Below are 56,836 nucleotides of genomic sequence, written 5' to 3'. Positions count from 1 at the left end.
AGCCTAAAATAGTCCCATGCCTACAACTGTGCACGAGTTCGCCTGGCCAGACCGCGTCGTCGTCGGAACCATCGGTGTCCCGGGGCAGCGCACGTTCTACCTGCAGGTGCGCACGGGGAAGCAAATCGTGAGTATCGCGCTGGAGAAGCAGCAGTCGGCCCAGCTCGCCGAGAAGATCGACGAGATCCTCGACCAGCTCGTAACGCTCGATGGCAACCCCTTCAGCGTTCCCACAAGTACTCCCATCGAACTCGTCGACAACGATCAGCTCGAGCCGGTTCAGGAGCAGTTCCGCACCGGTGTCATGGGCCTGGGGTGGGACCCGACGACGGCGCAGGTCGTCATCGAGGCCTACCCTCTCACGGACATCGATCCTGGAGACGACGGAGTCCTTGATGGCGACGACGTTAACGCGTCCGAAGTGCTGCGGGTGCGCATGCCGGTCGGCACCGCCCGTGCTTTCGCCAAGCGCACCCGGGAGATTGTCGGTGCAGGGCGTCCAATCTGCGTGCTCTGCGGTCAGCCCATCGACGCCGACGGGCACACCTGCGCCCTTCCCGAGGCCTGATGCCGTCAACCGACCTGGTGACCGCCGAACTTACTCTCACCGGGCGCATCACGACGGCTTCGAACGCGACGTTCCTGGGCAGCATCGGCGGTGCGGCAGTGGTCTACAAGCCGTTGGCGGGCGAACGTCCGCTCTGGGATTTTCCCGACGGCTCCCTGGCCCACAGGGAGGTAGCCGCCTACCTGGTTTCGGAGACTCTCGGCTGGCACATCGTGCCGCGCACCTGGCTTCGCGATGGTCCATTCGGAGAGGGGATGGTGCAGCTCTGGCAGGAGACGGACCCCGACCAGAACGCCGTTGACCTCGTTCCGACGGACGACGTGCCGGAAACCGGCTGGAAACAGGTCCTCGAAGGTCAGGACGAAAAGGGACGGATGGTCGCCCTCGTTCACGAGGACACACCGGCGCTGAGACGCATGGCCGTGTTCGACGTCGTGGCCAACAACGCTGACCGCAAGGGCGACCACATCCTTTCCATGAGCGACGGACGCCGACACGGCGTGGACCATGGGCTCACCTTTCACAGCGACCACAAGCTGCGCACCGTGCTGTGGGGGTGGGTGGGCGACCCGCTGACCACCGAGGAGATCGAAGGCCTCGATCGTGTCAGTGAAGCACTTCACAGTGAGCTGGGCCGTGACCTGGCTGACCTCCTCACAGCCGAAGAGATTGCCGCGCTCGCCGCACGCTGCGCCCGCTTGCGCACGGCAGGGCGGTTTCCCGCCCCAAGCGGACAAATGTCGGCGGTACCCTGGCCGTTGTTCTAGTGTGCTCTTACGACGCGGGTGAGGAGACGGTATGACCGACGAAAGCGAAGCGTCCCGCGACCGAGGCCCGACCTTCGACGGGGTGAAAATCGGGCGGCCGGCCGTCGGCGCCCTGATCGAGGCCGGCTATAAGTCGCTGCTTGACCTGCCCGCGAACATCGATGACTTGAAGAACGTTCATGGCGTCGGGCCAAAGGCTCTCAAGCTTTTGAAGGACGCACGAACCGCAAGGAATCGTCCCCTACCGTAGCTTTCAGCGCCGCTTCACCGCAGAATGAGGGCCATGACGACATACTTCGGCACGAAGGAATTCGAAGGCGCAGCCTTCGTCAAGGCAAGTTTCAGGGGCGCCACTCTGCGATTCTCCGATGTCAGCGGCGTGTCGATGCGTGGGGTCGACGTGGACGGACTCGACATCGACAGCCACGACCTGTTCTTCGGCAGCCTGTTCGTCAATGGGGTCGACGTGGTGCCGCTCGTAGACGCCGAGCTCAACCGGCAGTTCCCGGGCCGCGAGTTGCAGAAGGCGCAAACACCCGAAGGTCTGCGGGAGGGGTGGCGCGCTGTGCAGTCCGCGCGGCAGGAGACTGTGCAGGCCACGCCGCCGGACCTCGTGGACACCCATGTAGAGGACGAGTGGTCTTTGTCTCAAACCCTGCGGCACCTCATTCTGGCGACCGACGCTTGGCTCGGCGGAGGGATCCTGCGGAAGAAGCAACCGTTCCATGAGATCGGACAGATATTCACCGGTGCCGCTGAGATGGGTTTCGATATGTCGATCTTCCGTGTGGACCCGCCGAAGTACGAGGAGATCCTCGCGGTTCGAGCAGAGCGACAACTGCAGGTAACTGATTTCCTGGCCACGGCCACGGCGGATCTTCTCGCGGAGGAACGCGAGGATCCATGGGGCGGCGGTGACTGGCGTCCCAGCGTCGGTGACTGCATTCGCGTGATCCTGGAGGAGGAGTGGGCACATCTGCGCTACATCCAGCGGGATCTCGCTCGAATTCGAAACCAATGAGGGCGGCGACAAGGCTACCACCGCGTGTCGGGTCTCCGCTGGTCCTAGATGTCGAGAAGGCCGTTTCTTGCGGCGGATCGACGTGGGACCTTTCCCGTATAAAGGTCCTCCTCGAGGTGAACGGTGGTGTACGCCCATTCGCGCGGGTGCCCGACGTCGTTGAACACGCGGTAGCGTCGGCGCAGGCGGAGGTTCGGCACGGTGCTGTGCTCGAACGAGACGACGATCTCAGTAGCTGGCCAGGTGCCTTCTTCGCTGACGCTCACATTCCGGTAGTCGCTGGGCTCGAGGCGCGGTGACGGATGATCGCTGGTCCACACGATGTTTGGTTCCGCGAGGGTTTCGAACTGTTCACGGAGCTTCGCGATAGCACCAGCGCGCGCTTCCTCGCTGAGGTTGCGCAACGGCCACGCAGCGCATTCAACGCCATCTAGCTCGAGGCGGTCCTGCCATTGAGCGGCGGCGGCTTGCTGCCGCTCATATTCTTGTTCCCACGTCGCTTCATCGTCGCCGGGTGCAGGTTGTGAAGGGAGCTGCTCTGTGTCAATCTTTTCGGGCAGCCCGTCGGCAACGTCGATAACGACCTGTTCCGGCTCGTACACGACGTTCCACCCGCGATCGTCGCCGAGTGGGACTTGCCGTGGCCCGGTAGAAAAGTACTGGAGCGTCAGAGTGTCCTGGGCGAGACTAACGCGGTGCACGAGGTGATCGAACCGGATCACGGTCCGTTCCCCGCTGGCTGAGATCCGTACGAGCTCAGTTGCGGGAGTCGGCAATGGCGGGCCCGGCTCATCATTCAGGGTGTCTTCATCGGACGCCGCTTCCGTTGCGCTCTCTTCGGAATCCGGCGACTCCATCCACGCCGATGCGTCCCGTGGGTCACCCACCCACAAACCGTGGTCATCGACACCCACCGGCCGGCCTTGCCCGAGATCACACGCCGCCGTGACACCACTCGGAGTGACGAAAACAGCCGCACGCTGCACCAGATAATCAAGGCCTTCTGTCTCTTCAGACTGGTAGACCACCCACGCCCCTGTCGATGTGGGCAAGAGCTGCACCTCGCCGATCGCGCGGTCCGGCAACGGAGCGTCGGGCCAGGTGACCCACCTGACAGTCGAATCCTCGTCGATCACCGCTGCAACGGGCCGTTCCGCGTCCGGCACGGTTACAGTCCTACCAATCACGACGGCGCCGAGAGGTATCAGCGGGTCACGGGGCATCATCACCGGCCAATGCTACAACGGGCATCCGCCCAAACGTACAGATCCAACGCCAGTATCCCGGCCATCAGAGCCTGATGGGATTTCACAGTACCTTTGGACCTATCCCATTGACTCGATGAAGGATTCCGATGCCGCAATTCGCCATTCTTATTTACGCCGATGAGTCCCTCCACGCCCTGGAGGCAGCAGAAGCTGAACTGGAGGAGAACGACCAGCACGCCCGCGACCTCCAAGCCTCAGGGTCCATGAACCTCGCGTACGCTCTCACACCCCGCGCGGCCGCAGTGTCCATCCGAAAGGCCGGCATGACAATGGGTCCCTTCGTCCAAGCTGACCAGTTTGTGGCAGGCTTCTACGTCCTCGAGGCCCCTGACCTCGACGCCGCAATTGCCCTCGCCCGGCTCAACCCGGCAGTACGCACAAGTACTGGGGGCGTCGAAATCCGTCCCGTTCACAGTGGAGGAATCACGACCAACACCATGTGAAAGACACACGGAGCGGGTCCGTCCAACCAAACAGAACCGCCCGAATCTCCCGAATCTCCCGAACGAAACCTAGAAGTCCCAGTCCTCATCTTCGGTGTTGACTGCCTTTCCGATGACGTAAGACGATCCCGACCCGGAGAAGAAGTCGTGGTTCTCATCCGCGTTCGGTGACAGCGCCGACAGGATCGCCGGGTTCACGTCCGTCACTGAGGACGGGAACATCGCCTCGTAGCCCAGGTTCATTAGCGCCTTGTTGGCGTTGTAGTGCAGGAACTTCTTGACGTCCTCAGCCAGGCCGACGCCGTCGTACAGGTCGTGTGTGTACTGCACCTCGTTTTCGTACAGCTCGAAGAGCAGTTCGAAGGTGTAATCCTTGATTTCCTGGCGCTTCTCCTCAGAAACCTTCTCGAGGCCCTTCTGGAATTTGTACCCGATGTAGTACCCGTGAACGGCTTCATCGCGGATAATCAGGCGGATCAAATCGGCTGTGTTCGTCAGCTTGGCACGCGAGGACCAGTACATCGGCAGGTAGAAGCCGGAGTAGAACAGGAAGCTCTCCAGCAGCGTGGAAGCGACCTTGCGCTTCAACGGATCGTCACCCTGGTAGTAATCCATGACGATATGGGCCTTCTTCTGAAGGTTGACGTTCTCGGTGGACCACCGGAACGCCTCGTCGATCTCCTTGGTGGAAGCCAGCGTGGAGAAGATGGAGGAGTAGCTCTTGGCGTGCACCGATTCCATGAATGCGATGTTCGTGTACACGGCTTCTTCATGCGGGGTGATCGCATCGGGGATCAGTGAGACGGCGCCTACGGTGCCCTGAATCGTATCGAGGAGTGTCAGGCCGGTGAACACGCGCATGGTGAGTTGCTGCTCCACCGGGGTCAGGGTGTTCCACGACTGGACATCGTTGGATAGCGGCACCTTCTCCGGCAGCCAGAAGTTGTTCACCAGGCGGTTCCAGACATCGACGTCTTTGTCGTCCTGAATACGGTTCCAGTTGATCGCCTCAACGTGCGACAGCAACTTAACCTTCTCGGTCATCGTGACCCCTTGTCCCATTCGGTCGAACTGCCCGTCAAGGGCGGTGAGTTTCAGATACAAATGTACGACGACGGCGGGCCGGCTTCTTACGCGGCGGCCCACCGACGTCGTCGTTGCTTTTAGTTGCCTCTAGCCACTAAAGCATGCAGCTAACGCAACCCTCCACCTCCGTGCCCTCCAGCGCGAGCTGGCGGAGACGGATGTAGTAGATGGTCTTGATTCCCTTGCGCCAGGCGTAAATCTGCGCCCTGTTAATATCGCGGGTGGTGGCGGTGTCCTTGAAGAACAGCGTCAGCGAAAGGCCCTGGTCTACGTGCTGGGTTGCGGCGGCGTAGGTGTCGATGACCTTCTCGTAGCCGATCTCATAGGCGTCCTGGTAGTACTCCAGATTGTCGTTGGTGAGGTACGGCGCCGGGTAGTACACGCGTCCCAGCTTGCCTTCCTTCCGGATCTCGATCTTCGACGCCACCGGGTGGATGGACGAGGTTGAGTTATTGATGTAGCTGATCGAGCCGGTCGGCGGCACGGCCTGCAGGTTCTGGTTGTAGATGCCGTGCTCCATGACCGACGCCTTGAGCTCACGCCAGTCATCCTGCGTGGGGATGTGCATGTTCGCGAACAGTTCCTTGACCCGATCGGTCTGGGGAACCCATTCCTGATCGGTGTACTTGTCGAAGAACTCGCCTGTTGCGTACTTCGACTTCTCGAAACCGCCGAAGGTCTGCCCGGTTTCCTTCGCCAGCAGGTTTGATGCCCGCACCGCGTGGTAGACCACCGAGTAGAAATAGATGTTCGTGAAGTCGAGGCCTTCTTCGGAGCCGTAGTGGACACGCTCACGGGCGAGATACCCGTGGAGATTCATCTGACCGAGCCCGATGGCGTGCGACGCGTCGTTTCCCTTGGCGATGGACGGCACCGAGGTGATGTGGGACATGTCCGAGACCGCCGAGAGAGCACGGATGGCAGTTTCGATGGTGCTGCCGAAATCGGGAGAGTCCATCGTCTTCGCAATGTTCAGCGAGCCCAGGTTACAAGAGATGTCCTTGCCGGTGTCGGCGTAGGACAGGTCGTCGTTGTAAGTGGTGGGCTGCGAAACCTGCAGGATTTCCGAGCACAGGTTCGACATGATGATCTTGCCGTCGATCGGGTTGGCCCGGTTTACGGTGTCTTCAAACATGATGTACGGGTAGCCGGACTCGAACTGGATCTCCGCGAGGGTCTGGAAAAACTCGCGGGCCTTGATCTTGGTCTTCTTGATCCGGGAATCGTCGACCATCTCGTAGTACTTCTCGGTGACCGAGACGTCGGAGAACGGCATGCCGTAGACGCGCTCAACGTCGTAGGGCGAGAACAGGTACATGTCCTCGTCCTTCTTCGCCAGCTCAAACGTTATGTCCGGTACGACGACGCCGAGCGAGAGCGTCTTGATACGGATCTTCTCGTCGGCGTTCTCACGCTTGGTGTCGAGGAAGCGGTTGATGTCCGGATGGTGCGCGTGCAGGTACACCGCACCGGCACCCTGGCGGGCACCCAGCTGGTTGGCGTAGGAGAAGCTGTCTTCGAGGAGCTTCATCACGGGGATTACGCCGGAGGACTGGTTCTCGATCTGCTTGATCGGTGCGCCGACCTCGCGGATGTTCGTCAGGGCGAATGCCACGCCGCCGCCGCGCTTGGACAGCTGCAGTGCAGAGTTGATGGAGCGCCCGATCGACTCCATGTTGTCTTCGATGCGCAGCAGGAAGCAGGACACCAGCTCGCCGCGCTGCCGCTTGCCGGCATTGAGGAAGGTCGGCGTTGCCGGCTGGAACCGGCCCTCGATGATCTCATCCACCATGCGGGTGGCGAGTTCCTCGTTGCCGCGGGCGAGGTGCATGGCAACCATGCAGACTCGATCCTCGTAGCGCTCCAGGTAACGCTTGCCGTCAAACGTCTTCAGTGTGTACGACGTGTAGAACTTGAATGCGCCCAGGAAGGTCTCGAAGCGGAACTTCTTCCCGTACGCACGCTTGTACAGCTCACGGATGAAGTTCATTGTGTACTGGTCGAGGGTTTCCCGCTCGTAGTACTCATTCTTGACGAGGTAATCGAGCTTTTCCTCGAGGTCATGGAAGAAGACCGTGTTGTTGTTGACGTGCTGCAGGAAGTACTGGTGCGCGGCTTCCCGGTCAGCCTCGAACTGGATCTCGCCGTTCGGACCGTAAAGGTTGAGCATGGCGTTGAGCTCGTGATAGCCCAGGCCCTTGAAGCGCTCGGGAAGTGCGGGTGCTTCTGTTTCAGCGACTGTCATGTCCAAAACTCTTCCAATCCTTGGGTTACCCGGCCAACGTCCTCCGACGTGCCCATAAGTTCAAATCGATACAGAACGGGAACACCACATTTTGCCGCAACGATATCTGCGGCAAGGCAATAGGTGTCCCCGAAGTTTGTGTTGCCTGCTCCGATCACGCCGCGAAGCAGTTGGCGGTTGCCCTCAACGTTGAGGAACTTGATCACTTGCCTGGGCACGGCGCCCTGGCCGCCGATCCCGCCATAGGTGGGCAGAACCAGTACAAACGGGCTGAGCGCCCGTAGCGTGTCGTCCTTGGTGAGGAGCGGAATGCGTGCGGCTCGGACCGGCAATTTGGTGACGAACCGGTGGGTATTGTCCGACGCCGACGAAAAGTAGATGAGCGATGCGTCAGTTTCCAACGGGTCCCCAATTGCCCGGCGCTGGGCACTTCGGCTGATGGTTGGTGTTGTCATGTCGACTACATCCGCCCTCGCGAGTGGGTAAAACGGGCAGCCTAGGCTACAGAGGTGACCGATCCCTGGGTGATTTCGTTGATCTTGTCAGGGCGGAAGCCGGACCAGTGGTCCTTCTCCGTGATGACGACGGGCGCCTGCATGTAGCCAAGCGAACGAACCCGCTCCAGCGCTGCCGGGTCCTGGGAAATGTCCACGCTCTGGTAGGCAATGCCCTTCTTGTCCAGGGCCCGATACGTGGCGTTGCACTGTACGCATGCTGGCTTGGTGTAAACCGTGACGGTCATGTCCCTGACTCCCCTTGTGAAGTGCTGTTATTCGGCCAATGTTGGTGGGCTGATTCCGCTCCTTGGACCGCCGAAACGGTGGATGCGGGAACTGCCTCGCCAGCAGGTGATTCGATATCTAGATACTACATCTAGTGCAACGCGGCGGCGCCGACCCCAAGATGATGTATTACAAGTATGTCATTTGCCGCTCGAATAGTCCACAGGGAATCCACATGCAGGAGGCCGTGGAAACGGCTGAACCGCGCGGTTTCGGCTGCCTTGATCCACAGGCTGTGGAGCGCTGTGCACACAGGAAAAATCGTGTGCGTGTCGCGCCTGCCCGGCGTGTCGGCGAGGCGTGAGAAGATGACGACGTGGTCAATCCCGTTCATCTGCGGACCCTGCTCGAAGTGATCCGGCACGGCTCCTTTGCGTCTGCTGCCACCCGGCTCGGCTACACGGCTTCGGCAGTATCGCAGCAGATGTCAGCGCTTGAACGGGACACCGGCGTCACCCTGTTCACGCGGTCCGCACGAAGCGCCGTGCCGACTGAAGCCGCCGTCGTCATGGCGCGCCACGCTACCAAGGTGCTGACGGACATGGACACCCTGATGGCATCTACCGCCAAGGCCGGCGCGGCGGTGACGCAAGAACTGCGGCTCGGGATCTTCCCCAGCCTTGCCACCTTTGCACTCCCCCGCCTTATCCGCACGCCGCAGTGGAAGCAGCTGGGCATCAACCTGAAAGTTTTCGTCGGCGAGCCGGCGCAGACCATTCACGGTCTGCGGACCGGAGGGGAACTTGATCTCGCCCTGGTGTTCCAGGTTGGGCAGGGCGGGTTGGCCTGGCCTTCCTCGGTGAACAGGCAATGGATCGGCGATGACAATTTTCGCGTTGTGCTTCCGGCCGCGTGGGGAATCGCAGAAGGTTCGGCTGTGTCAGCCGGACAGTTGGCGGATATGCCGTGGATCATGCACCACCCGGGAACCTCTGACGCCACCGTTATCGAAAGATTATTCGCCAGCTGCAACCTCCACCCGCATGTCGCGGCGTACTGCGATGACTTCAATGCCAGCCTCGCCATGGCTTCAGCGGGCATGGGCGCAGCGCTGGTGCCAGAGCTGGCAATGATCCGGGCGCCTGAAGGCATTGTCGCGCTCGACGTGCCCGAGATTCGCCTCGCGCGCAGCATCTTTGCCCTGCAAATCGCCGGCAAGCAGACCACTCAGGTGCGCCTCTTCATGGACCAGCTTGCGGACATTCTGAAAGACCGGCAGATTGCCCCGCGAACGAGCAGCCGCCCCGCATAACCTCACGCAATAAACACCGCTGGGTGCACAGATGAGCTCATCAGCGGCGAAGCCTGTTCATCTGCGCACCCAGCGGAGGGGTTGGTGGTGCGTGCTAGGAGACCGGGGCCTCCAGCTGGGAGCGGACAGCCACCGTGGCGTTGACGAGGTTCCGCAGCGATTCCTCGGTCTCGGCGTAGCCGCGGGTCTTCAGTCCGCAGTCCGGATTGACCCAGAGCTGGCGGGCGGGGACATGCTGCACGGCCTTCTCAAGCAACTCAGCCACCTCTTCCTGGCCGGGGACGCGAGGCGAGTGGATGTCATAGACACCCGGTCCCACGCCCCGCTGAAAGCCGTGCGCCTCAAGATCATGTACCACCTCCATGCGGGAGCGAGCCGCTTCAATCGAGGTGACATCAGCGTCGAGCCCGTCGATGGCATCGATGATCGCGCCGAACTCCGAGTAGCACAGGTGCGTATGGACCTGCGTACCCTGCGCGGCGGACGCCGTCGACAGCTTGAAGGAGTTGACGGACCACTCGAGGTATTCGGGCTGGTCTTCCTTGCGCAGCGGCAGGAGCTCGCGCAGCGCCGGCTCGTCCACCTGGATCACCTTGATACCGGCGGCTTCGAGATCGGTCACCTCATCGCGCAGGGCGAGGGCCACCTGGTTGGCGGTGTCTCCCAGCGGCAGATCATCGCGGACAAAGGACCACGCGAGAATGGTCACCGGACCGGTCAGCATGCCCTTGACCGGCTTCTCGGTCAGTGACTGCGCGAACTCAGCCCACGGCACGGTGATGGGCGCAGGACGGCTCACATCGCCCCACAGGATCGACGGCCGCGTGCAGCGCGAACCGTAAGACTGGACCCAACCATGGACAGTCACGTCGAAGCCGTCGAGGTTCTCAGCGAAGTACTGCACCATGTCGTTGCGTTCAGGTTCGCCGTGCACGAGGACGTCGAAGCCGAGTTCCTCCTGCAGGTCGATGACGCGCCTGATCTCGTCCTTCATGAGCTGCTGATACTGCTCTGTGGTGAGTTCGCCCCGGTTTGCCCGCGCCCGCGCGGACCGAACCTCGGAGGTCTGCGGGAAGGAACCGATGGTGGTGGTTGGAAGGGCCGGCAGGTTCAGTGACTCTTCCTGTGCGGCGAGCCGCGCTTCGTAGTCCCCCCGGGAGAAGTCCGACGGCGTCAGGGCGGCGGCGCGGTCGCGTACCTCGCTGCGGCTTACGCCCGCGGCGTTGGCACGGGAGGCGAGGACCTCCGCCGCGGCCTTGATATCAGCGTCGATGGCTCCAGGGCTGCCGATCGCACGGGAAAGGGTGACAACCTCCTTAACCTTCTGGTCAGCGAACGCAAGCCAGCTGCGCAACTGGGCGTCGAGCTGCTGCTCGTCATTGACGTCGTGCGGAACGTGCTGCAGCGACGTGGAGGTGGACACAGCGAGTGCGGGCACTGACACTTCCAGTTCGGCCAGCTTCGCCGCAGCGGCGCCAAGGTCGGCCTTCCAGATGTTGTGGCCGTCCACGACGCCGGCGACCAGAGTGGTCGATCCGAGCTTCGCCAGGTCATCTGCCGCGGGAACGGCACCCTTGAACACGTCGATGTGGAGAGCGTCGATGGCGGTTCCCGCGAGCACCGGCAGGAGTGAACCGAGCGATCCGTACTGGCTGGTGACCAGGATCGCGGGCCGGCTCTTTGCCTCGCCGGCAAGCACCGCGTAGGCGCGCTCGACGGCGGCAGCCACCTCGGTTCCCGGAATAGCCTGGTCTGCCACCAGCGAGGGCTCCTCGAGCTGGACCCATTCCACGCCTGCCTCAGCGAGCTTGCCGAGCAGCTCGACGTACAGCGGAAGCAGGTCGTCCAGGCGGCTGAGCGGATCGAAGTCGGCCGGCGCCTCGTCTGCGGCCTTGCTGAGCAGCAGGAAAGAGACAGGCCCGATGAGCGTCGGCCGCACGGAGTAGCCTGCCGCGGCGGCTTCTGCCACGTCGCGCAAGATCCAGTCGTTCGCCAGCGAGAACGCGGTGTCCGGTCCGATCTCGGGCACAAGGTAGTGGTAGTTGGTGTCAAACCACTTGGTCATTTCGAGCGGCTGGCGCTCCCTGTCACCGCGGGCGAGCGTGAAGTAAGCGTCAAGGCCCAGTGAGCCGTCGCCGTCGTACAGGTCCTTGAAGCGGTCGGATACGGCACCGAAGGTGACCGCGGTGTCCAGCACCTGGTCATAAAGGGAGAACGACGCCGGAATAGACTGGTTGCCTGCCTCCAGGCCCAGCTCGGTCAGCCGGAAGTAGGTAGCTGCACGGAGTTCAGCCGCCGTAGCTTCCAGTTCGGCAGCGGAGGTGCGGCCCGCCCAGTACGCCTCGACGGCCTTCTTCAGCTCGCGGCGGCGGCCGATGCGGGGGTATCCAACGATAGTTGCCTTGGGGAATGCGGTTGTCATGAGGAGGTCCTTTGGTAGCGTTCGTTAGGTCTTATGCGGTGCGTCCGAGCCCACCCGGAACGGGGGGACGGCGAAGCTGAAGGTGTTCGAGCACGTCAAGCGCTGCGGCGTGCTCGTTGAAGGTGTAGAGGTGGATCCCTGGGGCACCGGCGTCGAGGGCTGCGTTGGCCAGATCCACCGTCGCCTGGACCCCGATGCGGCGTCGTGCGGCGTCGTCGTCGGCTGCTGCCAGCCGGTTCCGCAACTGGTGATCCACTTCGGTGCCTGCAAGCTCGCCCAGGCGGTCAAGCCTGCGCACGCTGGTCAACGGCATGACGCCGGGGATGATCGGGATGTCGACGCCGGCACGACGGGCAGCTGTCACCAGTCGTTGAAAGTGGTCGGGGAAGAAGAACACCTGGGTGATTGCGAAATCAGCCCCTGCCGCCTGCTTGGCGAGCAGCGCCTCGATGTCGTGATCGAAGCTGGGTGATTCCGGGTGCCTCGTGGCATACGCGGCGACGCCGACCGCAAGACGGCCCGCGCATAGGTGGGCCGTCCGCCGGCGTTCAGCTTCGCGGATAAGCCCCACCAGGTCACTGGCGTAGGCAAGGTCCCCCCGACCGGCTGCGGGATCCTTCGGGGTGTCTCCGCGGAGGGCAAGAATGCCCCGGACACCGAGTGTGATGAGTTCATCCACGAGATCCAGCAGGTACCCGCGGGTGTTGCCCACGCAGGTGAGGTGAGCCAGGGGGCGCAGGGAGGTTTCAGCCAGTAGCCGTGAGAGCAGATCGACAGCTGTGTCCCGGTTGGAGCCGGAGGCACCGTAGGTAACCGAGACATAGTCAGGGCTGGTCTGCTCCAGCTCGCGGATCGTGCGCCAGAGGGTTTCGGCAGCGCTGGTGCTGCGCGGTGGGAAGAGTTCATAGGACAGTGCAGGGTACGGCTCGGAAGCCGGGGGGCCTACGGTATGAATTGATTTCGATGGTTGCGACATTCGTATCCTTGGTCGTCAGGACATCCGATGAACGCAGGCACGATGCTTGTGCAGGCAGAACCGGAATGACATACGGAAAGGAGGCAGGAGGAATATTCGGTGGACCGCGCGGCCGCGCGGCACAGAACTCCTGCGAAACAAATGTCAGGCCCACATGGGGGCACCCACACTCCCTCGATTGGGGAGTCGCTGACCCGTTACGGAAGTAACTTGTCGTGAACGTTACGGCACCGCCGCGGGCGGCTTCAAGAATGTTGCACGGTGCCGCAACATTTCGTCGTTCTGCCCCAGCGCATACCTACGCCACTCTCATAATCAATTGCCATACTGAAGGAATGCCAAGCCTACTTACCGGTTCGCAGGCCGGAACCCGCGCGAGAAAGCTGATCACCCACGAGAGGGTGCTTCTGGCGATCAAGACGGCCCTTGCTGCCGCAATCGCATGGTGGATCGCACTGCGGGTTCCCGGTGTCGCCGCCCAGTATCCGTACTACGCCCCGCTCGGCGCAGTCGCGTGCATGTACCCGACCGTCGCGGGTTCGGCCCGCCAGGGCCTCGAAACCCTCATCGGTCTCTCCGTCGGGTTTGCACTGGCGTTTCCGATCATCCTCATCGGTGACGTCTCCGTGGTGTCCGTTGCCATCGTCGTCGGAGTGGGGGTGCTCGCGGCTGGGCTGCCGAAGTTGGGCGCTGGGCGTGACTGGATTCCGATTGCCTCGTTGTTTGTCCTCCTCGTGGGCGGTGAGAACCCCGAGGAATACTCCTTCAGCTATCTCATTCAGATGCTGGTCGGCGTGGTTGTGGGACTCTCGGTGAACATGCTGGTGTTCCCGCCGCTGCACCTCGACGGCGCCATCCGCGGTCTCCAGAATTTTCGGGAGCTGTTGGCTCAGCAACTCTCGGACATGAGTACGGCTCTAGGCGAATCCTGGCCGCCCGAGCACGAGGAATGGGCGGAGCGTGAGAGCCGCGTGTCCGACCTCGGCCGGGAAGTTCGTACGGCGGTCCAGCTCGCTGACAGCAGCCGGCGCGGAAACCCCCGACGGCTGCGCCACAAGCGGGACCTGAGCGCTGATTACCAGCGGCTGCAAGCGATGGAACGGATAGCGTTCCATGTCCAGGACATGACCGAGGTGCTTGCCGGGGTCATCTGGCGATCGCCAGAGTCCACTCCCCTGCCGCCTGCGCTGGTCGAACCCCTCGGCGACGCAATTGCGCGCACCGCCGAAGCGTTGAATGCCTGGGATCCGGACGGACCCAGCATGACAGAGGCAGAGGCTGCTGTGGAACGGCTGATGCAGGACATCGCGTCCGGAGCAGCAGCGGAACAGCGAATCCAGGCAACGGCGGCGCTTGGCATGGACCTGCGGCGGATTCTGCTGACAGTGCGTGCCGACTCCGCATCCCCTTACGAGGAGATCGCGCCGGAGTCCGAACAGAGTCCGGGCTAGGCTTCGTCCTCCGGGTCGATACGCACGGCGCCTTCAACAATTCCCAGCCTGCTCAGCTGCTCCGACATGCCGGCGCCGTCGCGGGCGTAGATCCACGGGCTGCCCGGGGTGGAACCGGCAGGGCTGGTCTTCGACCGGCCGCCGGCCAGGACCGCCTCGCTTGCGGAGAGCTGGCGGATGGCGATCGCCCGGACGTTTCCCGGGTGGTTTCGGGCGAACTCGGCGTAGATCGCCTCGTCATGCTGACCGTCGTCGCCGATCAGCAGCCACTTGACCGACGGAAACTCCTCGGCGAGGCGTTCCAGCGAGGATCGCTTGTGCTCCTGGCCGCTGCGGAACCAGCGGTCGCGGGTGGGACCCCAATCAGTGAGGAGCTTCGGCCCGGCGGGGTAAAGGTTACGGGAAAGGAAACGGGTCAGGGCAGGAGCAACGTTCCAGGCTCCGGTCGAGAGATAAAGGACCGGCGCTGCGGGATGCTTCCGGACGATTCTCTCCATGAGAACCGACATGCCGGGAGTCGGGGTGCGTGCATGCTCGTCCAGGACGAAAGTGTTCCAGGCCGCAAGGAATGGTCTCGGCAGCGCGGTCACCATGACTGTGTCGTCAATATCCGAGACGACTCCGAAGGTTACGTCGTTCTCGACGACCCGCACGGGCGCGTCGGCCACCACTGAATCTCCGGACTTGATCCGGACGGTATGCCAGCCCGGTTCCAGCGATGCGTCAACGTGCACATCGATGACGCCGCCCCGGTCCGCATGGACGACGGCGCTGGTTCCGTCGACCTCAAGGGTCACCTCGGCGTAGCGGACCGGCGCGCTGACGAAGTTGCGCCAGCCCCGCAGCCCCTCCTTGATGGGCTTCATCATCTCTTTGCCTTCGAGCGGCTTGAGATCCCGCGGATTCGACAGTACTACCCGGCCGAGCACGCGGATCCAGGTGGTGGTTCCGTAACCGGTGTACGGGATGATCGTCTCGACGCGGCCGCGCTGCTCAGCGATTCGGGTCTGGAGGGAGTGCCACGTGTCGCCGATCATCAGGCCGAGGTGAGTTCGCTCCCGCACCTCGTCTTCATGCGGCGGAAGCGGCGGTGGAGGAGGCACGGAAGATGCCTTGTCGGATGCCATGCAACCAGTCTTGCACGGCCGGCCGCCGGTCTACGTGAGGTCTTCTCAGGCGATGGCCTCAGCGTGCTGCTCCACCTGTTTCCAGACCGTAACCGTTCTATGGCCGGGATTGAGAAACGCGTGATTCCGGGAAGTGACTGTCTCAGCCGTCTTGCTCTCAACAAGCCAGGTCCGCTGACACTGACGGCACCGCATTAATCCACTCATGATCGCCCCATCATTCGTTCGTGCTTTGAGTTGCCGGTTCCAGTGTGAAGCACATCACTCCAAGCTTCAAGGGGTTTCCTCAACCAAATGGATTTATTTGTCCCTACACCGCCTGATCACCCGGCCCTGTGCGCCGTCGTCGTTCTGCGGCCTTGGCATGGGAGGATCGGACCGTGGCCGAACGACTGATGCTTCTTGATACTCCGTCCCTGTACTTCCGCGCCTTCTACGGGCTGCCCGACAGTCTCAAAGCAGCCAACGATATGCCCGTCAACGCTGTGCGTGGGCTGCTCGACATGATTGCCCGGCTGGTGACCGATTACGAGCCGACTCATCTCGTTGCCTGCTGGGATGATGACTGGCGGCCGAAGTGGCGTGTGGAGCTGATCCCCAGCTACAAGGAGCATCGGGTGGCCCGTAAGGTCACAGGCGGCCCTGACATCGAGGAAACCCCCGAGGGACTCGTTGCCCAACTCCCCCTAATCCGCGAGGTTCTCGCTTCGCTGAACCTCCCGGTCATCGGCGTCGCTGACCACGAGGCCGACGACGTCATCGGCAGCCTGGCCAGCCAGGCCGCCATGCCGGTGGACATCGTCACCGGGGACCGGGATCTGTTCCAGCTGGTCGACGACGGAAGCGGGGTGCGCGTTCTCTACACGGCGCGGGGAATGAGCAAGCTCGAGTCCGTGACCGATGTGACGGTGGTAGGCAAATACAGCGTGCTTCCCGGCCAGTACGCAGACTTCGCTGCCTTGCGGGGCGATACATCAGACGGGCTGCCCGGCGTGCCGGGCATCGGTGACAAGACAGCGGCAAGCCTGCTCAAGGAGTTTGTGGACCTTGACGGGATCATCGAGGCGGCGGCTGACCAGTCCAGCACCATGTCCGCGTCTGTGCGCCAGAAGCTCACGGCAGCCGCCGATTACCTCTCCGTGGCTCCGACTGTTGTCGGCGTAGTCCGGGACCTGGACCTCGGGTCGTTCGACTCGCAAATCCGGCCGCTCGATTCCAAGCAAGAAGACATTCTGAGAAAGCTTGCGGCTGAGTGGAATTTGGGCGGAGCGGCGGATCGGGTGCTGAAGGCGTACTCAGCGCGGGGTTGATCCTTCCGGAAACATCATTGGAATGTGATGACTGACAAGACCGACTTCAAGAAGACCCTCAACAGCTACCAGGCGAAGCGGGGTGAGTTCCGGGTGCTGGACGTGCCCGAAATGCAGTATCTGATGATCGACGGGCACGGTGACCCGAATACGTCACCTGCCTATGCCGAGACCCTCGGGGCGCTGTACCCGGTGGCGTACAAGCTGAAGTTCGCCAGCAAGGAACTCCTCGGACGTGACTACGTCGTCCCGCCGTTAGAGGCCCTATGGTGGGCAGACGACATGGACTCCTTCACGACGTCGCGTGACAAATCCCAGTGGCGCTGGACTGTAATGATCATGGTCCCTGGCTGGGCCGATCAGAGCATGTTTGAGGCTGCTCTTGAGAACGTCGGAGCCAAAACCCCTCCCGTACGCCTCGGGGATGTCCGCCTTCAGTCGCTGACCGAGGGGCGTTGCGTGCAGACGCTGCACGTTGGCTCGTTCGACGACGAAGGCGCCGTTCTGGCACGGATGCACGACGAGTTCATCCCCGACCACGGATTCCGCATGAATGGCAGACACCATGAAATCTACTTCAGCGACTTCCGGAAGGTTGCCCCGGAGAAGCTGCGCACCATCCTCAGACAGCCCGTCACCGTCGCCTCGCTGCAGTAAACACCCGGACACAGGAAATGCCCCACCGATTGGCGAGGCATTTCCGATATTCACATTGGTGGAGCTGAGGGGACTCGAACCCCTGACCCCCTGCATGCCATGCAGGTGCGCTACCAGCTGCGCCACAGCCCCAAACTCAGTTGCCCCGCTTTTCAGATTTTGCCGTAACCGGCCGAAGCAACTTGTCCAGTTTAGACAATTTTCCGGTCCCCGCAAAATCGGTGCGGTTAGACGGTTTCAGCCCTCCAGCGGAGCCGAGGGCATGGACGCCAGACCGATATTGTGCCCGGTCAATTGCCATCTCAGCGGCACCGCCGACGACGACGGATTCAGCTCCTCCAGCACAGACCAGTGACAGTTCGCCACGCCTGCCAACGACCCCCAGAGCTCCGGTGCAATCCCCATCAAAGCGGCAACGCCGGCGCGGATAGCTCCGCCGTGGCTGACCACGATGAGCGTCTGACCGGGCTGCAGCTGGGCGACGGCGTCAAGCGTCTCGAGCCGGCTCTCTCCGCCTCCGGCGGCTACGTGAGGGTCGCCTTCGTGCCAGGCCTGCTGGTCTTCCGGGAATCTGCGACCGATCTCGGCGAAAGCCAACCCTTGCCAACGCCCCGCGTAGGTCTCGCGGAACCGTTCGTCGGTGCCGGCTGAAATTCCCGTGGCAACGCTCAGTGCTGCAGCGGTGTCGCGCGCCCGTTCCAGATCGGAGGACACAATGAGCGACGGCGCCAGATGCTTAAGCTCATAAGCTGCCTGCGTGGCCTGCTGTCTTCCGAGGTCGTCGAGCGCAATGTCCTCCTGACCCTGAAACAGCCCGCGGGCGTTCCATTCGGTTCTGCCGTGGCGCCAGAATATGATCCGACGACCCTCGGGCGCGGAATCACCCGCCGCGCTGTCTACCGCGCGCGGGCTCACTCTGTGTCGTTGGCTGCAACGTCGGCCGGCGCAGCGTCCGTGGCTGTAGCGTCAACTGATGCAGCGCCAGCAGCTTCGTTGTTTACACCAACCAGCTGCAGGTCAACCTTCGGGCAGTCACCCCACAGACGTTCCAGTGCGTAGAAGACGCGGTCTTCCTGATGCTGAACGTGAATGACGACCTCTGCGTAGTCCAGCAGCACCCACCGGCCTTCGCTACGGCCTTCCCGCCGCACGGGCTTCAGATCCTGCTTGGCGAGTTCTTCCTCAATACCGTCGACAATGGCGTTGACTTGCCGTTCGCTGGGCGCCGAAGCCACGAGAAAGACGTCAGTGATCGCAAGGCGTTCACTGACATCGATGGCCACGATGTCCTGTGCAATCTTGTCCGTCGCTGCACGTGCCGCGGTGCGGGCAATCGCAATGGACGATTCCGATGCGCTCACTAATCTCCTAGGGTGTGGTCGATGGCTAGAAGCCGCCGACAATCATCATGATTCCGGTGATGAGCGCGAGTGCGCCCAAACCAACTACCGAATACTGCACTATCCGCATGCGCTGGACACGTGCCAATCCTGCCGTCATCGCGTCGAGGGGCTCGAGCCCATAGGCGCTGCGCGCACGAATGGGGGTGGCGCCGTCGGATCCTGGACGACGCTGCTCGCGCACCATCGCTTCCGCCTGCGCCAGCACGTGTGAGCGTCCGGTGGAGTCTGGCGATATTGCCGAGGACGGCGGTCTGCTCGACACAGCAGGTGCGGTGACAACGGGGATATGGGACGTGGTCGGCGCCGGGGCATCCGGTTTCTCCATCGGCATCCGAATGAACTCCACCGGCGACACAATCGACAGGTTATGTGCAGTCGTCGGATCATTGAGCAGCGGCTTGCGCTGCTTGTTCTCCTGAGTGAGCTGCTGGATTTTCTGCGCCCGCGTATTGAGCACTGCTGCCCGCTCGGCAAGCGCCTTCTGCTGAGCGAGCAGTTCCAGGTCCACGGAGAACGGATCGTCCTTCGCCACGGCCTCCATGGCCGCAACCTGGTTCTGCGCCTGGTTGATGATCGCTTCCCGGGTGGCGAGAGCCTGCTCCACCGTCATCTCGCTCTGATTGGCAGCTTCCTGATGCCCGGTCTGACCCGCAGGCGAGATTCCTTCCGCCTGGAGTCTCTTTTCCTGTGCGGCCTGCTGCTGCAATCGAAGCTGCCGCCGAGTGGGCACGCTGGAGGGCCGCTCGGCCTGTTGGTCTGCCAACGCACGGTAGCTGCGGAGCATCTCGCGGTCGCGGGCACGCACCTGCGACGCACGCTCCGTTGACGGAGCGGCCGACGACGACGGCGCATCCACCGGAACGTCTGCTGCCCGCCGGCTGCGCCGCTCGCGTGGTGCCGGCTCGAGGCTGACAGCCGCCGGCCTGCCGGACTGCACGGACGCCCCGTGCCCGAAGGGCGGCGCCGCCTCGGATTCGGATCTTCCCTCGGACGACACCTGGTCCCCGGCAGAAGTCGCGCGCGCGTGCCGGAGCGACCTCCGGCTTTGTGCGGACTCGTGACCGTTACTCATTACTTCTTCACCCAGTGATTGTCATGTTGTTTTTGTGGATACTTCAGGTTGGAACGGCGCTGCCGTTTCAGGGCTGCCCTCGCGGTAAAGCCCGTGCTTTGCGATGTACTGCACGACGCCGTCCGGAACCAGATACCAGACCGGCTCCCCGTCGGAGACCCGCCGGCGACAGTCGGTCGAGGAAATCGCCATGGCCGGAACCTCCATCAGACTGACATCCTTGCGTTGCGTGCTCAGAACATGACCCGGCCTCGTGACCCCGACGAAATGCGCAAGTGACCACAGCTCATCGACGTTCTTCCAGGACAGGATCTGTGCCATGGCATCGGCGCCCGTGATGAAGAAAAGCTCAGCTTCCGGGCGGGATGCCCGCAGGTCCCGCAATGTGTCGATCGTGTAGGTGGGCCCCGGCCGGTCGATATCAACCCGGCTCACCGTGAACCGCGGATTGGAGGCCGTGGCCACCACCGTCATGAGGTAGCGATGTTCAGCGGGACTGACTTCCTTGGCGTTCTTCTGCCATGGCTGTCCGGTCGGGACAAACACGACCTCGTCCAGATCGAATGCCGCAGCCACTTCGCTCGCCGCGACAAGGTGACCGTGGTGAATCGGATCAAAGGTTCCACCCATCACGCCCAGACGCCAGCGGGCTGAGCCGCCGGATGCTAGAGCGCTCGGGTGAATTCCCTGCTCGGGAGCGGACGCCGGAGGAACGGTCAAGGAGATCAGTGCTGGGAAGATTCGCCGTGGTCGTGCTTGTTCGGATGCTGGCGATGCGGATCGGCGTGCTCCTGGACCGCCTCATGGCGGTGACCCAGGCTGGTGAACGCGATGGTGACAAACATCAGCAGCAGCAGCAGCCCCATGATGATGGCGCCGTACGCAATGGCAGGCATGGGAAGCTCGGTGTGCTGTTCGGCAGTCTCGCCTGCGACTACAGCAACGTTGAGGATCTGGGTCAGCATTCTTCTCCCCTTGGGAACGAGATGTCCGCCCGCCGGCCGGGCGCGGGTCAGCGCATAACTTCACGACAGTTTCCGTACCATCCTACGCGCTAAGCGCAGACCGCTCGAACTGCGGCACCGGGACCCGCACAGCAGCACCGGCCCCTGCCGGTGCACTGCTAGCGGCGGATCTGCCCGTCCCCCTGGATAATCCACTTCGTGGTGGTCAGTTCACGCAGGCCCATCGGTCCGCGTGCATGCATCTTCTGCGTGGAGATGCCCACCTCCGCGCCCAGACCCAGCTCGCCGCCGTCCGTGAAGCGTGTGGAGGCGTTGACGATCACAGCGGCTGAATCCACACCGGCGATGAACTGCTCAGACCGCGCCAGATTGTTGGTGATGATGGCTTCGGTGTGCCCGGTGCTCCACGTCCGGATGTGCTCAAGCGCGTCATCCACGGTATCCACCATGGCAACCGCTATATCCAGATCCATGTACTCGCGCGCCCAGTCGTCGTCGCTGGCGGTGTCCGCCGTGACGCCCTGGGGAAGGATGCCCTGGATCCGGCTGTCCGCGTGGATGCGCACACCGGCCCTGGACAGTGCTTCCAGGACTGCCGGAGCCGCTTGTGCATCCTTGTGCACCAGGAGGGTCTCAACCGTGTTGCAGACACTGGGGCGGTGGGTCTTCGCGTTGAGAAGGATGTCCACCGCCATCTCCTCGTCTGCGCTCTCGTCCAGGAAGATGTGGACGTTGCCCTCACCGGTTTCGATGACGGGTACGGCAGCGTTCTTAACTACAGTCTGGATCAGGTCGCGGCCGCCGCGGGGAATGAGGACATCCACCTTCCCGCGGGCCTTCATCAGGATGTTGGCACCCTCGCGACCGAACTCGTCGACGGTCTGAACGGCGTCCGCAGGCAGCCCTGTCCGATCGAGGGCGTCCCGGATGATGCCGAGGAGTGCGGCATTGGTATGGGCGGCTGCGCTGCCCCCGCGCAGGATCACGGCGTTGCCGCTCTTGAGCGCGAGACCGGCGATGTCCACGGTCACGTTGGGCCGGGCTTCATAGATTGCCGCCACCACCCCAAGGGGAACATGGACCTGCCGGAGGCGAACGCCGTTGGGCAGTGTTTGCCCGCGGTCGATCGTACCGACGGGATCCGGCAGGCCGGCAAGGTTTTCGAGCGCTGCGGCCAGGCCGGCAATCCGCTCTTCACTCAGGCTCAACCGGTCCAGCAGGGCGGCTGAGGTACCCTTGGCGCGCCCCGACTCCAGGTCCTGTTGGTTTGCGCGCAGGATGGCGCCCTGATTGGCTACGAGTGCCTCACCGATTGCCTCAAGCGCCTTGTCCTTGTGGGACCGGTTGGCCCGGGCGATGATGCGGGAGGCGGTCCTGGCGCGGTCTGCGATGGCGTGCACAGCCTGCTGGACGTCCACCGGCGTGGCCGGCTGCTCGCCGTCTGCTTGGTCGGTGGTCAGGTGGGCAGTCTGCTGTGTGGTCACGTCAGTCATTCCCCCAGTCTAACGAGCGGGTCCGCACAACCCCAGCCGGCCCTAGGCCTGCGCGAGGGCCTTCAGGACCACGAGGTCATTGACGTGCACAACAGAGCGCTCGTATTCCCTGCCGAGTTCCTTTGAGAGCTCCCGGGTGGACCTGCCAAGCATCCGCGGCAGCTCGAAGGAGCTGTAGTTGACGAGACCGCGGGCGATGACCAATCCGGCACGGTCCACCATCTCCACCGGATCGCCGGCCTCGAATTCCCCGCCCACGGAAACTATCCCTGCCGGCAGGAGCGACCGACGCCGTTCCCCTATGGCCTTGGCCGCGCCGTCGTCAAGCATAAGGGTGCCCTGGATCCGGGCGAGGTGAGCGAGCCACAGCAGGCGGATCGGCTGACGGCGCCCGTTGGTACTGAACCAGGTACCAACGTCTTCGCCTGCCAGAGCCGCGCCGGCATTGTCGGCGGACGTGACCAGTGCGGGGATACCGGAGGAAGCAGCGATGGTGGCGGCTTCAACTTTCGTAACCATGCCGCCGGTGCCTACGCCGGCCTTTCCGGTCTTGCCGATGTTCACGCCCTCAAGGTCTTGAGGACCGCGGACCTCAGGGATGCGCTTCGCGCCGTCCTTGGGCGGTCCGTCGTAGAGGGAGTCGACGTCGGAGAGCAGGACGAGTGCGTCGGCCTTGACCAGGTGCGCCACCAGTGCGGCCAGGCGGTCATTGTCGCCGAAACGGATTTCAGAGCTTGCCACCGTGTCGTTCTCATTGACGATGGGAACGACACCGAAGTTCAACAGACGCTCCATCGCCCGGTGGGCATTGGCGTAGTGGCTTCGCCGGATCAGGTCATCGAGCGTGAGAAGCACCTGGCTGACGGTGACTCCGTGTGCGCCGAAGGCGTGGGTGTAACGGGCCATGAGCAGGCCCTGTCCCACACTGGCGGCGGCCTGCTGGGACGATAGCTGGTTTGGCCGCCGGGCCAGCCCCAGGGGGGCCAGTCCTGCTGCGATCGCGCCCGAGGACACGAGGATGACCTCAGTTCCCTCGTTGTGGCGCGCGGCAAGCACATCGGAAAGAGCGAAGAGCGCCTCGTCCGAGAGTCCTCCGGAGAGTGAGGTGAGAGAGGACGAACCTACCTTGACAACAATTCTCTTGGCTTTCGCCAGTCCGGAACGGGTCTTGAGCGGGCGCTTTACGGTCATCTATTCCTTCGGTCGGTTTCTACGTCTCTGTGCTTCGAGGGCGTCAGCCCTCGTCTGAATCGGTGCCGCCGTCAGCGTCGACGTCACCGCCGCTGTCGTGCTCTTTGTTCCCTGTGTTCTTGGAACCGGAATTCCGATAGTTGACCGACTCCGTCCAGATGCCGGCCTTCCGCTCCGCCTCCAGCTCCTCGCGTGCGGCAGCCCGGGCCTCCTTGCGGCCCTGGTAATCCTCGCGCTTCTGGTCCCGTGTGGGGCGCACGAACTCGGCAAGACGGATGTCAGTTCCACGCGGTGAGGCGAGAAGTTCAGCTCCACCCATCATGGTCGGCTCCCAGTCGAAGACGACGCCGTCGCCCTCGCCGATCACCACGGTGTCTCCGGGTTTGGCTCCACTCCTGAAGAGCTGCTCCTCGACACCCAACTTAGCGAGCCTGTCCGCAAGGTAGCCAACCGCCTCGTCATTTGTGAAGTCCGTCTGCTTCACCCAGCGCTCGGGCTTGTCACCCAACACGCGGAAGAGCGGTTCGAGGTTCTTTTCCTCGCGCCGGATGGTGAAGCCCTTCTCGTTGACCCCGCGCGGCCGCAGCACGGGGGGCGCGACGACGGGAGGCGTTGCCTCCAGCTTCTCGCGCGCCTCGCGTACGATCTCCGCCATCGCGAACCCAAGCTGCCGCAGCCCCTCATGGCTTGCGGCGGACACGTCGAAGACCCGATATCCGCGGGCTTCGAGGTCGGGGCGAACGAACTCCGCCATGTCACGGCCATCGGGAACATCGACCTTGTTCAGGGCTACGAGACGCGGCCGCTCGTTCAGCGGCACCACCTCACCGCCGGGACCGGCGTAGCTCATATCGACGGCGTAGCGGTCCAGCTCGCTCTCGATGATCGCGAGGTCTTTCAGCGGGTCCCTGTCCGATTCGAGGGCGGCGCAGTCGAGTACATGGACGAGCGCCGCACAGCGCTCGACGTGGCGCAGGAAATCGTGTCCCAATCCCCTGCCCTCGCTTGCGCCCTCAATGAGTCCGGGAACGTCAGCGATGGTGAAACGCACATCACCGGCCTGCACAACGCCCAGGTTGGGGCGCAGAGTGGTGAAGGGGTAATCCGCGATCTTGGGACGGGCGGCCGACATGGCGGCGATCAAACTGGACTTGCCCGCCGACGGGAATCCGACGAGCGCGATGTCGGCAATCGACTTGAGCTCGAGGACAACGTCGCGGGCGTCCCCGGGAATCCCCAGCAGAGCAAAGCCGGGTGCCTTTCGCTTTTGTGAAGAAAGGGAGGAGTTACCCAGGCCGCCCTGTCCCCCGGCAGCCGCCACGTATTCCGTGCCCGGGCCGACCAGGTCAGCCAGCACATCACCGTCGCGCGATTTCACCACCGTGCCGTCCGGAACGGGAAGGATAAGAGTTTCGCCCTTCTTGCCCTCGCGCCAGTCGCCCATTCCGTTTCCACCGTTGGTGGCATGGCGGTGCGGAGCGTGGTGGTAGTCGAGGAGGGTGGTGGTCTGCGGATCAACGCGTAGGATGACCGCGCCGCCGTCTCCGCCGTTTCCGCCGTCAGGCCCGCCCAGCGGCTTGAACTTTTCCCGCTTGACCGAGACGCAACCGTGTCCGCCGGTGCCGCCCGAGACGTGCAGAACTACCCGGTCAACGAAGCTTGCCACGGTGTACTCCTCTTGAGAATTCTCATTTTTGCCGAGTTTATCGGCTTAAAACAAAGTGGGGCGAGCCTGACTGGCTCACCCCACCTAGTGCTTTGTGTAACGCTGCTATGGTGTGCGGTTCCGAGTATTACTCGGCAGCCGCACCCACGATATTGACCACGCGACGTCCACGACGGGTACCAAATTCAACGGCACCGGCTTCGAGGGCGAACAGCGTGTCATCGCCGCCACGGCCAACGTTGGCGCCGGGGTGGAAGTGGGTTCCGCGCTGGCGGACGATGATTTCGCCTGCCTTGACGACCTGTCCGCCGAAGCGCTTCACGCCGAGGTACTGGGCGTTGGAGTCGCGACCGTTGCGAGTGGAACTCGCACCCTTCTTATGTGCCATCTGTTATGCCTGCCTTTTTCTGAAACAGAATCCTGGATTCAAGTAACCGTGAAGAGGTTACTTGATGCCCGTGATTTTGACCTTGGTGAGCTCTGAACGGTGACCCTGGCGCTTCTTGTAGCCGGTCTTGTTCTTGAACTTCTGGATAACAATCTTCGGGCCCCGAAGATTCTCGACGATCTCGGCAGTGACAGTAACCTTTGCCAGGTCCTGTGCTGCTGAGGTCACCTTGTCGCCGTCGACCAGAAGGAGAGCAGGCAGCTGAAAGCTGCTGCCGGCCTCACCGGGGACGCGGTCAAGGGTTACGAGGTCTCCCACGGAAACCTTTTCTTGGCGGCCGCCTGCGCGGACAATCGCGTACACCACTTGGGAACTCACTTCTCTCGACGATCTAACTGTTTGCATACTGTTCCGGGACCGTACGCTGTACTTAGCGCAGCCGGAGGGGTGCTTGTGCACTCACGGCACAATCACGCCCCGAAAATAGTCACACGAGGGCGCAGCACCGAAGATCAAGATTACGGCAATTCCGCGGATTCCCGCAAATCAAGGCGCATCGGCGCGTCGAAGAACTCATGTTCGTACCAGGCAGAGGCCTCGAAAGCTTCGATCATCGCCGTCCTGTCGGTAGCCGATGCACCGGCAAACGCTGCGTCGGCATAGGCGACAGCCCGCGCAGTCGCCTCGGCGAACGCCGGATCCGCGTACGTCTGGATCCAGTCCGCATACGGATGGTCCCGGTCTGCACCTGAGCCGGTCCATTGCGTATGCAGGGCGTTGCCGACATGTGCGTAGAGCCAGAAGCACGGTAGCACTGCCGCCACCAGAACGGCATAACCCGCATGCGCGGATGCCGCCAGCAGGTGATCCACATACGCTTTCGTCACCGGACCCGGACCCACGGGTTCTACGCCCTTCGAGAGCCACGTCCGATGGAGCTCTGACTCGACCTCGAGACAATTCAGCGCAGCTTGCGCCCAGAACAGCTGCTCAGCTTCCGTGGGTGCAAGCGAGCTGGCTCTGGACAGCACACGGGAGTAGCCCCTCAGGTAGAGCGCGTCCTGCGCAAGATAGTAGGCAAACTGCTCAGCGGGCAGGCTTCCGTCGCCGAGCGCCCGCACAAAATCCAGCGAATCGATCGACGCACGTTGATGCGCCGTGAGCTCCCAGACCTGCTCGCTGAACGGACCCTTTTCCCGGGTAGCTCCCCCAGCGGCGCCAGGCAGGAACTCATGGAAATGATGAATAGGACCGTTACCCTCACCCACGTTCAGCTCGCCTGCCCGCTCAAGGGCGCCACGAAGCCACTTCTTCACGACTTGCAGTGACCCGTTCCAGTCCCCGGTACGCGCCTGGACGGTAGCCAGCGCCGCGGAGAGCGAGCAGCCGGTGCCATGAGTGTTTCGTGTGTTGATGCGTGCGCCGGTCTCCACCGTAACCGTGCCGTCGGACGCATCAACGAGCGCATCGGGACAGCTCGAACCATTCCCGCCACCGGCAAGCGCGTCCAGGTGGCCGCCCTTGACCAGCACCGAGGTGCCCGTGGAACCCGCCAGCCGCTTCCCCTGGTTCAGGGCTTCCTCCCAGCTCTGCGCAACCGGCTCACGCAGAAGGACCGCCAGCTCGGGCAGGTTCGGGGTGACAAGGTCCGCGAGGGGCACCAGTTCCCTCAACTCATCCTCCGCCTCCGCTGCAAGCAACCTGTCCCCGCTTGTTGCCACCATGACCGGATCAAGGACGACGACGGCGCCCGAAGCCCGCGGCAGCCACTCACGCACGCAGCGGATGGTCTCCGCGTCCCCCAGCATGCCGATCTTGACCGCGTCGATGGCTACGTCATCGCTGACAGCGCGCAGTTGCTCCACGAGGAACGCCGATGGGGGCGTATGCACACTGCGCACTCCGCACGTATTCTGTGCGACGAGGGACGTGACCACGGCCATGCCGTATCCGCCCAGCGCGCCGATACTCTTGAGATCCGCCTGAATACCGGCTCCCCCGGTCGGATCTGTTCCGGCAATGCTCAGCACGCGCGGAATGGTCCGCATCCGGGCTGGGACCGACAGTGTTTCGGTGTGTTCGACTGGTTCCACGAGCGTGCGAATACTCATCCGCGACATCCCTCCGCTAGGCCAAAGGCCGCCTCTTGGCGGCCATCTCTAGATCAGGTTCAACGCGTTTCATCTCAGCCCGGAGCGGGCACCGCGTGTCACTGCATCTCAGCCTACCGAACAAAACACGCCGCACCCCTTGGCGAGGGGAACGGCGTGTTCTGTTGGGCCGGAAACCGCTAGAGCTCGGAGGCAGGCACCCCAACTCCGAGGATCATCGGCTCTTCCGTCTGCCGGGGTTTCGACTCGGGCTTCTCAACCCGAGCGACATGCTGTGCGCCGGCGGAGGCTGCGACGGTCTCGCCGGCCGCCCGCTCGATCGTGGCATTCGCTGCCGAACCCTGCGCGCTGCTGGCCGCGCGGTGGCGCCGGTTACGGCGGCCCGACGGCGGCGCCGCACCGGCGTCGGTCGCAGGAACGTTCTGCTGTTGCACCGTCTCCGGACTCGAGGGGCCTTCCAGCCCGCCTGCGTCCCGGTCAGGAATCACCTGCACCGGTGCTTCGGTCTGGGAGGGATTCTCAGGCTTTCCGGGCTCCACAGGCTCGTCAGGCGTCGCTGCGGCGCCCTCACCCTGGCCGGCGGACGGGAAGCGGTTGAAGGCCTCCGTCAGGCTCTCCAGCGTCAGGCGCGGCTCCGGGCGGACCGATACGGGTGCATTTTCCGCGCGCGGGAGGGTCACCTTCTCACCATTTATTGTCAGCACCGGGGCCAACGACGGCGATTCCACCGGCCGGGCCTCACGGTGGTCCTGTTCGGTCTCATGATCGTGTTCATGAGCCGCCTGGGTGGCCGCGGCGATGTTCGCCAGCGCTGCCCGCGCGGCCTCGGCACGCGCCTGGCGCTCGGCGTCGTCAGCCTTCGGTTCCGGGGCCGGAGCCTGCTCCTCCACTTGCTGGGTCTTCGCCCGCCGCTTGCGCTCGCTGCGGGACATCTTCTCCTGCCGCAGGTGCTGCTGGTGGTTTTCGGTGGAGACGGCGTGCCTGCGGTGTTCCACAGGTTCGTCGTGGGTAACCACACCGCGCCCGGCACAGTGCTCGCAGTTCTCGCCGAACACTTCAAGCAACCCGGTACCCATGCGCTTGCGGGTCATCTGGACAAGACCAAGCGAGGTGACCTCAGCAACCTGGTGCTTGGTCCGGTCGCGTCCCAGGCATTCGACGAGCCGCCGCAGCACGAGGTCCCGGTTCGCTTCCAGCACCATGTCGATGAAGTCGATGACGATGATTCCGCCGATGTCACGCAGGCGAAGCTGCCGGACGACTTCCTCGGCCGCTTCGAGGTTGTTCTTGGTGACGGTTTCCTCGAGGTTGCCGCCGCTACCGGTGAACTTGCCGGTGTTCACGTCGACCACGGTCATCGCTTCGGTGCGGTCGATCACCAGGGAGCCGCCTGACGGCAGGAATACCTTGCGGTCCAGTGCCTTGTGGATCTGCTCGTCAATCCGCCGGGCAGCGAAAATGTCCTCGTCTTTCGTCCACTTCTCAAGCCTGCCCACGAGGTCCGGAGCAACATACATGACGTACGCCTCGATGGTGTCCCACGCCTCCTCGCCGGAGACGATCAGCTTGGAAAAGTCCTCGTTGAAGACGTCCCGGACCACCTTGATGGTCAGGTCCGGCTCCCCGTAGAGCAGTTCCGGCGCGAGCGTCTTGGTGGACGCAGCCTTGCCCTCGATCGTCTCCCACTGGGAGCGGAGGCGGTTGATGTCGTGCGTCAGTTCCTCTTCGCTGGCGCCCTCAGCCGCGGTGCGGACGATGACGCCGGCGTTTTCCGGCAGCCGGTCCTTGAGGATGCGCTTCAACCGGTTGCGTTCGACGTCGGGAAGCTTCCGGGAGATGCCCGTCATCGAACCGCCCGGCACGTACACCAGGTAGCGCCCGGGCAAGGAGATCTGGCTGGTCAGGCGTGCGCCCTTGTGGCCTACCGGATCCTTAGTGACCTGCACCAGCACGGAATCGCCGGACTTGAGGGCCAGCTCAATGCGGCGCGGCTGGCCGTCGAGGCCTGCGGCGTCCCAGTTGACCTCACCGGCGTACAGCACGGCGTTGCGTCCCCGGCCGATGTCGATGAAGGCAGCTTCCATGCTCGGCAGGACGTTCTGCACCTTGCCGAGGTACACGTTCCCGATCAGCGAATCCTGCTGGGTCTTGGACACGAAGTGTTCAGCGAGAACCCCGTCTTCCATGACGGCGATCTGGATCCTGTCATCGCGCTGGCGAACCACCATCTCGCGGTCGACGGATTCCCGGCGGGCAAGGAACTCCGCTTCGGTGATGACATGGCGGCGCCTGCCGGAATCCCGTGATTCCCGCCGACGCTGCTTCTTGGCTTCCAGGCGCGTGGAACCCTTCACGCTGGTCACGCGGTCGGAAGGAGCATCCTGGCTCTGGCGCGGCGCGCGCACCCGGGTGATGGTGTTCGGCGGATCGTCATCGGAGCCGCCGGTGAGTTCCAGGTCCTCATCACCACGACGACGACGGCGACGACGGCGTGAAGTCGGCTCGCTCTCCTCGCCGGGCTCCGTTGGGCCCTGGCCCGAAGCAGACGCGCCGCGCGATTCGGATTCGGACGCTTCGCCCTCAGCAGTTCGGTTGCGGCTCCTGCTTCGCCGGCTGCGGCGCCGTCCGCTTCCACCGCCGTCGTCGCTCTCGGTGTCGTCCTCCACGTCGCTGTCGCGGTCATTCTGGGGAGCGATCTTCGGCGGAGTCCGCGGTACCACCGCGGTGAGATCAGGCGCGTGGAAAAGCAGCGAGACAGGCGAGTCGGGAACGGCGAACGGGTCCAGTCCGGCACTGTCCTGGTCTTCAGCGGCGGCGGAAGAGTCGTCGGCAGGTTCAGCTGGGGAGGGTTCGCTCGCTGCCGGCTCAGGGCTGTCCGACTCGCCGGCCGGCTCTTTGACGGTCGCGGCCTTCGTGCTCACGCGACGACGGCGTGCGGGCCGCTGCGGAGCTGCCTCCTCAGCCGCGGGTGCCTCGGCAGTGGGGGCGTCAGCTGCGGCAGGTGCCGTCACCTCAGGCGCAATCGAATCAGAAGCTGCTGCGGCTTCCCCGGCTGGAGCGTCAACCGTTGCCTCTGCCGCCTCGGCACTCACAGCGGCCGCGGGCTTGCGGGTGCGGCGGGCGCGCGCCGGCTTGCGTTCGGCCGCGGCATCTTCGCTGGCTGGCGAACTCGACTCCGCTGCTTCCTCGCTGGACGCGGCGTTAGTGGAAGCGTCGGCCGGGTCGGATCCGATCGACGGCGGCTGGGACGGGGATTCCGGCAGGGTCAGCTCCGGCTGTGATGCCCGACGGGGAGCCCGACGGCGGGTCGGCTGCGGCGCGGTTTCACTTCCGCCAGCGTCCGGTGACGCTTCTGCTCGCTCTGCGGCGTCGTCGTCATTCTTCTTGCGACGGGTACGCGGCGCCTTACGTGCAGGCGCCTCCTGCAGGCCAGCATCGGTCTGTACTTCTGAGGTATCTGATGCGTTTGTGTCCATATTCGGCTGTGCTCCACCCTCACGAACGCCGTCCACATTCCGGCGCCGCGAGGCGCTTGGTCGGGTGTCCGCGGCGCTAGTGCACGCGTCACCCGGAAGTCGTTATTGTGTCGTTCGAGGTCGCGCCAACCATGGGGCGCGGCATCACTCGAAGACCAGTGGCGCTTTTCCTGCCCGTCGCTGAAACCAGCACGGGTTCTGCCCGGCGGATTCTGCGGGGTTCACCATGGTGGTGCCAAATCCGCGGGAGCGTCGCCGGCAGAACCGGAAGCCTGTCACTGGACCGGCACCGGAATGTGGTTCCTGCGCCAGCCACGTTCATTGTCTCACACGCCCATCACTACCGGCTGTACTGCCCGTTAGACTCGCTGATGTTGATCACAGGAGGGTCTATGCAAGAGGATGCGCCAGACCGGCGGACGGGACCCGCGGCGGAGGGGAATATCAGCGCACCCGGCTTCGCCACTGACCGGGGCATGGCATGGGTGTTTGCCGCCTGCGGCGTCGTCGGTTTCCTGGCCTCAGGCCAGCTCGTTCTCGAACGGCTCGCGCTGTACGAGGATCCGAACTACGTGACGTCCTGCGACATCAGCCCCTTCGTCTCCTGCGGCGAGGTGTTCCGCACCTGGCAGGCCGCGCTTTTCGGATTCCCGAATCCGCTCATCGGGATAGTCGCGTTCGCAGTCATACTGACGACGGCCATGGTTCTGTTCTCGGGAGCCCGTCCGGCACGCTGGTACTGGCGGGGGCTCCAGGCCGGCGTGACCCTGGGATTCGTGTTCATCGTCTGGTTGTGGAGCCAGGCTTTGTTCGCGATCCACATTCTGTGCCTGTATTGCATGGCGGTCTGGGCGGTCATGATCGTGCTCACTGTGCTGCTGACCGCGCGGAACGCAATCCATGGGGACCTACCGGTCCCCTCAGTCGTGCGCCGGTTCCTTGCCGAATGGGCGTGGCCGCTTAGCGTCCTGCTGCTGGTGGCAGCCGCCGCTTCGGTGTTCTTCAGCTTCTCCCGCGCCTTCCTTGGCTGAGGTTTCCGCGCGGGCGATGTCAGAGCTTGGGCAGTTGGCCTGTGGCCGACGGAACCTCTCCGGGCAACGGCCGGGCGACAGGCACCTTGGTGCCGAGTACCTGTTCCACGATGTCCTGGGCAACCTTCCGGGCAGTAAGTCCAACCCGCTCCATCACTTCACTGCGGGACCCGTGATCGAGGAATTCCACCGGGAGGCCTACTTCGTTAAGTGCGGTATCGACACCGGCAGAGCGCATTTCCTGACGGATGCGTGAGCCTACGCCGCCGGCGCGCACACCATCTTCGATGACGACGACGATGCGGTGCTCTGCTGCCATTCGGACGACTGAGCGCGCTACGGGCAGCACCCACCGCGGATCAATGACCGTCGAGCTGATTCCCTGCGCCCCCAGTCTGTTCGACACATCGAGGGCAAGTTCGCTCATGGCGCCGACGCTCACAATGAGGACGTCGTTCTGGCGCGATCCCGCCGGCCTGCGGCAGAGGACATCCACGCCGTCGGAGAGTCGCTCGATGGCCTCGACCTCAGCGCCGACGTTGCCCTTCGAGTAACGCACCACCGACGGAGCATTGTTGATCGCAACCGCTTCACGCAATTCCTCGCGGAGCCTGGTTGCATCGCGCGGCGCGGCCAGGTGCAGCCCGGGAACTATCTGCAGCATCGACAGGTCCCACATGCCGTGGTGACTGGCGCCGTCCGGCCCGGTGACTCCGGAACGGTCGAGCACAATGGTCACCCCCGCTTTATGGAGGGCGATGTCCATCAGGAGCTGATCGAAGGCGCGGTTGAGGAAGGTGGCGTAGAGGGCGATGACCGGGTGAAGCCCGCCGAAAGCCATGCCGGCAGCACTGGTGAGGGCGTGCTGCTCGGCTATTCCCACGTCGAACACGCGGTCGGGGTGCTTCGCAGCGAACTTGTGAAGCCCGACCGGGATTAGCATGGCGCCGGTGATGCCGACGATGTCCTTGCGCTCATCTGCAATGTCTGCGATTTCCTCCGCGAAGACCGAGGTCCACGACTGGACTCCCCCAGCCCCGATCGGCTCCCCGGTTTCGGGGTCGATGATTCCGACGGCGTGGAATTGGTCCGCTTCATCAGCACGGGCCGGCGCATAGCCGTGGCCCTTTTCCGTGATGGCATGGACGATGACCGGACCGCCGTAGTTCTTGGCCTGCGTCAGTGCGTGCTCCACCGCCGCCAGGTCGTGGCCGTTGATGGGACCGATGTACTTCATCCCGAGGTCTTCGAACAATCCCTGGGGCGCCCACCAATCCTTCACGCCCTTTTTGGTCGCGTGCAGGCTCCGGTAAGCGAAGCGGCCGACCGTGCCGCCGTTCTGCAGCTTCCGTTTCCACCAATCGAGCGTGCCTTCATACACACGGTGCGTGCGGACGGAATCCAGGGTGGGGCGCAGCGACGCAAGATAGTCGGCAACCCCGCCGATAGTAGGCGCGTAGGACCGCCCGTTGTCGTTCACCACGATGACCACGCGGCGACGCTTGTCCGCGGCGATGTTGTTGATGGCTTCCCAGGCCATGCCGCCGGTGAGCGCGCCGTCACCAATGAGGACGACGGCGGAGCGGTCTTCCTCACCGTTCAGCACCCGTGCGCGGGAGATGCCGTCTGCCCACGAGAGCGAGGCCGAGGCATGTGAGCTCTCGACGACGTCGTGCACCGATTCAGCCCGCGATGGGTAGCCCGACAGGCCGCCCTGTTGACGGAGCGAATCGAAATTCTGGCGGCCGGTGAGCAACTTGTGCACGTAGGACTGATGTCCGGTGTCGAAGACGATGCTGTCGCGGGGCGAGTCAAACACCCGGTGGATGCCGATCGTCAATTCGACAACACCCAGGTTGGGCCCGAGATGGCCGCCCGTGCGGGAGACCGTGCGGATGAGGAAGGCTCGGATTTCCGCGGCCAGGCGGGAAAGCTGCTGTCCTGACAACCTGGTGAGGTCTTGTGGGCTGTGGATGGTCTCCAGGAGTCCCATCGCGCCTCCTTCTCATTTTGTGATCTACGGCACCGGTGCGTTCTCACACGCTGTTAACTCTAACGCGGCCCACTGCACCACCGTGCCCGATGCGAGCGCGCGTCTTCCCTCAACGCAGAACACGCCCCCTCCGTTTCCGGAGGCGGCGTGTGTCTGCGTTGGGGGAAGACAGCGTCAGGATGCTGCTGCCAACTGACGCAGCACGTACTGCAGGATTCCGCCGTTGCGGTAGTAGTCGGCTTCGCCCGGCGTATCGATGCGAAGAACAGCATCGAACGTTACGGGGGCGCCCTCCTCTTCCGGGGTGGCTGTCACCTTGACGGTTGCCGGGGAGCTGCCGTTATTCAGCTCCGTGACTTTCTCGATGGAGAAGGTCTCGGTACCGGTGAGCTTGAGCGTCGCAGCGTTCTCTCCGGCAGGGAACTGCAGCGGCAGCACCCCCATGCCGATCAGGTTGGACCGGTGGATACGCTCGTAGCTTTCGGCGATGACGGCCTTGACACCGAGCAGCGCGGTACCCTTGGCGGCCCAGTCACGGGACGAACCCGAACCGTATTCCTTGCCCGCCAGGACAACCAGCGGTGTACCTGTGGCCTGGTAGTTCATCGCGGCATCGTAGATGTAGGCCTGCGGGCCACCCGTCTGGGTGAAGTCCCTGGTGAATCCGCCTTCGACTCCGTCGAGCAGCATGTTACGCAGCCGGATGTTCGCGAAGGTACCTCGGATCATCACTTCGTGGTTGCCACGGCGGGACCCGTAGGAGTTGAAATCCTTGCGGGCAACACCGTGCTCCAGAAGATAGCGTCCGGCCGGACTGTCCGACTTGAACGAACCAGCGGGGCTGATGTGGTCGGTGGTCACCGAATCGCCGAGCTTGGCGAGCACCCGGGCTCCCTCGATATCCGAAACCGGCTCCGGCTGTGCCTGCATTCCCTCGAAGTATGGGGGCTTGCGCACATAGGTGGAGTCATCGCTCCAGGCGAAGGTGTCGCCCTCGGGAGTATCAAGCGACTTCCAGCGATCGTCGCCGTCGAACACGCCCTCGTAGCCCTTGGAGAACATTGCCTCGTCGATGGAGGAATCGATTACCTGCTGTACCTCGGTGGGGCTCGGCCAGATGTCGCGGAGGAAGATATCGTTACCCGACTCGTCCTGACCCAGCGGATCGCTCTCGAAATCGAAGTCCATGGTCCCCGCAAGTGCATACGCGATAACCAATGGAGGCGACGCAAGATAGTTCATCTTCACGTCCGGGTTGATCCGGCCTTCGAAGTTGCGGTTGCCGGAAAGCACGGCAGCGACCGAGAGGTCGTTGTTCTGGATGGCACTGGAGATCTCTTCCTCCAGCGGACCCGAGTTGCCGATACACGTGGCGCAGCCGTAGCCGACAATGAAGAAGCCGAGCTTCTCCAGGTACGGGGTGAGGCCGGACTTGTCGTAGTAGTCGGTGACGACCTTCGACCCGGGCGCGACCGAGGTTTTCACCCACGGCTTCGAGGCCAGGCCCTTTTCGACGGCATTCCGTGCAAGCAGAGCAGCAGCAAGCATGACCGAGGGGTTCGAGGTGTTGGTGCATGAGGTGATCGACGCGATGCTCACTGCACCGTGATCGAGGATGAACTCACGACCATCGCTCATGTTGACCTTGACCGGCCGGGATGGCCGCCCTGTCGCCGACGCCGCGGCGGAGTGCTTGAGCGTGGACGTCATTGCGGGTACGTCCGAGGCCGGGAAGGATTCTTCGAGGGCCTCGTCCAACGCTGCGTCATCGGCGTTGCCGGTGTAGTTGTGAATGTCCTTGCGGAACTGTTCCTTGGCGTCGGTCAGCGCGATGCGGTCCTGGGGCCGTTTCGGGCCGGCGATCGACGGAACAACCGTCGAAAGGTCGAGCTCGATGAACTCGGAGAAACGGATCTCGCGGGAGGGATCGTGCCAGAGGCCCTGCTCCTTGGTGTAGGCCTCAACCAGCGCAACGCTCTCTTCCGAGCGCCCCGTGAGGCGCAGGTACTCGAGAGTGACGTCGTCGATGGGGAACATGGCTGCCGTCGAGCCGAATTCCGGACTCATGTTGCCGATCGTGGCGCGGTTCGCCAGCGGTACTTCCGCCACGCCGTCGCCGTAGAACTCGACGAACTTTCCGACGACGCCGTGCTTGCGCAGCATCTCGGTGATGGTCAGTACGACGTCGGTTGCCGTGGCACCCGCAGGGATTGCGCCGGTGAGTTTGAATCCGACAACGCGCGGAATCAGCATCGATACAGGCTGTCCGAGCATCGCCGCCTCAGCCTCGATACCGCCGACACCCCAACCGAGCACACCGAGGCCGTTGACCATGGTCGTGTGCGAGTCGGTGCCTACGCAGGTGTCCGGATAGGCACGGAGCTTGCCGTCAATTTCACGGGTCATGACCGTCCGCGCCAGGTACTCAATGTTCACCTGGTGCACAATGCCGGTTCCCGGGGGAACCACCTTGAAGTCGTCGAACGCAGTCTGACCCCAGCGCAGGAACTGGTAACGCTCGCCATTGCGCTCGTACTCGATCTCCATGTTGCGCTCAATGGCGTCCGAGTTTCCGAAGACGTCAATCTGAACAGAGTGGTCGATGACCATTTCGGCGGGAGCAAGCGGGTTAACGCGTGCCGGGTCCCCGCCGAGCTCCTTCACGGCCTCCCGCATGGTTGCCAGGTCCACTACGCAGGGCACACCGGTGAAGTCCTGCATCAGGACGCGCGCCGGGGTGAACTGAATTTCGGTATTCGGCTGGGCGTCGGAGTCCCAGTTCGCGAGGGCGCGAATGTGATCCGCAGTGATATTTGCGCCGTCCTCGGTGCGCAGCAGATTCTCGAGCAGAACCTTGAGGCTGTACGGAAGGCTCTGCGCACCTTCAACTGCATTCAACCGGAAAATCTCGTATTCGGCACCGGCGACATCTAGTACGCCTTTGGAACCGAAGCTGTCCACACTACTCATGTCAGGACTCCTCTCGCCTTCTTCTATCCTTGTTCCGGTGGGCGCGGGCTGCTAGTTAGGAGCACCTAAGACTCCAGCCGGAGCAGAGATCGGTTTTCGCGGCGAATGAAAGGCTGCGAAGTCCACGCGGAACAACCTTTTTCATCCTATCGGTTTGCAGCAACAGCGGGCGTCATGCCGGTTGCAGGACTGCCACGGACTCCATGTGATGGGTGTGCGGGTAGAGGTCGAACACCCGGAGGGAACCAAGGCGCCACCCTGCCGCGGCGAAGTAGGCGACATCCCGCGCGAAGGACGCCGGATCGCAGGACACGTAGACCGCGGCCTTCGCGCCGGTGCCGGTGATTGCCCGGACGACATCCTTGCCGGCGCCTGCCCGGGGCGGATCCAGGACCACGGCGTCCAGGTGCGGACGGCGCTCACGCAGCACCTTCTCAACCCTGCCCTGCACAATGTCCACCTGCGACTGCCCGTGCAGGTTCCTCCGCGCATCGCGACTGGCTGCGGGTGACCCTTCGACGGAGAGCACCGAACCGGTCTCCCCTCCACGTTCAGCGAGGGCAGCGGTGAACAGCCCGGCTCCGGCGTACAGGTCCGCGACCCGCTGACCCGGTCTGGTGTCGAGACCCTCCAGAACCGCGTCCGTCAGCACCTGGGGTGCACTGCGGTGAATCTGCCAGAAACCCTCTCCCGTCACACGGAAGCTGTGCCCACCCACAACCTCGCGCACCCAGGTACGGCCGCGCAGCTGCGTCAGTGAACCAGTCTCCGGATTCCAGGCCGCCACTGAGACGCCCGGAATCCCGTCTGCCAGCGCCCTGATCAGGCCCCCCGGCGGATCCTGCTGTGTCCTGAGCAGCACAAGCGGTTCATCGTCGCCCGATCCCGCTGCAACTTCCACGCCCTCCACACCCTCGAACTTCAGCTTCCATAGAGCCAGCCGGTTGATCACCGGCACGGCCAGCGGCATATCCGCCACCGGAATCAGCGTGGCTGAACGGTGCTCATGCATCGACAGGTGGCCGTCAGCATCAACCGCGAATCCGACGCGCGTCCGCCAGCCCAACCCGTCGGAAGACTCATCCGGCACGGGCTCCACTGTCACAGCGCGGTCGACTTTACCCAGCCGCGCAAGCTGCTCGGAGAAGATGTCAGCCTTCAGACGGCGCTGCGCGGATAACTCAATGTGGCCGAACTCTGCCCCGCCCACCGGCCGGATGCCGCGCATCCCGGCGAGGACCGCGTCGGCCAGCGGCCACGGATGGTTCACCCGGTCCGGGGACGGCTGCACAATGTCGGTGGCGTCTGCCCGCCAGAAGCGGGCGTCGTCGTCGTGCTCGGTCAACCGTGCCCTCACCACCTCGCCGGGCAACGCATGGCGTACGAAGATCACCCTGCCCTGGTGGCGGGCAACGCAGTGCCCGCCGTGCGCGGGCGGGCCGATAGTCAGTTCGAGTTCTGGAGTGTGGGTCACCTGAGGTCCTGGAATTTTCGGGCGGCGTCGGAGGACGCCAGCTGCCATGGCACGCTTGCCACCATAACCCCCGGTTCGAAATGCAGCCGGGTCTTGATGCGCAGCGCAGTCTGATTGTGGACCAGTTGCTCCCACCATTTACCGACGACGTATTCGGGGATGTAGACAACGATGAGGTCTCGCGGTGAGTCCCGGCGCATGGATTTGATGTAATCCATGATCGGTTGGATGGTGTCGCGGTAGGGCGAGGCGAGCACTGTGATCGGCACCGGAACCTCGAGCCTGTCCCAGTCCGCAAGGGTGCGCCGGGTCTCCTCGGGGTCCACATCAACCACAATCGCATCGAGGCGTGAGGGGCGGGACGCGCGTGCAAAGGCAAGGGCACGCAGCACCGGCTTGCGCACATGCGAGACGAGGATGACGGCGTGCACCCGTGAGGGTAGCGCCCGGGCCGAAGCCGCGTCGTCGATGGCCAGCTCGCGGGCCACCTGGTCATAGTGCCGCTTGATACTGAGCATGACCGCAAAGAGGACAACCATGGCCAGGACCGCGATCCAGGCACCGAATTCGAACTTGGTCACGAGGACCACCACGAGCACTGCGGCTGTGAGCACGAATCCGACCGAGTTGATGGCGCGCGATTTGTTCATCTGCCAGCGGAGCTTCTTGTCCACCGTGCTGCGCAGCTGGCGGCTCCAGTGCTTGATCAGTGCAAGCTGGGTGGCGGTGAATGAAACGAAAACGCCGACGATATAGAGCTGCACCAACTGCGTGACATCAGCTCTGAACACGAAGATCAGCAGGATTGCTCCAAGACCGAGCGCCATGATGCCGTTGCTGAAAGTGAGCCGGTCACCGCGCGTGCGCAGTTGGCGGGGCAGGTACCCGTCCTTGGCGAGAATCGAGGCCAGCACCGGGAAGCCGTTGAACGCACTGTGCGCCGCGAGCAGGAGAATGAGCGCGGTCGCTGCAACAACGATGATGAACGGGAGGCTTCCGCTATTGAAGATGGTCCCGGCGAGCTGGCTGATGACCGGGTTCTGAATGTAGGACCCGCTCACCGGCTCTCCCGCCAGCAGCAGCTGTTCGGAGGGACTCTGCACTACATGCACGCGCGTGGCGTTGGCGAGATAGATAACCCCGGCAGTCATGAGGGACGCGACCACCCCCAGAATGAGCAGGGTGCCAGCTGCGTTCCTGGCCCGCGGCGGCTCGAAGCTCGGCACGTTCGCGCTCGGGGCTTCAACACCGGTCAGCGCCGCCGCCCCCGAGGAGAACGCCCGCAGGATGAGCAGCGCGCCGGCGAGCCCCACCAGCCCGCTTTCGAAAGCAGGGTCAGGGATGATCTCGAAGCGCGCGCTCGGTGCCTCCCCCAGCGTCCCGGTGAGCCGCTGGACGATGCCGGCAATGCACAGCACGAAGATTGCCGCCATGAAGACATAGGACGGAACGGCGAGGACGCGTGCGTCACGCGTGAACCCACGCAGGTTCACAAACACCAGAACGACGACGGCGCCCACCGCCAAAGCCGTCTGGGCGCCGGCCAGTACGGGTCCCAGCGAAATGAGATAGTGTGCGGCGGCCGAGACCGACACCGCCACAGTGAGGACGTAGTCCACCATGAGCGCCGCGGCAACGGTTACGCCTGCGCCGTCGCCGAGGTTGCGGCGTGCGATCTCGTAATCGCCACCGCCGGAAGGATACGCGTGGACCGACTGCCGGTAGGACGCAATGACCACCAGGAGGACCACCACGACGGCAAGTCCAACCCAGGGCGATACAGCGACGGCAGATACGCCAGCCAGTGCGAGGGTGAGCAGGATCTCGTCGGGCGAGTACGCTGCCGACGACAACGCACTGGTCGAGAACAGGGGCATGGCGATCTTCTTGGGCAGCGTCTCATGCCGGAGCCGATCGTTGCGGAACGGCTTGCCCACCAGTACCCGCTTGGCGGCCTCGAAGAAAGTCAGCACAGCCCACAGACTAGCGCGTTTACACCCGACCGCCTCCACTACCGCGGCCGCTCGCCCACTAAGCTTGGGCCTGTCAATAGAAGCAGACGACCAGGGGTGGCGCGGTGGCGCATTTTGTAATCATGGGCTGCGGCCGGGTTGGAGTCAGCCTGGCGCACACGCTGGATGAGTCCGGTCACAGCGTGGCGATCATTGATCAGGATGACCGCGCCTTCCGCAGGCTGCGGAACTCCTTCGGCGGCCGCAAGGTGACAGGGGTGGGCTTCGATCGGGACACGCTGAAGTATGCGGAAATCGAGAACGCCTATGCCTTCGCCGCCGTCTCCAGCGGAGACAACTCCAACATCCTCGCCACCCGGGTGGCCCGCGAGATTTTCCATGTGCCCCACGTCGTAGCCAGAATCTACGATCCCGGACGCGCTGAGATCTACCAGCGGTTGGGCATTCCCACCGTGGCTGCGGTGCGGTGGAGCGCGGATCAGGTCCTGCGCCGGATACTCCCCGAACAGAGCATCAACGGTGATTTCCGGGAATCCTCCGGGAGGCTGATCCTCGGCGAGCTTGCCCTGCATGACGGTTGGCTTGGCCGCTCAATCAAGGACATCGAGGCAGCGGCGGGCGTTCGCGTGGCCTACCTCACCCGGTTCGGTGAGGGAATGCTGCCGGGAACCGGTACCAGTTACCAGGAAGGTGATGTGGTGCACGCCATGATGGAAACCGCCGCTACGGATGAAGTGGCTCGAGTGCTGTCCAAACAGCCGCAGGAGGATCAGGAATGAAGGTTGTCATCGCCGGAGCGGGCAGTGTCGGGTCCTCCATCGCCCGGGAACTGCTGTCGAACAACCACGACATCCTTCTCATCGACGAGAAGCCCGAGGTGGTCGGCCGCAGCGGTTTGAAGGGAGCACGCTGGCTGATCGGCGATGCCTGCGAGCTGACCACGCTGAAAGACGCCCGGCTGGAAGAGGCCGACGTCGTCGTCTCAGCCACCGGAGACGACAAGGTGAACCTGGTGGTGTCCCTGCTCGCCAAGAGCGAGTTCGGCGTGGGTCGCACCGTTGGCCGGGTCAACAATCCGAAGAACGACTGGATGTTCGATGACTCCTGGGGCGTGGACGTCGCCGTGAACACACCCCGCCTCATGACCGCCCTGGTGGAAGAAGCAGTTGAGATCGGTGACCTCGTGCGTCTGTTGACGCTGCAGACCGGGGTGTCAGCAATTGTCGAGTTTACGGTTCCGCAGGATTCACCCCTGATCGGACGCACTCTGGGCTCGATCGGGCTGCCAGCGGACTGCGCGGCAGTGGCGATCCTCCGCGACGATGCTCCCATCACGCCCAGCCCAGATGACGTTGTCGAAGCCGGCGATGAGTTGTTCTTCGTAGCTGCGATCGCCGCCGAGGATGCTCTCCGGGCGGCCCTGCGGCCCGAGTCCTGACCGGGCACTGTGCCGTTCCAGTAGGGCACTATGCCGGCGGGTGCTGTTGTTTCTCGAGCGCCGGCCGGGAGACCAGCCAGGCGAACCACAGTCCGAGCGCGTAAAGCGGGACGCCCATGGCAACCCGCGTGGTGCCAAGCGCTGCGATGTTGTCCGCGAGGTACAGCGGCACCTGCACGATGAGCCGGAGCGCAAGCACAGCAATGATCAGCCAGGTTGCGAGCGAGTAGGCCCGGATTCTTGATGCCTGCTTCCGCCACTCGGTACCCTCGCCGCGGATGAAGCCGAAAAGCAGCCCTGCCAGCGGCCACCGGACGGCGATGGAGACAATCATGCCCACGATATAAGCGGCGTTGGTGAAGAATCCGGGAAGGAAAAAGTCCTCAGCGTTGCCTGTCCTGTTGGCCACGAACGCGCAGATTCCAACGCCGATCAGCCCGGACAGCGCCTGGGTAAGGGGTGTCTTGGTCAGCAGCCTGACGATGGTGAAGACAGCCGAGACGGCGAGGGCAACGATGAGGGAAATCTGCAGGTCACGCAGGATGGTGAAGACAACGGTAAACAACAGACCCGGAAGAATGCTTTCGGCGAGGCCGCGCACTCCCCCGATGGACTGCAGGACGTCGATACGTCCGCTCTCATCCTGACGAACTCCCGCTTTCGCAGCGTACTGATCGGCGAGGGATCCCATTCCCGGGTTGGCGGCCGGCTCCGATTTCCTTGACGCGTCTTCGCCGGTGGGATCCTCAGCGGACTGGTTCACGGTGACTCCTCAGGACGCCCGACGATCTCGTACCGCGGGTTGTGGATAGTGGCGGTTCCGTCGACTTCACTGACCATTCCTTCGAAGGCGAGGTCGACGCCGGGTTCAATCCCGGCAATTCTGCGCTGGCCGGTCCAGACGAGGCGGACATAGGTCTCGCTCCGCCCGTGCAAGGCGAGCGTTGCTGAAAATTGGGGAGCAACGCTACGGGGCAGAATAGTCACCCGTTCAACGAAACCGCTGCCGGCAACCCGTCCGCGCCTCGGCAGGGGGATCGGCCCCCCTGCTGCATGGCTTGCCTGACCCTGGTCAGCCAATGTGGGTGATCTCGGGGCCCCGCTCCAACGGGTCATCCGGCGTCGCCTTAGGCTGCTCTTGCTGCTCGGGCTGCTTCGGAGCTCCGGCGTCCTTGGGCAGCCTCAGCGGCAGGAGTTCCCGGGGAGGAAGCGGATGGTCCCCGCGAACCACCACGACATTGCGGAAGAGTTTCTCCATCGGTTCGGCTACAGCAGGGTCCATTGCCGCCGGCCCGCCGAACACGCCCCGGAGGAACCAGCGTGGACCATCAACCCCCACGAATCTGGCCACCCGGAATCCGGCGCGGCCGTCCGGGGTCTGAGCCGGGAGCTTCGCAATAAGTTCAGTTCCGAACTCGCCCTGGCGTTCCTCGACGGTTCCTCCCTGCGAACCTACCGATGCTGCGATCTGTCCGCGGATTTCGTCCCAGAGACCTTCAGAACGCGGAGCGGCGAATGCCTGAAGCTGCAGGTTCGAACCCTTGATGTCCAGCGTCACCGCGATGACGCGTTTGGTCCGTTCCTCGACTTCGAGGCGGAGCTGCAGGTTCTCGGCAGCAGCGATGCGCAGGGCGCCGAGATCTATATAGCCCTCGGTTGTGTCTTTCTCTGACTCATCGAACGGTCCCCCGGCGGCGCGCCCGGGAGCCGTTGTGCCCTCAGCCGGTGCACCCGTTTTGTCAGCTTCGTCGCCGACCTGAACAGCCTCGCCGGCGGAGCTTGGCGGTGTGCTTGAATCTGTGTCTGGTGTTTCGCTGTGTTGCTGGCTTTTCTTTCGGCGCCCGAAGATCATGATCGGGTTCCTCCTTCGGTGGTCGTCGGCAGCCGGTGCTGCCAGTCAATTACGTCAGTGTGCAGCGTCGGCGGCCGGTGCGAATCCTCCAGTGGATCCGAACCCGCCGGCTCCTCGGACGGAGTCAGGCAGTTCCTCCACCGGAATGAACCTTGCTTGCTCCACCTTCTGGATGACCAATTGGGCAATCCGGTCCCCCCGGCGGAAGGACAACGCGGTGGAGGCATCAGTGTTCAGCAGCGTCACGGAGATCTCTCCGCGGTAACCCGCGTCCACGGTGCCCGGAGCGTTGACAACGGTGATGCCATGTCTGGTGGCGAGTCCGGACCGGGGGTGGACGAATGCTGCATATCCGACCGGCAGAGCCAGTGAGACGCCGGTGGGAACCAGCGCCCGCTCGCCGGGTCCAAGTTCGAAGTCAACGCGGGTACAAAGATCAGCGCCGGCGTCGCCCGGGTGCGCGTAGGCAGGCAATTCCAGGCCGTCGTCGAGCATTCTGATCTGCACGGACAATGCTTCAGTGGTATCAAGCACGTCTTCTCCTGCACGGTTCTTTTGGTGGCGGGCACAGCACGCGCTGCCCATTGGCGCGACGCGCCGGAAGTGCTGAACGCACCGGAGCCCTTTTCTCCATTTACTGTAGCGCTTCCAGCCGTGGGCCTCTGCCTTCGCGCCGGGATGAAAAGCGGTCCGAAAGGTGCTTAGCTAGCGATATGTCTACAGGATCTGCCGGTCAATCGGTTCTATACGAAGAGAAGCTGTGGCCGGCACCGTGGATTTGGATTGTGGTGGCGGGCACGGCGCTTGCCTCAGTGTTCACTTTCATTCCCATCAGCATCGCAGCAGGTGTTGTGGCAGCCGTCGTCGTGGCCGCCATTCTGACCACGCTGCTTGTTCTGTCCACGCCGCAGATTAGGGTCACGGACACGGAGCTGCAGGTCGGCAAGGCGCAGATTGAACGGAAGTATCTCGGGGAGGTAGCGGCTTTCACCGGCGCCGACGCCACCGCCCAGCGTGGAACGGAGCTGCATGGGAAGGCCTACCTTTGTATTCGGGGATGGATCTCTCCCGTTGTGAGAATCGAAATCGATGATGCCGAAGATCCGACACCTTACTGGTTAACCTCAACGAGGCGGCCCGAGCAGCTTACAGCTGCCCTGACCGCCCCTTCGCAAGGAGCGTGAAGCGCCCGCTACCGCGAACGCTTCAACTCCCTTCGCCCGACTGAAGTCAGCCTTCGCAATCCTTGCAGTAGGCGAGCCCGTCCTTCTCCTTCGCAATCTGCGAACGGTGGCGTACCAGGAAGCAGGACGCGCAGGTAAATTCGTCGGCCTGGGCGGGGAGCACCCGCACAAGCAGTTCCTCGCCGGAGAGGTCGGCGCCCGGAAGTTCGAATCCTTCCGCTGCATCGGTTTCATCCTCGTCGACGACCGCGGACTGCTTGTCAGTGCGGCGGGACTTCAGCTCTTCAATCGAGTCTTCGCTGAGTTCGTCGTCGGTCTTCCGCGGCGCATCGTAGTCAGTCGCCATAGTTAGTAGTTCACGCTCCGGTGGATGTAAGTGGTCTATCGGTGGAGGTTCGACGCCGGTGAGTGCGACGGTCGAACCGGTAATACAGGATGAGTGCCGTAAAGCGCAAGCTCCTGTCCGTGGCACAACGCTGAGAAGGTCAAATTTGTGCCCGTACCGCAGAGATTGTTGCGGATCGTCCCTTTAAAAGCGAATCCGTGCACAAGTTCCGCGCCACACCAGGGATGAAGTAGGAACGAGCACCTTTGAATGGCAGAGTTTCACCGAAAGTAAGGTACATCGGCTGGAGGGTTTTTCATGCAGGAGCTACGGCTGGTAGGCGTGGATGAGGGCGGAGGTCATCTGCTGCTTGGCGGTGAGGGTGGAGCGTCGTTCCGTCTGCCTATCAACGAGGCGCTGCGGATGGCGAGCACCAGGCCGTCCACACGTCCGGCGGCACGACTGGAAGCAACCGCAGGTTCTCAGACTCCGGTGGGCGAACGTAAACGAGCCCCCCTTACTCCTCGGGATATCCAGGCGAGGATCCGGGGCGGCGCGAGCGCACAGGAAATCGTGGACGAGACCGGCGTGGAGCTGCAGCATGTACTCCGTTACGAGGGTCCGGTCCGTGCTGAGCGCGATTACATGGCGCAGCTGGCCCAGCGTGTGGAGGTTGCCTCCCCGCTCCCTTCCAACGACGGTTACCGTTCCGCTTTCGGTGACAATCCGGCGCAGCTTGATGACATGGTCCGCTACCGCCTCCAGGCCTTCGGCGTGGATCCCGAAACCGCTGAATGGGATGCCTGGCGCAAGCCGGATGGCCTGTGGAACGTCGTCGTACGCTTCGAACTTCCATCCGGGTCCGCCGCTTCCGTAGGTGAGGAACCGCCCGCGCAGTGGACGTTCAATCCATCCCGCCGCACAGTCCTCAACGCGAACCGGTGGGCCCAGGTACTCAGTGAACTCGAGCCGCTCGACGGACCGCTCCCCTCCCGGCGGCTGAGCGCGGTAGCGGACCGGGTATTCGACTTCGAAACTGATGCTGCTGAGACAGAGCCGGAGGACTCGGACGAGCTGCTCGAAGTGCTGCGGTCCCGCCGCGGCCAGCGGCTGGGCACGGATGAGGACGGCGATGACGCGCTGGCACTCATGCTGGCGAAAGGACACGTTCCTGCCGCTCATCCCCGCCAGGGGCATGATGGCACCGCAGACGCATCGGACGAACCGGCCGCCGCGGACCCGCGGCCCTTCCCCGGTCTGAGCCTGGCTCCCTCCATTTTTGCGGAAGAGCAGCCTGAGCACACGTACGACGACGGTACGCCCCGTCTGTTCGAGGGCGTCAGCACAGACACGCGGGAGGTCAGCGTCATTGCGAGGCCGGCGCGAACCAGTGACGAGGACCGCGTCTCTGCTCCTGGCGGGGAGGACAGCCGCCGCACCGAGCGGGCCCCCGAGCGCGCAGCCGAATCAGAGTCCGATGATGCGGCGGTCAAAGCGCCGGATCACCAGGCCGACCGGAAGATGCGCCCGCGACGCTCCAGCGTGCCAAGCTGGGATGAGATCGTCTTCGGAACCAAGGGCGACTAGCAGTAGGAGCTAGAGCCGTGCCGCCGCTGGATCGAACGGCAGCGGCACGTCGCTACCCGCGTGCCTGCGCGCGGTATGGGCGGTCACCCGGCGCATGTGATGCCGGCGGCAGAGGGTTTCGTAACCGATGACGGGGCCCACTGGTACATCGAGTTCGTCCAGGCCGCCGCCGGTCAGTTGAGCCTGGCCCGGGTCGCCCTCAACGGCGGGGGGCTCCACATCGCCGACCACCATCTGTTCGCCTTCCACGACCATGATCCCGTCCGCGGTACGCGCATTGTGGGTGGCGCGGCGGCCGCACCAGCACAGCGCCTCCACCTGCAGGACCTGCGTCCTGTCCGCGAGTTCGATCAGCCGATGCGATCCGGGGAAAAGCCGGGTCCGGAAATCAGATGTGATACCGAACGCGAAGACGTCGATATCCATGTCATCGACGACGCGCGCGAGCTGCTCGATCTGCTCGGGAGTATAGAACTGGGCTTCATCGCAGATGAGGTAGTCAACACGCGTTCCATGGGTTCGCCGGCGGACGAGTTCTTCCCAGAAGTTCGTGTCGGGGCGAACCTCTATGGCCTGCGTCATCAGGCCCAGCCTGCTGGAAATAGTTGACTCCCCTGCACGATCGTGGGAGCTGAAGAGCAGGCCGGCGCGTCCGCGCGCACTGTGGTTGTGGTCCATCTGCAGCGCCAGGGTGGACTTCCCGCAGTCCATGGTTCCGGAAAAGAAGACGAGTTCTGCCATGGGTCAGCGCCTGGCCGCCTGTGCCGGCCCGGGCCCCGGTTTCACCAGCGTCAACAGCGGTACCTCACGTTCGGCACGCGTAACGGATCCATGCTGCCCGACAACTTCCAGCGCTGAGGCGGGGACCCGGCGCGTGTCGTAGAAGGCGACGGGTTCCCGGGCCGCAACCAGAATATCGCCGATCCGCGGCTCGACCTCCGGCGAAACAACCCCGAACAAACCTGCGGATATCGCCTCTGCCCGGGTAAGGACCCAGGCCCGCGCACCGTGTGCTCTCCGCCAGGAATCCAGGAGGCGTTCCGCGCCGGCGTCGGTCAGATCCGGTTCTGTATAGAGGTGAAGCATCCGCGGCTCGCCCCCCGTGTGCGCCACCCCGTCGATCAGGGTCTGATCAGCGGCAAAGTCGACGTGTTGGGCAGGCGCAACGTCCACCATTCCGTGGTCGGCTGTCAGCAGAAGCAGCGTGTGCGGGGGAAGTCTGGCGGCGAGGGACCGCATGCTGCGGTCCAGATCTTCCAGCCGGTCTGTCCAGTCACCCGAGGCGCATCCGGAACGGTGTCCGGTCTTGTCAAGCTCGTTCAGGTACAGGTATACGAGTCCCTGATCGCTGGCTGCCAACGCCTTGCATACCGCCTGCACCCGGACCTCGGGAGTGCCTCCGGCCGCATAGGTGCCGCCGCGCAGTGCAGCCCGGGTGAGCCCTGACCCGTCAAACCGGGCGAGTCCGACGCTCGTTACCGGCACCTCGGCTGCGACCCGCTCGAAGACCGTGGGGTGCGGCTGCCAGCTTTCGGGCTGCACCGCGGCATCCCACCCACCGAGCATATTGACCACCTTGCCCTGTGCAGGGTCCAGCACGTCGTAGCCCACAAGGCCGTGCTGGCCGGGAGCCAGGCCGGTACCGAGTGAGGCGAGGGCCGCCGCCGTCGTGCTCGGAAAGACAGTTCCCAGCTTGCGGGAGGAATCGAGGAACTGGCGCAGGAAGGGTGCATGACCGGACCGCTGCCGCAGCAGTGCTGCTCCGAGTCCGTCCACCAGTACCACGCAGACCCTCCGGGCGGGCGGCAGGTCCAACGGATTGGAGAATCCGGGCAGCCCGAGCGCCGCGGCGGAACTGGTGAAGACCTCGGCAATGGTCGATCGGCCGTAGGCGGGCGCGGCTGGAAGAGGCTCCTGATGGAGCGGCGGGGCTGTCACGTGCCGGGTTACCGCCCGTGATGGGCGCGGCTGAAACGGGTGGCCAGCCCGGGCTGCCTCCGGTTGGGGCCCGGCTGGTTTACGACGACTCCGGCCACAGTCGGGTTCGCGGTGCTGACCGTGCGCAGTTCCCGCGCGAAGGATTTGGCGTTTTCGACAGCCTGCAGGCCGTCTGCTTCGGCGCTGACCCGCAGCACGATGTCTTCCTGGGCGATGGTGCCGGTGTATCCGTGGTCGGCATCGCATTGCGGATCGCCGCAGCTGGCCGGCCCCATATCGAGACGCTGCCCGCCGGACCATGCGATCCCGAGGGTGAGCTCGCGTGCAGGATCGGAAGGCTTGTAGTTCTGGGGCTGTGAATACAGGTAGCTGAGCACCACCGAGCGGATCTGGCTGACCGGGACCGACTCGGTGGAAACCTGCGCCGTTACCTGTTCCCCGGCGTCGTCCAGCTGCTGGTCATCGACGTGGGTAACGACCAGCATGTCCTCCGTCAGGACGAGAACGGTGATGTGCCGGCGCACCTCCGTGCGCTCGAAGTGGGTCTCGAGATGGACCACGTGGGAGAGCGGTTCCCTGCCGTCCAGAGCGTCGTGGACGACGTCGGCCACCAGGCGAGGGTAGAAGCCGGCTCGTTCGAGGGAGGCATCCAGGTCGCGGCGTTCTGCCGACAGCGATGGAGTCATAGTTCCAGTGTGACTTATGGCGGCGGCGCACGCCTAACCGGCGCGGGCGGCTGCCGGGCTACCCGCGCCGCTCAGTCGCGCATTGCGCGGCGGGCGCTGTCGGTGCGCTGCTGCGGGTTTCCAACACTGATGTCCGCGCTGAGAACGGCGAGCCCCTCAGCTGAGACCAGAACCGGGTTGAAACGCAGCAGCGCGATCTCCGGGTGCCGGTCCTTGAGCAGGGCGACCCGGAGGAGGAGGTCTTCGACGGCGGGAACGTTCACCGGGGGCAGCCCCTGATACCCGAACAGCCGCCGGCTGGCCCGGGGCGTCCGGACCAGGTCTGCAGCGTCCAGGGTTGTAAGCGGCGGAATGCCGTGAGCCCAGTCATCGAGCAGGTTGACCGCATCTCCGGCCATGCCGAAAGACACCACCGGCCCGAGGAGGGGGTCCTCGATCGCCCTGATCACGCAGGCCTGGCCGGCCGGTGCCATCGTCTGCACTTCCAGCCCCGGGCTCCCGAACGGACATAATTCGGCACGCATGGCCTCGATGCCGGCACGCAGGCCGGAGGCGTTTGGGATGTTGAGGCGTACGCCGCCGAAATCCAGGCGGTGCCGAAGGTTCTCCTCGACCGTCTTGAGCGCGACCGGCCACCCCAGGCGCTCGGCGGCCTCAACCGCCTCGTCGGCGGAGTCGAAAGGGATCGAGGGCAGTATTGCAATCCCGTAGCAGCCGAGGAGCAGGCGAATCTGGTCGCTGTCGAGACGGCGCAGCCCCACGTCCCTCACCTCGGACAGGATACTGCCCAGCAGGGCGGCGGCGGCCTCTTCGGTGACATCGGGCAGCTCGGCGAACACAATCCCGCCGCCCTGCTGTGCATTGCGCCACCGGCTGTAGCGCACGACGGCGCCAAGCGCCGACACTGCCGACCCGGGACTGGCGAAGCAGGGTACCCCTGCGCCCTCGCCGGAATCCCTTCCGACGTCGGCGTCCGCCTCTACCGCGGAGAGGCTGCCGGCGGCGAACCGCACCCCCTCCAGCTGCGCGGTTGGGTCCAGCACCCCGGTGAAGCAGGCGACCACTGGTTTTCCTGCCGCGCGGCCGCACTCCTGCAGCACCGGCAGGATTGCCTCGGGAGCAAGTCCGACGGCGGGAATGAGGGTGAGGATCAGCGCGTGGACGGCTGGATCACCGAGTGCGTCGTCGAGCGCCGCTTTCAGGGCGGGCAGCGCAATGGACTGCCCGGCGTCCAGTTCGAGCTGGGCATTCAGCCGGACGACGTCGAGCTCCTGCGCCAGGGCGGCGTCCGCGACGACTTTTCCCAGGGCCAAAGAGTTGCTGAAGACAGCAACTCCCGCTCCCGCCGGAATGGGTTGCCCGACAACAATCTGTGCCACGTCCATCAACTGCTCAGTGGTCTCGACCCGGATTACGCCGGACTGCCGCAGCATCGCATCCAGGGCACCGCTGGGCGCCTGCGTGGTGCGCACTGCATGGCCGGGCGGCAGTTGCAGGCCCATGACATCCGATTTGGCGACGATCACCGGCTTCATCCGGGAGAGCCGGCGAGCGATCCGGGAAAATTTACGCGGGTTGCCGATGGACTCCAGGTACAGCGCAACGGCGCGGGTGGCTGGGTCATCCTCCCAGTACTGCATGGCGTCGTTGCCGGATACGTCCGCCCGGTTTCCGGCCGAGAGCGCCGAGGACAACCCCAGCGAGCGCCGGCTGGCGGCAGCATGGAGCATGACGCCGATCGCGGCTGACTGGCTGAAGAGGCCCAGTCCGCCGCGCTGCGGGAGTTCCGGCGCCATCGAAGCATTCAGCCGGACCCCGGGATCCGTGTTGATGATGCCAAGCGAGGCCGGCCCCACTACGCGCATGCCGTAGGAGCGGGCGCTGTGCACGAGCGCGCGCTGGCGCGCGAGCCCGTCGCCGTCGTCGTCGGCGAAGCCCGCCGTCGCTACAAGCAGGCTTTTCACGCCTGCCCGTCCGCACTCCTCGACCACCGAGAGCACCTGATCGTAGGGCACGGCGATGACGGCGAGATCCACTGGCCCCGGCACCTCGGCGATGGAGCCGTAGGCGATCATTCCGTTCAGTTCGAAGGCTTCCGGGTTTACCCCCGCGACAGGTCCGGTGAATCCGCCGCCGACGATGTGTTCGAGAAGGGAATAGCCCACGCTGCCCCAGCTGCGGCTGGCTCCGATCACCGCTATGGACGACGGCGTCAGGAGGGTTTGCATGCTGCGTGCCTCCGCGCGGTGCTCCCGCGCTTCCATGACCGCGCGCGACCTGTCAGTCGGATCGATGTTGAAGGTCAGCTCCACCACACCGTCATCGAACCGGCGGTCCACCTCGTAGCCCGCCTCGGCGAAAACCGTAATCATCTTCCGGTTCTCGGGGAGCACCTCGGCGGTGAATCGCCGGATTCCGTTCTCCCTCGCCGCAGCCGCAAGGTGTTCGAGCAGGATCGACCCCAGCCCCCTGCCCTGGTACGCGTCCGACACATTGAATGCGACCTCAGCCTCATCGGGATCATCCAAGCGGTCATAGCGGCCGATGCCGATGATGTCCTGGCCGCGGGTCACGACGAAAGCCACCCTGCCCACGTGGTCCACTTCGGTGAACCGTTTAAGTTCCTTGGCGCTGAGCGAGGACTTGTAGGTGAAGAACCTCAGGTAGATGGAGTTCTGGGACTGCCTCATGTGGAACGCCTGGACAGCGTCTGCGTCCAGGGGCGAAATGGGCCTCAGATGCCCGGTGGAGCCGTCCCGCAACACGACGTCTGCCTCCCAATATTCGGGGTATAGTCCGTCAGCCGCCATAGACTCACAGTAGTGGGCGGCTGCGGCCGGCGTCAGCCAAAACGGTTGCAGTCATTCCAGACGCTGCGTCGTCATCACCCACAGAGTACGAAATCAGCTGCCGAAGGACCCGACACATCATGGCCAGGCGCCAAGCAACACCACCGGAGACCGACTACACCGAGAAGATCATCGATATCGATGTGACCTCCGAAATGGAAGGCTCCTTTCTTGAGTACGCCTACTCGGTGATCTACTCGCGCGCGCTTCCTGACGCCCGTGACGGGCTGAAGCCGGTGCAGCGCCGGATCCTCTACATGATGACGGACATGGGCCTGCGCCCCGACCGCGGGCACGTGAAGTCGGCGCGCGTCGTCGGCGAGGTCATGGGCAAGCTCCACCCTCATGGCGACGCCGCCATCTATGACGCCATGGTGCGCATGGCGCAGAACTTCTCCCTCCGTCTGCCCCTGATCGACGGGCACGGGAACTTCGGATCGCTCGACGACGGTCCCGCTGCTGCCCGTTACACCGAGGCACGGCTCGCCGCAGCGGCCCTGACCATGACGGACCACCTTGGTGAAGACGTGGTTGACTTCATCCCGAACTACGACAACCAGCTCACTCAGCCCGAGGTCCTGCCCGCTGCCTTCCCGAATCTCCTCGTCAACGGAGCTACTGGGATCGCTGTCGGGATGGCCACCAACATGGCTCCGCACAACCTCGGTGAGGTCATTGCCGCGGCCCGGCACCTGATCGACAACCCGGATGCGCCGCTGGACGACATCATGCGCTTCGTTCCCGGCCCCGACCTCCCCAGCGGCGGCAAAATCGTCGGTCTGGACGGCGTCCGCGATGCGTATGCAACCGGCCGCGGATCCTTCAAGACCCGAGCCACGGTGGACGTTGAGCAGCTTTCGGCCCGCCGCACCGGCCTGGTGGTCACTGAGCTGCCGTACATGGTGGGCCCGGAGAAGGTGATTGAAAAGATCAAGGATGCGGTCACAGCGAAGAAGCTGCAGGGCATCTCCGACATCGTGGACCTGACGGACCGCACCCACGGGCTGCGGTTGGTTATCGAGCTGAAAAACGGCTTCAACCCGAATGCGGTGCTTGCCCAGCTCTACCGGTACTCGCCGATGGAGGATTCCTTCGGCATCAACAACGTCACCCTGGTGGATGGCCAGCCCCGCACGCTCGGACTCGTGGAACTGCTGCAGGTGTACGTCAGCCACCGCATCTCCGTGGTGAGGCGCCGCACCTCCTACCGGCTCGGAAAGAAGAAGGACCGACTCCACCTGGTGGAGGGCCTGCTGATCGCCATCGTGGATATCGACGAGGTCATCCAGATCATCCGTTCCTCGGATGAGGCGGCCGCCGCGCGGGAGCGCCTCATGGCCATCTATGACCTGACCGAAATCCAGGCCAACTACATCCTCGAGCTCCGGCTGCGCCAGCTGACCAAGTACTCCCGCATCGAGCTGGAGAAAGAGCAGGACGAGCTGCGCAGGGAGATCGCTGAGCTCGAGGAGATTCTCGGTTCCGAGCAGAGGCTGCGCGGTCTCGTTTCGGACGAGCTTGCCGCGGTGGCGGAACAGTTCGCCACCCCGAGGCGCACCGTGCTGCTGGAATCCGAGGCGAGCGCGCCGCTGAAGGGCACCGTGATGCCGACGCCGGCCGGTAACGGGGCCAAGGCGCCGCTTGCCCTGGAGATTGCTGACGACCCCTGCTGGGTTGTTCTCTCGACCTCCGGACAGCTTGCGCGCACCACTGGCCAGGAGCCTATGTCCGACGTCGGCCAGCGGGTGAAGCACGACGCTTTCACCTCCGTCATCGCCACCACAGCGCGCGCGGAGATCGGTGCCCTGACTTCCTCCGGCCGCATGCTGCGGCTGCAGGTGGTGGATATGCCCGCGCTTCCTCCCACGAGCGGCTCTCCCAATCTGGCGGGCGGCGTATCGGTCAAGGAGTTCATTACGCTTGAGCGCGGCGAGACCCTTATCGGCCTTGTGCCGCTGGACAAGCCATTTGCCCTGGGCACTGCCCAGGGGGTCGTAAAGCGCGTGCTGCCCGATTACCCGCTCAACCGGGACGATTGGGAGGCAATCACTCTCAAGCCCAAGGACAGCGTGGTTGGCCTCGCAGCCGCTGCCGACGCCGACGACCTCGTCTTCATCACCCGGGAGGCGCAGCTGCTGCGCTTCTCCGCCGCAGCGGTGCGACCGCAGGGCCGCATGGCCGGCGGCGTAGCCGGTATCAAGCTGGGCCCCGACGACGTCGTCCTCTCCTTCGGTGCGGTGGCGGCGGACGATCCCGCCGCCGTCGTCGTGACTATCGCGGCGGGCAGCGAGGCACTACCCGGAACCACCCCGGGTTCGGTGAAAGTGACCGAGTTCGCCGAATATCCCGTCAAGGGCCGCGCGACCGGAGGCGTGCGCTGCCACCGCTTCCTGAAGGGAGAGGACCATCTGGTGCTTGCCTGGGCCGGGCATGGGCCGGCGCGGGCTGTGTCAGCGACGGGCGTCGCCCGCGCGCTGCCGACGGAGCACGGCCGCCGTGACGGCTCGGGTGTGGCGTTGTCCCAGTCGGTGGATGCGATCGGGCCGAACCCCGCGTAGCGGCCGGCGGGGGCGCGGCTATTCGGGCTGCTCGAGCTGCTTTTCGAAGGCCATGGATCTGCGGGTGGGCGTGTACCCCATGCGCTCGTACAGCCCGAGGGCGCCGGAGGGGTTCTCGGTATCCACGCCGAGGCCGGCGTTCTCCATGCCGTCTGCCTTGAACCTGCGCATGACTTCGGCAAGGAGCGCAGGCGCGAGACGGCGCCCACGCCAGTCGCGCCTCACGCCCAGCAGCTCGGTGTAGCCCTCGTCATGGCCGACCAGTTCCTTCGACTCGGGGTCATAGCTGGCGATCTCGTAGGCGGCTACCTCGCCGGATGAGTTGTCGACTACCGCGAGGCTCCACTCCGCGCGGAACTCCGGATGCGTGACGGTGAACCGCCAGCTTTCCTCATCTCGCGGCTCGCTTCCCCAGTGATCCTGGAATGCTTCATTGTGCGCCAGGCGCACCGCTTCGGACAGGTCGTCGCTGAAGGTGACAATTTCGAATTCGGGGTCAAGGTCGACTTCCGGGATGTTCTCCGACAGGTCCCGCGTCATCTCCGTGAACCACCGGGTGATGGTGCTGCCCGACGATTCCAATAACGCCCGGTGCCCCGGGTTCATCTCCTCCACGTACGAGCGGATGAACCCTCCCTGCACCCCTGCATCCGCCAGGCGTTTGCGGGCGCGCGACAGGTGCCAATCGTGAATTGCACGGCCGATCCCCCGGCGCCGCCAGTCCGGATCGACCCCACCGAAGACGTGCACGAGATTTGAACCGGTGTTGGCACTGATACGTCCGAAGGCTCTCGGGATTCCTTGGTCATCGAACCCCATGATGGTGTCCAGCACCGGGTCGTTTTTCGATGCCTCGAGGACTTCCTCGAGGTCGGCACGCTGTTCGATCCAGTCGGGCTTGTCCTCGACGGCCATCCGGCGCAGCAGCGCCTCCCAGCCGTCGATGTCCGCGTCTGTGATCGCGCGCCAGTCCAGCTGCTGGTCGGCAGGTTTTAGCTCAGGCGTAGGCATGCTCCCAGCGTAGGTGATCGCCCCCGCTGCCGGGAGCAAGTTCGACGCCGGTGTCACAGCTGAGGGCCTCCGCCCGATCGTGGGTAACGAGCAACACCGGCCTATCCCGCAGGCCCAGGCGCAGGTCGCGCAGAAGCCGGGCAGCGCCGTCGGAATCCAGATGAGCCGTGGGTTCATCGAGAACCAGTACCGGAGCGCGGGTCAACAACGCCCGGGCAACGGCGAGGCGTTGCCTCTCGCCCCCGGAGAGCCGGCTTCCCCCGGCGCCGATCCGGGCATCCAGTCCCCCAGCGCGCGCCCGCACGGTGTCCGCCAGTCCCACGGAGTCCAGAACCCGCCAAAGTTGATCGTCGTCGGCCGGCGCCTGCGGGTCACATGCCAGCAGGAGGTTGGCCCGCACGGAGGAATCGAAGAGGTGGCCTTCCTGCGGACACCACGCGGCCGGGAGCAGCTCGCTGCTCCTATCCCTATCGCTGCCGCCATCGAGGTCCGCCAACGCACCGACGAGATACCGGCCGCGGCTGAGCGGCAGGAATCCGAGCAGCGCTCCGATGAGGGTGGATTTGCCGCTGCCCGAGGGGCCCGTGAGCGCGGTCCAGGACCCGCTGCGTACTTCGAGACTGACTCCCTCAATCACGGTGGTGCCCGGCTCGTAGCCCACGGCTGCATCCACCAGGGCGAGAGCAGGCGCATCGGAGCCAGACACGATCTCCGGGATCGCCGGGTGCACTGCGGCCTCCCCGGGCACCAGATGGACGCCGAGCCTCCTGGTTACAGTGCCGAGCGGGGCCCACTGCTGCACGGCGGTTACGCCCAGCGCGAGCGGC

At 64.1% G+C, this 56,836-nt stretch carries 50 protein-coding genes, 1 tRNA gene and 1 riboswitch (1 of these 52 only partly in view); of the genes, 15 read left to right on the top strand and 36 right to left on the bottom strand.

Translation table 11 applies throughout. The annotated features are described in order from the left end of the window. Nucleotides 1-16 precede the first annotated feature (16 nt). From Q0877_RS00740 to Q0877_RS00725, 4 genes are read left to right on the top strand one after another with little or no spacing between them, the layout of a single operon-like run. Nucleotides 17-568 (top strand): DUF3090 domain-containing protein, encoded by a 552-nt coding sequence (locus tag Q0877_RS00740; RefSeq protein ID WP_299165085.1) that lies wholly within the window; start codon nucleotides 17-19, stop codon nucleotides 566-568. Further along, on the top strand, nucleotides 568-1,335 hold the full coding sequence (locus Q0877_RS00735) for an SCO1664 family protein (protein WP_299165083.1): 768 nt from the start codon (nucleotides 568-570) through the stop codon (nucleotides 1,333-1,335). Before Q0877_RS00740 ends, Q0877_RS00735 begins: the two co-directional genes overlap by 1 nt. A 31-nt stretch (nucleotides 1,336-1,366) precedes the next feature. After that, a complete protein-coding gene (locus Q0877_RS00730) occupies nucleotides 1,367-1,585 on the top strand; it encodes a DNA-binding protein (protein WP_299165082.1) in 219 nt (72 codons plus the stop codon). A gap of 33 nt (nucleotides 1,586-1,618) precedes the next feature. Continuing rightward, on the top strand, nucleotides 1,619-2,356 hold the full coding sequence (locus Q0877_RS00725) for a DinB family protein (RefSeq protein WP_299165081.1): 738 nt from the start codon (nucleotides 1,619-1,621) through the stop codon (nucleotides 2,354-2,356). Nucleotides 2,357-2,400: 44 nt separating this feature from the next. Here the strand turns inward: Q0877_RS00725 and Q0877_RS00720 are convergent, their stop codons facing one another. Beyond that, nucleotides 2,401-3,585, bottom strand: coding sequence for a hypothetical protein (locus Q0877_RS00720; RefSeq protein WP_299165080.1), 1,185 nt, complete (start codon nucleotides 3,583-3,585; stop codon nucleotides 2,401-2,403). Nucleotides 3,586-3,710: 125 nt separating this feature from the next. Between Q0877_RS00720 and Q0877_RS00715 the strand changes: the two genes are divergently transcribed. Next, on the top strand, nucleotides 3,711-4,067 hold the full coding sequence (locus Q0877_RS00715) for a YciI family protein (RefSeq protein ID WP_299165079.1): 357 nt from the start codon (nucleotides 3,711-3,713) through the stop codon (nucleotides 4,065-4,067). Between the two features lie 69 nt (nucleotides 4,068-4,136). Here Q0877_RS00715 and nrdF read toward each other — a convergent pair whose 3' ends face one another. The 4 genes from nrdF to nrdH form a co-directional block, all read right to left on the bottom strand. Further along, nucleotides 4,137-5,111 (bottom strand): class 1b ribonucleoside-diphosphate reductase subunit beta, encoded by a 975-nt coding sequence (gene nrdF / locus Q0877_RS00710; RefSeq protein WP_026543732.1) that lies wholly within the window; start codon nucleotides 5,109-5,111, stop codon nucleotides 4,137-4,139. Nucleotides 5,112-5,247: 136 nt separating this feature from the next. After that, nucleotides 5,248-7,398 carry a class 1b ribonucleoside-diphosphate reductase subunit alpha gene (gene nrdE, locus Q0877_RS00705; RefSeq protein ID WP_299165078.1) on the bottom strand — a complete coding sequence of 717 codons (2,151 nt, stop codon included), beginning with the start codon at nucleotides 7,396-7,398 and terminating at the stop codon, nucleotides 5,248-5,250. Next, nucleotides 7,395-7,853: a class Ib ribonucleoside-diphosphate reductase assembly flavoprotein NrdI gene (gene nrdI, locus Q0877_RS00700; RefSeq protein WP_299165076.1), complete on the bottom strand. Its 459-nt coding sequence runs from the start codon at nucleotides 7,851-7,853 to the stop codon at nucleotides 7,395-7,397. Before nrdI ends, nrdE begins: the two co-directional genes overlap by 4 nt. 41 nt (nucleotides 7,854-7,894) lie before the next feature. Next, nucleotides 7,895-8,140 (bottom strand): glutaredoxin-like protein NrdH, encoded by a 246-nt coding sequence (gene nrdH / locus Q0877_RS00695; RefSeq protein WP_299165074.1) that lies wholly within the window; start codon nucleotides 8,138-8,140, stop codon nucleotides 7,895-7,897. Between the two features lie 356 nt (nucleotides 8,141-8,496). On the opposite strand from nrdH, the gene Q0877_RS00690 reads away from it, so the two are divergent. Continuing rightward, a complete protein-coding gene (locus tag Q0877_RS00690; protein WP_299165073.1) occupies nucleotides 8,497-9,432 on the top strand; it encodes a LysR family transcriptional regulator in 936 nt (311 codons plus the stop codon). Between the two features lie 94 nt (nucleotides 9,433-9,526). Here Q0877_RS00690 and metE read toward each other — a convergent pair whose 3' ends face one another. Then, the gene (gene metE / locus Q0877_RS00685) at nucleotides 9,527-11,854 is read right to left on the bottom strand and encodes a 5-methyltetrahydropteroyltriglutamate--homocysteine S-methyltransferase (protein ID WP_299165072.1); all 2,328 of its coding nucleotides are present in this window, start codon (nucleotides 11,852-11,854) and stop codon (nucleotides 9,527-9,529) included. A gap of 31 nt (nucleotides 11,855-11,885) precedes the next feature. Further along, a complete protein-coding gene (locus tag Q0877_RS00680) occupies nucleotides 11,886-12,830 on the bottom strand; it encodes a methylenetetrahydrofolate reductase (RefSeq protein WP_299165070.1) in 945 nt (314 codons plus the stop codon). Between the two features lie 335 nt (nucleotides 12,831-13,165). Between Q0877_RS00680 and Q0877_RS00675 the strand changes: the two genes are divergently transcribed. Beyond that, nucleotides 13,166-14,281: an FUSC family protein gene (locus tag Q0877_RS00675; protein WP_299165069.1), complete on the top strand. Its 1,116-nt coding sequence runs from the start codon at nucleotides 13,166-13,168 to the stop codon at nucleotides 14,279-14,281. On the opposite strand, the gene Q0877_RS00670 is transcribed toward Q0877_RS00675, so the two are convergent. Continuing rightward, nucleotides 14,278-15,318, bottom strand: coding sequence for an App1 family protein (locus tag Q0877_RS00670; RefSeq protein WP_299165254.1), 1,041 nt, complete (start codon nucleotides 15,316-15,318; stop codon nucleotides 14,278-14,280). The two genes, Q0877_RS00675 and Q0877_RS00670, sit on opposite strands and share 4 nt — an antisense overlap. Nucleotides 15,319-15,788: 470 nt before the next feature. On the opposite strand from Q0877_RS00670, the gene Q0877_RS00665 reads away from it, so the two are divergent. Together Q0877_RS00665 and Q0877_RS00660 are read left to right on the top strand one after the other, a co-directional pair. Next, nucleotides 15,789-16,718: a 5'-3' exonuclease gene (locus Q0877_RS00665; protein WP_299165068.1), complete on the top strand. Its 930-nt coding sequence runs from the start codon at nucleotides 15,789-15,791 to the stop codon at nucleotides 16,716-16,718. Between the two features lie 27 nt (nucleotides 16,719-16,745). Beyond that, on the top strand, nucleotides 16,746-17,375 hold the full coding sequence (locus Q0877_RS00660; protein WP_299165066.1) for a GyrI-like domain-containing protein: 630 nt from the start codon (nucleotides 16,746-16,748) through the stop codon (nucleotides 17,373-17,375). Nucleotides 17,376-17,431: 56 nt separating this feature from the next. Here the strand turns inward: Q0877_RS00660 and Q0877_RS00655 are convergent. From Q0877_RS00655 to Q0877_RS00595, 13 genes are all read right to left on the bottom strand, one after another. Further along, nucleotides 17,432-17,507, bottom strand: a tRNA-Ala gene (locus Q0877_RS00655). A gap of 105 nt (nucleotides 17,508-17,612) precedes the next feature. Continuing rightward, nucleotides 17,613-18,290 carry a histidine phosphatase family protein gene (locus Q0877_RS00650; protein WP_299165065.1) on the bottom strand — a complete coding sequence of 226 codons (678 nt, stop codon included), beginning with the start codon at nucleotides 18,288-18,290 and terminating at the stop codon, nucleotides 17,613-17,615. Then, nucleotides 18,287-18,736 (bottom strand): ribosome silencing factor, encoded by a 450-nt coding sequence (gene rsfS / locus Q0877_RS00645; protein ID WP_299165064.1) that lies wholly within the window; start codon nucleotides 18,734-18,736, stop codon nucleotides 18,287-18,289. The genes Q0877_RS00650 and rsfS overlap by 4 nt, the downstream gene beginning before the upstream one ends. A gap of 25 nt (nucleotides 18,737-18,761) precedes the next feature. Continuing rightward, a complete protein-coding gene (locus Q0877_RS00640; protein ID WP_299165063.1) occupies nucleotides 18,762-19,850 on the bottom strand; it encodes a hypothetical protein in 1,089 nt (362 codons plus the stop codon). 21 nt (nucleotides 19,851-19,871) lie between these two features. Next, nucleotides 19,872-20,489 carry a nicotinate-nucleotide adenylyltransferase gene (nadD, locus tag Q0877_RS00635; RefSeq protein WP_299165253.1) on the bottom strand — a complete coding sequence of 206 codons (618 nt, stop codon included), beginning with the start codon at nucleotides 20,487-20,489 and terminating at the stop codon, nucleotides 19,872-19,874. Nucleotides 20,490-20,575: 86 nt separating this feature from the next. Then, complete coding sequence (locus Q0877_RS00630; RefSeq protein WP_299165062.1) at nucleotides 20,576-20,815, bottom strand: hypothetical protein; 240 nt, start codon at nucleotides 20,813-20,815, stop codon at nucleotides 20,576-20,578. Nucleotides 20,816-20,973: 158 nt separating this feature from the next. Then, nucleotides 20,974-22,308, bottom strand: a complete 1,335-nt coding sequence (locus tag Q0877_RS00625; RefSeq protein WP_299165061.1) for a glutamate-5-semialdehyde dehydrogenase — start codon at nucleotides 22,306-22,308, stop codon at nucleotides 20,974-20,976. A 42-nt stretch (nucleotides 22,309-22,350) separates the two neighbouring features. Then, nucleotides 22,351-23,499, bottom strand: a complete 1,149-nt coding sequence (gene proB, locus Q0877_RS00620; protein WP_299165059.1) for a glutamate 5-kinase — start codon at nucleotides 23,497-23,499, stop codon at nucleotides 22,351-22,353. 43 nt (nucleotides 23,500-23,542) lie between these two features. Beyond that, nucleotides 23,543-25,165 carry a GTPase ObgE gene (gene obgE / locus Q0877_RS00615; protein WP_299165058.1) on the bottom strand — a complete coding sequence of 541 codons (1,623 nt, stop codon included), beginning with the start codon at nucleotides 25,163-25,165 and terminating at the stop codon, nucleotides 23,543-23,545. A gap of 127 nt (nucleotides 25,166-25,292) precedes the next feature. Further along, nucleotides 25,293-25,553 (bottom strand): 50S ribosomal protein L27, encoded by a 261-nt coding sequence (gene rpmA / locus Q0877_RS00610; protein ID WP_026545518.1) that lies wholly within the window; start codon nucleotides 25,551-25,553, stop codon nucleotides 25,293-25,295. 57 nt (nucleotides 25,554-25,610) lie between these two features. Beyond that, the gene (rplU, locus tag Q0877_RS00605) at nucleotides 25,611-25,919 is read right to left on the bottom strand and encodes a 50S ribosomal protein L21 (RefSeq protein ID WP_299165252.1); all 309 of its coding nucleotides are present in this window, start codon (nucleotides 25,917-25,919) and stop codon (nucleotides 25,611-25,613) included. 152 nt (nucleotides 25,920-26,071) lie between these two features. After that, entirely contained in the window at nucleotides 26,072-27,664 is a 1,593-nt protein-coding gene (locus Q0877_RS00600) for a bifunctional hydroxymethylpyrimidine kinase/phosphomethylpyrimidine kinase (protein ID WP_299165057.1), read from the bottom strand. Beyond that, nucleotides 27,656-27,770, bottom strand: a riboswitch (TPP riboswitch). It overlaps the preceding gene by 9 nt. A gap of 73 nt (nucleotides 27,771-27,843) precedes the next feature. Beyond that, nucleotides 27,844-31,140, bottom strand: coding sequence for an Rne/Rng family ribonuclease (locus tag Q0877_RS00595; protein ID WP_299165056.1), 3,297 nt, complete (start codon nucleotides 31,138-31,140; stop codon nucleotides 27,844-27,846). Nucleotides 31,141-31,532: 392 nt separating this feature from the next. Here Q0877_RS00595 and Q0877_RS00590 point away from each other — a divergent pair, with 392 nt between their 5' ends. Continuing rightward, nucleotides 31,533-32,171 carry a vitamin K epoxide reductase family protein gene (locus Q0877_RS00590; protein WP_299165054.1) on the top strand — a complete coding sequence of 213 codons (639 nt, stop codon included), beginning with the start codon at nucleotides 31,533-31,535 and terminating at the stop codon, nucleotides 32,169-32,171. A 19-nt stretch (nucleotides 32,172-32,190) separates the two neighbouring features. Here the strand turns inward: Q0877_RS00590 and dxs are convergent, their stop codons facing one another. From dxs to Q0877_RS00570, 4 genes are all read right to left on the bottom strand, one after another. After that, on the bottom strand, nucleotides 32,191-34,164 hold the full coding sequence (dxs, locus tag Q0877_RS00585; RefSeq protein WP_299165053.1) for a 1-deoxy-D-xylulose-5-phosphate synthase: 1,974 nt from the start codon (nucleotides 34,162-34,164) through the stop codon (nucleotides 32,191-32,193). 174 nt (nucleotides 34,165-34,338) lie between these two features. Next, a complete protein-coding gene (gene acnA, locus Q0877_RS00580) occupies nucleotides 34,339-37,134 on the bottom strand; it encodes an aconitate hydratase AcnA (protein WP_299165052.1) in 2,796 nt (931 codons plus the stop codon). 172 nt (nucleotides 37,135-37,306) lie between these two features. Further along, nucleotides 37,307-38,608 (bottom strand): class I SAM-dependent RNA methyltransferase, encoded by a 1,302-nt coding sequence (locus tag Q0877_RS00575; protein WP_299165051.1) that lies wholly within the window; start codon nucleotides 38,606-38,608, stop codon nucleotides 37,307-37,309. Further along, nucleotides 38,605-40,581 (bottom strand): APC family permease, encoded by a 1,977-nt coding sequence (locus tag Q0877_RS00570; RefSeq protein WP_299165050.1) that lies wholly within the window; start codon nucleotides 40,579-40,581, stop codon nucleotides 38,605-38,607. The genes Q0877_RS00575 and Q0877_RS00570 overlap by 4 nt, the downstream gene beginning before the upstream one ends. 104 nt (nucleotides 40,582-40,685) lie before the next feature. Here Q0877_RS00570 and Q0877_RS00565 point away from each other — a divergent pair, with 104 nt between their 5' ends. Beyond that, a complete protein-coding gene (locus Q0877_RS00565) occupies nucleotides 40,686-41,360 on the top strand; it encodes a TrkA family potassium uptake protein (protein WP_299165049.1) in 675 nt (224 codons plus the stop codon). Next, nucleotides 41,357-42,019: a TrkA family potassium uptake protein gene (locus Q0877_RS00560; protein WP_299165048.1), complete on the top strand. Its 663-nt coding sequence runs from the start codon at nucleotides 41,357-41,359 to the stop codon at nucleotides 42,017-42,019. The genes Q0877_RS00565 and Q0877_RS00560 overlap by 4 nt, the downstream gene beginning before the upstream one ends. Nucleotides 42,020-42,047: 28 nt before the next feature. On the opposite strand, the gene Q0877_RS00555 is transcribed toward Q0877_RS00560, so the two are convergent. The 4 genes from Q0877_RS00555 to dut form a co-directional block, all read right to left on the bottom strand. Further along, nucleotides 42,048-42,710, bottom strand: coding sequence for a DUF3159 domain-containing protein (locus Q0877_RS00555; RefSeq protein WP_299165251.1), 663 nt, complete (start codon nucleotides 42,708-42,710; stop codon nucleotides 42,048-42,050). A gap of 68 nt (nucleotides 42,711-42,778) precedes the next feature. Beyond that, a complete protein-coding gene (locus Q0877_RS00550; RefSeq protein WP_299165047.1) occupies nucleotides 42,779-43,006 on the bottom strand; it encodes a hypothetical protein in 228 nt (75 codons plus the stop codon). A gap of 85 nt (nucleotides 43,007-43,091) precedes the next feature. Next, nucleotides 43,092-43,871: a DUF3710 domain-containing protein gene (locus tag Q0877_RS00545; protein ID WP_299165046.1), complete on the bottom strand. Its 780-nt coding sequence runs from the start codon at nucleotides 43,869-43,871 to the stop codon at nucleotides 43,092-43,094. A gap of 54 nt (nucleotides 43,872-43,925) precedes the next feature. Further along, entirely contained in the window at nucleotides 43,926-44,405 is a 480-nt protein-coding gene (gene dut / locus Q0877_RS00540; RefSeq protein ID WP_299165045.1) for a dUTP diphosphatase, read from the bottom strand. A 179-nt stretch (nucleotides 44,406-44,584) separates the two neighbouring features. Here dut and Q0877_RS00535 point away from each other — a divergent pair, with 179 nt between their 5' ends. Then, on the top strand, nucleotides 44,585-45,055 hold the full coding sequence (locus Q0877_RS00535) for a DUF3093 domain-containing protein (RefSeq protein ID WP_299165044.1): 471 nt from the start codon (nucleotides 44,585-44,587) through the stop codon (nucleotides 45,053-45,055). Between the two features lie 46 nt (nucleotides 45,056-45,101). Here the strand turns inward: Q0877_RS00535 and Q0877_RS00530 are convergent, their stop codons facing one another. After that, complete coding sequence (locus Q0877_RS00530) at nucleotides 45,102-45,401, bottom strand: DUF4193 domain-containing protein (RefSeq protein ID WP_026545752.1); 300 nt, start codon at nucleotides 45,399-45,401, stop codon at nucleotides 45,102-45,104. 297 nt (nucleotides 45,402-45,698) lie between these two features. On the opposite strand from Q0877_RS00530, the gene sepH reads away from it, so the two are divergent. Continuing rightward, on the top strand, nucleotides 45,699-46,967 hold the full coding sequence (gene sepH, locus Q0877_RS00525; protein WP_299165043.1) for a septation protein SepH: 1,269 nt from the start codon (nucleotides 45,699-45,701) through the stop codon (nucleotides 46,965-46,967). A 9-nt stretch (nucleotides 46,968-46,976) separates the two neighbouring features. Here sepH and Q0877_RS00520 read toward each other — a convergent pair whose 3' ends face one another. From Q0877_RS00520 to Q0877_RS00505, 4 genes are all read right to left on the bottom strand, one after another. Further along, nucleotides 46,977-47,708 (bottom strand): thymidine kinase, encoded by a 732-nt coding sequence (locus Q0877_RS00520; protein WP_299165042.1) that lies wholly within the window; start codon nucleotides 47,706-47,708, stop codon nucleotides 46,977-46,979. A gap of 3 nt (nucleotides 47,709-47,711) precedes the next feature. Continuing rightward, nucleotides 47,712-48,905, bottom strand: a complete 1,194-nt coding sequence (locus Q0877_RS00515; RefSeq protein WP_299165041.1) for an alkaline phosphatase family protein — start codon at nucleotides 48,903-48,905, stop codon at nucleotides 47,712-47,714. Nucleotides 48,906-48,913: 8 nt separating this feature from the next. Further along, the gene (locus tag Q0877_RS00510; RefSeq protein WP_299165040.1) at nucleotides 48,914-49,591 is read right to left on the bottom strand and encodes a DUF5998 family protein; all 678 of its coding nucleotides are present in this window, start codon (nucleotides 49,589-49,591) and stop codon (nucleotides 48,914-48,916) included. 71 nt (nucleotides 49,592-49,662) lie between these two features. Next, complete coding sequence (locus Q0877_RS00505; RefSeq protein ID WP_299165039.1) at nucleotides 49,663-52,401, bottom strand: bifunctional GNAT family N-acetyltransferase/acetate--CoA ligase family protein; 2,739 nt, start codon at nucleotides 52,399-52,401, stop codon at nucleotides 49,663-49,665. A gap of 119 nt (nucleotides 52,402-52,520) precedes the next feature. Here Q0877_RS00505 and Q0877_RS00500 point away from each other — a divergent pair, with 119 nt between their 5' ends. Beyond that, complete coding sequence (locus Q0877_RS00500) at nucleotides 52,521-54,998, top strand: DNA topoisomerase (ATP-hydrolyzing) subunit A (protein ID WP_299165038.1); 2,478 nt, start codon at nucleotides 52,521-52,523, stop codon at nucleotides 54,996-54,998. Nucleotides 54,999-55,016: 18 nt separating this feature from the next. Here the strand turns inward: Q0877_RS00500 and Q0877_RS00495 are convergent, their stop codons facing one another. Both Q0877_RS00495 and cydD read right to left on the bottom strand, forming a co-directional pair. Beyond that, nucleotides 55,017-56,009 (bottom strand): GNAT family N-acetyltransferase, encoded by a 993-nt coding sequence (locus Q0877_RS00495; protein ID WP_299165036.1) that lies wholly within the window; start codon nucleotides 56,007-56,009, stop codon nucleotides 55,017-55,019. Next, a protein-coding gene (gene cydD, locus Q0877_RS00490) for a thiol reductant ABC exporter subunit CydD (protein ID WP_299165035.1) crosses the window boundary here: on the bottom strand, nucleotides 55,996-56,836 show its 3' portion. The gene runs 2,588 nt beyond the window's last position; the window shows 841 of its 3,429 coding nt (coding positions 2,589-3,429); the start codon falls outside the window, past its right edge; it ends in the stop codon at nucleotides 55,996-55,998. The genes Q0877_RS00495 and cydD overlap by 14 nt, the downstream gene beginning before the upstream one ends.

The organism is uncultured Arthrobacter sp., assembly GCF_947495145.1.
Lineage (GTDB): Bacteria > Actinomycetota > Actinomycetes > Actinomycetales > Micrococcaceae > Arthrobacter_D.
Note: the sequence above shows the minus strand (reverse complement) of the source record. Positions and strands in the feature narration are given on the sequence as shown.

What these genes read in the sequence shown, in the direction of transcription:
- Q0877_RS00660 (WP_299165066.1), top strand. Translation starts at nt 16,746, where the DNA reads ATGACTGACAAGACCGACTTCAAGAAGACCCTCAACAGCTACCAGGCG.
- Q0877_RS00730 (WP_299165082.1), top strand. Translation starts at nt 1,367, where the DNA reads ATGACCGACGAAAGCGAAGCGTCCCGCGACCGAGGCCCGACCTTCGAC.
- Q0877_RS00740 (WP_299165085.1), top strand. Translation starts at nt 17, where the DNA reads ATGCCTACAACTGTGCACGAGTTCGCCTGGCCAGACCGCGTCGTCGTC.
- Q0877_RS00680 (WP_299165070.1), bottom strand. Translation starts at nt 12,830, where the DNA reads ATGTCGCAACCATCGAAATCAATTCATACCGTAGGCCCCCCGGCTTCC.
- Q0877_RS00595 (WP_299165056.1), bottom strand. Translation starts at nt 31,140, where the DNA reads ATGGACACAAACGCATCAGATACCTCAGAAGTACAGACCGATGCTGGC.
- nrdI (WP_299165076.1), bottom strand. Translation starts at nt 7,853, where the DNA reads ATGACAACACCAACCATCAGCCGAAGTGCCCAGCGCCGGGCAATTGGG.
- rpmA (WP_026545518.1), bottom strand. Translation starts at nt 25,553, where the DNA reads ATGGCACATAAGAAGGGTGCGAGTTCCACTCGCAACGGTCGCGACTCC.
- nrdE (WP_299165078.1), bottom strand. Translation starts at nt 7,398, where the DNA reads ATGACAGTCGCTGAAACAGAAGCACCCGCACTTCCCGAGCGCTTCAAG.
- Q0877_RS00725 (WP_299165081.1), top strand. Translation starts at nt 1,619, where the DNA reads ATGACGACATACTTCGGCACGAAGGAATTCGAAGGCGCAGCCTTCGTC.
- Q0877_RS00675 (WP_299165069.1), top strand. Translation starts at nt 13,166, where the DNA reads ATGCCAAGCCTACTTACCGGTTCGCAGGCCGGAACCCGCGCGAGAAAG.
- Q0877_RS00600 (WP_299165057.1), bottom strand. Translation starts at nt 27,664, where the DNA reads ATGAGTATTCGCACGCTCGTGGAACCAGTCGAACACACCGAAACACTG.
- Q0877_RS00640 (WP_299165063.1), bottom strand. Translation starts at nt 19,850, where the DNA reads ATGAGTAACGGTCACGAGTCCGCACAAAGCCGGAGGTCGCTCCGGCAC.
- Q0877_RS00670 (WP_299165254.1), bottom strand. Translation starts at nt 15,318, where the DNA reads ATGATCGGCGACACGTGGCACTCCCTCCAGACCCGAATCGCTGAGCAG.
- Q0877_RS00735 (WP_299165083.1), top strand. Translation starts at nt 568, where the DNA reads ATGCCGTCAACCGACCTGGTGACCGCCGAACTTACTCTCACCGGGCGC.
- Q0877_RS00625 (WP_299165061.1), bottom strand. Translation starts at nt 22,308, where the DNA reads ATGACTGACGTGACCACACAGCAGACTGCCCACCTGACCACCGACCAA.
- Q0877_RS00560 (WP_299165048.1), top strand. Translation starts at nt 41,357, where the DNA reads ATGAAGGTTGTCATCGCCGGAGCGGGCAGTGTCGGGTCCTCCATCGCC.
- Q0877_RS00545 (WP_299165046.1), bottom strand. Translation starts at nt 43,871, where the DNA reads ATGATCTTCGGGCGCCGAAAGAAAAGCCAGCAACACAGCGAAACACCA.
- nrdF (WP_026543732.1), bottom strand. Translation starts at nt 5,111, where the DNA reads ATGACCGAGAAGGTTAAGTTGCTGTCGCACGTTGAGGCGATCAACTGG.
- Q0877_RS00590 (WP_299165054.1), top strand. Translation starts at nt 31,533, where the DNA reads ATGCAAGAGGATGCGCCAGACCGGCGGACGGGACCCGCGGCGGAGGGG.
- dxs (WP_299165053.1), bottom strand. Translation starts at nt 34,164, where the DNA reads ATGGGACTCCTGGAGACCATCCACAGCCCACAAGACCTCACCAGGTTG.
- sepH (WP_299165043.1), top strand. Translation starts at nt 45,699, where the DNA reads ATGCAGGAGCTACGGCTGGTAGGCGTGGATGAGGGCGGAGGTCATCTG.
- Q0877_RS00530 (WP_026545752.1), bottom strand. Translation starts at nt 45,401, where the DNA reads ATGGCGACTGACTACGATGCGCCGCGGAAGACCGACGACGAACTCAGC.
- Q0877_RS00510 (WP_299165040.1), bottom strand. Translation starts at nt 49,591, where the DNA reads ATGACTCCATCGCTGTCGGCAGAACGCCGCGACCTGGATGCCTCCCTC.
- Q0877_RS00630 (WP_299165062.1), bottom strand. Translation starts at nt 20,815, where the DNA reads ATGCTGACCCAGATCCTCAACGTTGCTGTAGTCGCAGGCGAGACTGCC.
- Q0877_RS00715 (WP_299165079.1), top strand. Translation starts at nt 3,711, where the DNA reads ATGCCGCAATTCGCCATTCTTATTTACGCCGATGAGTCCCTCCACGCC.
- proB (WP_299165059.1), bottom strand. Translation starts at nt 23,499, where the DNA reads ATGACCGTAAAGCGCCCGCTCAAGACCCGTTCCGGACTGGCGAAAGCC.
- Q0877_RS00535 (WP_299165044.1), top strand. Translation starts at nt 44,585, where the DNA reads ATGTCTACAGGATCTGCCGGTCAATCGGTTCTATACGAAGAGAAGCTG.
- Q0877_RS00505 (WP_299165039.1), bottom strand. Translation starts at nt 52,401, where the DNA reads ATGGCGGCTGACGGACTATACCCCGAATATTGGGAGGCAGACGTCGTG.
- nrdH (WP_299165074.1), bottom strand. Translation starts at nt 8,140, where the DNA reads ATGACCGTCACGGTTTACACCAAGCCAGCATGCGTACAGTGCAACGCC.
- Q0877_RS00555 (WP_299165251.1), bottom strand. Translation starts at nt 42,710, where the DNA reads ATGGGATCCCTCGCCGATCAGTACGCTGCGAAAGCGGGAGTTCGTCAG.
- Q0877_RS00495 (WP_299165036.1), bottom strand. Translation starts at nt 56,009, where the DNA reads ATGCCTACGCCTGAGCTAAAACCTGCCGACCAGCAGCTGGACTGGCGC.
- Q0877_RS00500 (WP_299165038.1), top strand. Translation starts at nt 52,521, where the DNA reads ATGGCCAGGCGCCAAGCAACACCACCGGAGACCGACTACACCGAGAAG.
- Q0877_RS00520 (WP_299165042.1), bottom strand. Translation starts at nt 47,708, where the DNA reads ATGGCAGAACTCGTCTTCTTTTCCGGAACCATGGACTGCGGGAAGTCC.
- acnA (WP_299165052.1), bottom strand. Translation starts at nt 37,134, where the DNA reads ATGAGTAGTGTGGACAGCTTCGGTTCCAAAGGCGTACTAGATGTCGCC.
- metE (WP_299165072.1), bottom strand. Translation starts at nt 11,854, where the DNA reads ATGACAACCGCATTCCCCAAGGCAACTATCGTTGGATACCCCCGCATC.